Annotated in this window: 56 protein-coding genes and 2 pseudogenes (1 of these 58 cut by a window edge); 27 read left to right on the forward strand and 31 right to left on the reverse strand. The window is 59.2% G+C overall.

The annotated features are described in order from the left end of the window. The 12 genes from ccmI to Q4Q11_RS08685 form a co-directional block, all read right to left on the reverse strand. Positions 1–515, reverse strand: a 515-nt coding sequence (gene ccmI, locus Q4Q11_RS08630; protein WP_498569230.1) for a c-type cytochrome biogenesis protein CcmI, incomplete at its 3' end; no start/stop codon positions are given. 106 nt (positions 516–621) lie between these two features. Beyond that, positions 622–780 (reverse strand): cbb3-type cytochrome oxidase assembly protein CcoS, encoded by a 159-nt coding sequence (gene ccoS / locus Q4Q11_RS08635; RefSeq protein ID WP_498569231.1) that lies wholly within the window; start codon positions 778–780, stop codon positions 622–624. Further along, entirely contained in the window at positions 777–3,062 is a 2,286-nt protein-coding gene (locus Q4Q11_RS08640) for a cation-translocating P-type ATPase (RefSeq protein ID WP_498569232.1), read from the reverse strand. The genes ccoS and Q4Q11_RS08640 overlap by 4 nt, the downstream gene beginning before the upstream one ends. Then, positions 3,059–3,544 carry a FixH family protein gene (locus Q4Q11_RS08645; RefSeq protein WP_112512995.1) on the reverse strand — a complete coding sequence of 162 codons (486 nt, stop codon included), beginning with the start codon at positions 3,542–3,544 and terminating at the stop codon, positions 3,059–3,061. Before Q4Q11_RS08645 ends, Q4Q11_RS08640 begins: the two co-directional genes overlap by 4 nt. Next, positions 3,541–5,109 carry a cytochrome c oxidase accessory protein CcoG gene (ccoG, locus tag Q4Q11_RS08650; protein ID WP_498569233.1) on the reverse strand — a complete coding sequence of 523 codons (1,569 nt, stop codon included), beginning with the start codon at positions 5,107–5,109 and terminating at the stop codon, positions 3,541–3,543. Before ccoG ends, Q4Q11_RS08645 begins: the two co-directional genes overlap by 4 nt. A gap of 235 nt (positions 5,110–5,344) precedes the next feature. After that, entirely contained in the window at positions 5,345–6,208 is an 864-nt protein-coding gene (gene ccoP / locus Q4Q11_RS08655; RefSeq protein ID WP_498569234.1) for a cytochrome-c oxidase, cbb3-type subunit III, read from the reverse strand. Position 6,209: 1 nt separating this feature from the next. Beyond that, entirely contained in the window at positions 6,210–6,362 is a 153-nt protein-coding gene (locus Q4Q11_RS08660) for a cbb3-type cytochrome c oxidase subunit 3 (RefSeq protein ID WP_498569235.1), read from the reverse strand. 9 nt (positions 6,363–6,371) lie between these two features. Continuing rightward, positions 6,372–7,106, reverse strand: a complete 735-nt coding sequence (ccoO, locus tag Q4Q11_RS08665) for a cytochrome-c oxidase, cbb3-type subunit II (RefSeq protein ID WP_113217081.1) — start codon at positions 7,104–7,106, stop codon at positions 6,372–6,374. 8 nt (positions 7,107–7,114) lie between these two features. Continuing rightward, positions 7,115–8,737: a cytochrome-c oxidase, cbb3-type subunit I gene (gene ccoN, locus Q4Q11_RS08670; protein WP_498569236.1), complete on the reverse strand. Its 1,623-nt coding sequence runs from the start codon at positions 8,735–8,737 to the stop codon at positions 7,115–7,117. Positions 8,738–9,370: 633 nt separating this feature from the next. Continuing rightward, positions 9,371–9,814 (reverse strand): pseudoazurin, encoded by a 444-nt coding sequence (locus tag Q4Q11_RS08675; protein ID WP_498569237.1) that lies wholly within the window; start codon positions 9,812–9,814, stop codon positions 9,371–9,373. A gap of 423 nt (positions 9,815–10,237) precedes the next feature. Continuing rightward, a complete protein-coding gene (locus Q4Q11_RS08680) occupies positions 10,238–10,726 on the reverse strand; it encodes a hypothetical protein (RefSeq protein WP_498569238.1) in 489 nt (162 codons plus the stop codon). A gap of 5 nt (positions 10,727–10,731) precedes the next feature. After that, the gene (locus Q4Q11_RS08685; protein ID WP_498569239.1) at positions 10,732–10,887 is read right to left on the reverse strand and encodes a hypothetical protein; all 156 of its coding nucleotides are present in this window, start codon (positions 10,885–10,887) and stop codon (positions 10,732–10,734) included. Between the two features lie 190 nt (positions 10,888–11,077). On the opposite strand from Q4Q11_RS08685, the gene Q4Q11_RS08690 reads away from it, so the two are divergent. The 6 genes from Q4Q11_RS08690 to Q4Q11_RS08715 all read left to right on the forward strand — a co-directional run bounded on the left by Q4Q11_RS08690 (position 11,078) and on the right by Q4Q11_RS08715 (position 16,660). Further along, positions 11,078–11,632 (forward strand): cytochrome c oxidase subunit 3, encoded by a 555-nt coding sequence (locus Q4Q11_RS08690; RefSeq protein ID WP_498569240.1) that lies wholly within the window; start codon positions 11,078–11,080, stop codon positions 11,630–11,632. Next, positions 11,629–11,913: a cytochrome C oxidase subunit IV family protein gene (locus Q4Q11_RS08695; RefSeq protein ID WP_113217077.1), complete on the forward strand. Its 285-nt coding sequence runs from the start codon at positions 11,629–11,631 to the stop codon at positions 11,911–11,913. Before Q4Q11_RS08690 ends, Q4Q11_RS08695 begins: the two co-directional genes overlap by 4 nt. A gap of 196 nt (positions 11,914–12,109) precedes the next feature. Next, positions 12,110–12,562: a c-type cytochrome gene (locus Q4Q11_RS08700; protein WP_498569241.1), complete on the forward strand. Its 453-nt coding sequence runs from the start codon at positions 12,110–12,112 to the stop codon at positions 12,560–12,562. Between the two features lie 20 nt (positions 12,563–12,582). Beyond that, positions 12,583–13,923, forward strand: a complete 1,341-nt coding sequence (locus Q4Q11_RS08705) for a cbb3-type cytochrome c oxidase subunit I (RefSeq protein ID WP_112512984.1) — start codon at positions 12,583–12,585, stop codon at positions 13,921–13,923. A gap of 23 nt (positions 13,924–13,946) precedes the next feature. Then, positions 13,947–14,759: a CbbQ/NirQ/NorQ/GpvN family protein gene (locus tag Q4Q11_RS08710; RefSeq protein ID WP_498569242.1), complete on the forward strand. Its 813-nt coding sequence runs from the start codon at positions 13,947–13,949 to the stop codon at positions 14,757–14,759. Between the two features lie 11 nt (positions 14,760–14,770). Then, the gene (locus Q4Q11_RS08715; RefSeq protein WP_498569243.1) at positions 14,771–16,660 is read left to right on the forward strand and encodes a nitric oxide reductase activation protein NorD; all 1,890 of its coding nucleotides are present in this window, start codon (positions 14,771–14,773) and stop codon (positions 16,658–16,660) included. 118 nt (positions 16,661–16,778) lie between these two features. Here Q4Q11_RS08715 and hemN read toward each other — a convergent pair whose 3' ends face one another. Beyond that, a complete protein-coding gene (gene hemN / locus Q4Q11_RS08720) occupies positions 16,779–18,131 on the reverse strand; it encodes an oxygen-independent coproporphyrinogen III oxidase (RefSeq protein WP_498569244.1) in 1,353 nt (450 codons plus the stop codon). Between the two features lie 215 nt (positions 18,132–18,346). On the opposite strand from hemN, the gene Q4Q11_RS08725 reads away from it, so the two are divergent. From Q4Q11_RS08725 to Q4Q11_RS08745, 5 genes are read left to right on the forward strand one after another with little or no spacing between them, the layout of a single operon-like run. Then, positions 18,347–18,631 carry a DUF2249 domain-containing protein gene (locus Q4Q11_RS08725; protein ID WP_113217071.1) on the forward strand — a complete coding sequence of 95 codons (285 nt, stop codon included), beginning with the start codon at positions 18,347–18,349 and terminating at the stop codon, positions 18,629–18,631. A 15-nt stretch (positions 18,632–18,646) separates the two neighbouring features. Continuing rightward, the gene (locus Q4Q11_RS08730; RefSeq protein ID WP_498569245.1) at positions 18,647–20,020 is read left to right on the forward strand and encodes a hypothetical protein; all 1,374 of its coding nucleotides are present in this window, start codon (positions 18,647–18,649) and stop codon (positions 20,018–20,020) included. Beyond that, a complete protein-coding gene (locus Q4Q11_RS08735; protein WP_112512978.1) occupies positions 20,004–20,525 on the forward strand; it encodes a DUF2249 domain-containing protein in 522 nt (173 codons plus the stop codon). Before Q4Q11_RS08730 ends, Q4Q11_RS08735 begins: the two co-directional genes overlap by 17 nt. After that, complete coding sequence (locus Q4Q11_RS08740; protein ID WP_113217068.1) at positions 20,512–20,820, forward strand: metal-sulfur cluster assembly factor; 309 nt, start codon at positions 20,512–20,514, stop codon at positions 20,818–20,820. The genes Q4Q11_RS08735 and Q4Q11_RS08740 overlap by 14 nt, the downstream gene beginning before the upstream one ends. A gap of 17 nt (positions 20,821–20,837) precedes the next feature. Beyond that, positions 20,838–21,089, forward strand: a complete 252-nt coding sequence (locus tag Q4Q11_RS08745; protein WP_112512976.1) for a DUF6522 family protein — start codon at positions 20,838–20,840, stop codon at positions 21,087–21,089. A 180-nt stretch (positions 21,090–21,269) separates the two neighbouring features. On the opposite strand, the gene Q4Q11_RS08750 is transcribed toward Q4Q11_RS08745, so the two are convergent. After that, complete coding sequence (locus tag Q4Q11_RS08750; protein WP_498569246.1) at positions 21,270–22,484, reverse strand: NnrS family protein; 1,215 nt, start codon at positions 22,482–22,484, stop codon at positions 21,270–21,272. A 174-nt stretch (positions 22,485–22,658) separates the two neighbouring features. On the opposite strand from Q4Q11_RS08750, the gene Q4Q11_RS08755 reads away from it, so the two are divergent. Then, positions 22,659–23,339 (forward strand): NnrU family protein, encoded by a 681-nt coding sequence (locus tag Q4Q11_RS08755; protein ID WP_498569247.1) that lies wholly within the window; start codon positions 22,659–22,661, stop codon positions 23,337–23,339. On the opposite strand, the gene Q4Q11_RS08760 is transcribed toward Q4Q11_RS08755, so the two are convergent. Continuing rightward, a complete protein-coding gene (locus tag Q4Q11_RS08760; protein ID WP_498569248.1) occupies positions 23,294–23,932 on the reverse strand; it encodes a UbiX family flavin prenyltransferase in 639 nt (212 codons plus the stop codon). The two genes, Q4Q11_RS08755 and Q4Q11_RS08760, sit on opposite strands and share 46 nt — an antisense overlap. Beyond that, positions 23,907–25,424 (reverse strand): UbiD family decarboxylase, encoded by a 1,518-nt coding sequence (locus tag Q4Q11_RS08765; RefSeq protein ID WP_498569249.1) that lies wholly within the window; start codon positions 25,422–25,424, stop codon positions 23,907–23,909. Before Q4Q11_RS08765 ends, Q4Q11_RS08760 begins: the two co-directional genes overlap by 26 nt. Positions 25,425–25,526: 102 nt before the next feature. Between Q4Q11_RS08765 and ubiT the strand changes: the two genes are divergently transcribed. The 6 genes from ubiT to Q4Q11_RS08795 all read left to right on the forward strand — a co-directional run bounded on the left by ubiT (position 25,527) and on the right by Q4Q11_RS08795 (position 31,299). Further along, the gene (gene ubiT / locus Q4Q11_RS08770; protein WP_498569250.1) at positions 25,527–26,033 is read left to right on the forward strand and encodes a ubiquinone anaerobic biosynthesis accessory factor UbiT; all 507 of its coding nucleotides are present in this window, start codon (positions 25,527–25,529) and stop codon (positions 26,031–26,033) included. After that, complete coding sequence (gene ubiU, locus Q4Q11_RS08775; RefSeq protein ID WP_498569251.1) at positions 26,024–27,001, forward strand: ubiquinone anaerobic biosynthesis protein UbiU; 978 nt, start codon at positions 26,024–26,026, stop codon at positions 26,999–27,001. The genes ubiT and ubiU overlap by 10 nt, the downstream gene beginning before the upstream one ends. A 1-nt stretch (position 27,002) precedes the next feature. Continuing rightward, on the forward strand, positions 27,003–27,935 hold the full coding sequence (gene ubiV / locus Q4Q11_RS08780; RefSeq protein ID WP_498569252.1) for a ubiquinone anaerobic biosynthesis protein UbiV: 933 nt from the start codon (positions 27,003–27,005) through the stop codon (positions 27,933–27,935). Between the two features lie 505 nt (positions 27,936–28,440). Then, entirely contained in the window at positions 28,441–29,589 is a 1,149-nt protein-coding gene (nirK, locus tag Q4Q11_RS08785; RefSeq protein WP_498569253.1) for a copper-containing nitrite reductase, read from the forward strand. A 76-nt stretch (positions 29,590–29,665) separates the two neighbouring features. Further along, a complete protein-coding gene (locus tag Q4Q11_RS08790) occupies positions 29,666–30,583 on the forward strand; it encodes an SUMF1/EgtB/PvdO family nonheme iron enzyme (RefSeq protein ID WP_498569254.1) in 918 nt (305 codons plus the stop codon). Between the two features lie 17 nt (positions 30,584–30,600). Further along, on the forward strand, positions 30,601–31,299 hold the full coding sequence (locus Q4Q11_RS08795; RefSeq protein WP_112512967.1) for a Crp/Fnr family transcriptional regulator: 699 nt from the start codon (positions 30,601–30,603) through the stop codon (positions 31,297–31,299). A gap of 66 nt (positions 31,300–31,365) precedes the next feature. On the opposite strand, the gene Q4Q11_RS08800 is transcribed toward Q4Q11_RS08795, so the two are convergent. After that, entirely contained in the window at positions 31,366–32,121 is a 756-nt protein-coding gene (locus Q4Q11_RS08800; protein ID WP_498569255.1) for an adenylate kinase, read from the reverse strand. 157 nt (positions 32,122–32,278) lie between these two features. Between Q4Q11_RS08800 and Q4Q11_RS08805 the strand changes: the two genes are divergently transcribed. The 3 genes from Q4Q11_RS08805 to Q4Q11_RS08815 all read left to right on the forward strand — a co-directional run bounded on the left by Q4Q11_RS08805 (position 32,279) and on the right by Q4Q11_RS08815 (position 34,308). Further along, positions 32,279–32,758 (forward strand): hypothetical protein, encoded by a 480-nt coding sequence (locus Q4Q11_RS08805; protein ID WP_498569256.1) that lies wholly within the window; start codon positions 32,279–32,281, stop codon positions 32,756–32,758. 187 nt (positions 32,759–32,945) lie between these two features. Next, entirely contained in the window at positions 32,946–33,275 is a 330-nt protein-coding gene (locus Q4Q11_RS08810) for a hypothetical protein (RefSeq protein ID WP_112512963.1), read from the forward strand. A gap of 139 nt (positions 33,276–33,414) precedes the next feature. Further along, a complete protein-coding gene (locus Q4Q11_RS08815) occupies positions 33,415–34,308 on the forward strand; it encodes a universal stress protein (protein ID WP_498569257.1) in 894 nt (297 codons plus the stop codon). A 402-nt stretch (positions 34,309–34,710) separates the two neighbouring features. On the opposite strand, the gene Q4Q11_RS08820 is transcribed toward Q4Q11_RS08815, so the two are convergent. The 8 genes from Q4Q11_RS08820 to speB all read right to left on the reverse strand — a co-directional run bounded on the left by Q4Q11_RS08820 (position 34,711) and on the right by speB (position 45,485). After that, a complete protein-coding gene (locus Q4Q11_RS08820) occupies positions 34,711–36,114 on the reverse strand; it encodes an aminotransferase-like domain-containing protein (protein WP_112512961.1) in 1,404 nt (467 codons plus the stop codon). Positions 36,115–36,452: 338 nt separating this feature from the next. Continuing rightward, the gene (locus Q4Q11_RS08825) at positions 36,453–37,775 is read right to left on the reverse strand and encodes an aspartate aminotransferase family protein (protein ID WP_498569274.1); all 1,323 of its coding nucleotides are present in this window, start codon (positions 37,773–37,775) and stop codon (positions 36,453–36,455) included. 44 nt (positions 37,776–37,819) lie between these two features. Next, positions 37,820–38,884: a phosphotransferase gene (locus tag Q4Q11_RS08830; protein ID WP_498569258.1), complete on the reverse strand. Its 1,065-nt coding sequence runs from the start codon at positions 38,882–38,884 to the stop codon at positions 37,820–37,822. A 69-nt stretch (positions 38,885–38,953) separates the two neighbouring features. After that, positions 38,954–40,387 carry an NAD-dependent succinate-semialdehyde dehydrogenase gene (locus Q4Q11_RS08835; protein ID WP_498569259.1) on the reverse strand — a complete coding sequence of 478 codons (1,434 nt, stop codon included), beginning with the start codon at positions 40,385–40,387 and terminating at the stop codon, positions 38,954–38,956. A gap of 19 nt (positions 40,388–40,406) precedes the next feature. Beyond that, positions 40,407–41,999, reverse strand: a complete 1,593-nt coding sequence (ggt, locus tag Q4Q11_RS08840) for a gamma-glutamyltransferase (protein WP_498569260.1) — start codon at positions 41,997–41,999, stop codon at positions 40,407–40,409. 13 nt (positions 42,000–42,012) lie between these two features. Further along, the gene (locus tag Q4Q11_RS08845; RefSeq protein ID WP_498569261.1) at positions 42,013–43,395 is read right to left on the reverse strand and encodes an aspartate aminotransferase family protein; all 1,383 of its coding nucleotides are present in this window, start codon (positions 43,393–43,395) and stop codon (positions 42,013–42,015) included. Positions 43,396–43,517: 122 nt separating this feature from the next. Further along, the gene (locus Q4Q11_RS08850; RefSeq protein ID WP_498569262.1) at positions 43,518–44,360 is read right to left on the reverse strand and encodes a lysine/arginine/ornithine ABC transporter substrate-binding protein; all 843 of its coding nucleotides are present in this window, start codon (positions 44,358–44,360) and stop codon (positions 43,518–43,520) included. 78 nt (positions 44,361–44,438) lie between these two features. After that, entirely contained in the window at positions 44,439–45,485 is a 1,047-nt protein-coding gene (gene speB / locus Q4Q11_RS08855) for an agmatinase (protein WP_498569263.1), read from the reverse strand. Positions 45,486–45,668: 183 nt separating this feature from the next. On the opposite strand from speB, the gene Q4Q11_RS08860 reads away from it, so the two are divergent. The 5 genes and pseudogenes from Q4Q11_RS08860 to Q4Q11_RS08880 form a co-directional block, all read left to right on the forward strand. Next, positions 45,669–46,364, forward strand: a complete 696-nt coding sequence (locus Q4Q11_RS08860) for a GntR family transcriptional regulator (RefSeq protein ID WP_498569264.1) — start codon at positions 45,669–45,671, stop codon at positions 46,362–46,364. 33 nt (positions 46,365–46,397) lie between these two features. Next, the gene (locus Q4Q11_RS08865) at positions 46,398–47,123 is read left to right on the forward strand and encodes an ABC transporter permease (protein WP_498569265.1); all 726 of its coding nucleotides are present in this window, start codon (positions 46,398–46,400) and stop codon (positions 47,121–47,123) included. Then, positions 47,123–47,827, forward strand: a complete 705-nt coding sequence (locus tag Q4Q11_RS08870; RefSeq protein WP_498569266.1) for an ABC transporter permease — start codon at positions 47,123–47,125, stop codon at positions 47,825–47,827. The genes Q4Q11_RS08865 and Q4Q11_RS08870 overlap by 1 nt, the downstream gene beginning before the upstream one ends. A gap of 11 nt (positions 47,828–47,838) precedes the next feature. Next, positions 47,839–48,645, forward strand: coding sequence for an ABC transporter ATP-binding protein (locus tag Q4Q11_RS08875; RefSeq protein WP_498569275.1), 807 nt, complete (start codon positions 47,839–47,841; stop codon positions 48,643–48,645). 201 nt (positions 48,646–48,846) lie between these two features. Further along, positions 48,847–48,966, forward strand: a pseudogene (locus Q4Q11_RS08880) (type II toxin-antitoxin system VapB family antitoxin); the annotation flags it as partial. Positions 48,967–49,297: 331 nt separating this feature from the next. On the opposite strand, the gene Q4Q11_RS08885 reads toward Q4Q11_RS08880, so the two are convergent. Next, positions 49,298–50,728 (reverse strand): MFS transporter, encoded by a 1,431-nt coding sequence (locus tag Q4Q11_RS08885; protein ID WP_498569267.1) that lies wholly within the window; start codon positions 50,726–50,728, stop codon positions 49,298–49,300. 100 nt (positions 50,729–50,828) lie between these two features. Between Q4Q11_RS08885 and Q4Q11_RS08890 the strand changes: the two genes are divergently transcribed. Next, positions 50,829–51,443: a TetR/AcrR family transcriptional regulator gene (locus Q4Q11_RS08890; RefSeq protein ID WP_498569276.1), complete on the forward strand. Its 615-nt coding sequence runs from the start codon at positions 50,829–50,831 to the stop codon at positions 51,441–51,443. 42 nt (positions 51,444–51,485) lie between these two features. Here the strand turns inward: Q4Q11_RS08890 and Q4Q11_RS08895 are convergent. The 5 genes and pseudogenes from Q4Q11_RS08895 to Q4Q11_RS08915 form a co-directional block, all read right to left on the reverse strand. Then, positions 51,486–51,658, reverse strand: a pseudogene (locus tag Q4Q11_RS08895) (helix-turn-helix domain-containing protein); the annotation flags it as partial. Positions 51,659–51,702: 44 nt separating this feature from the next. Then, positions 51,703–52,824, reverse strand: coding sequence for an ABC transporter permease (locus tag Q4Q11_RS08900; protein ID WP_498569268.1), 1,122 nt, complete (start codon positions 52,822–52,824; stop codon positions 51,703–51,705). A gap of 2 nt (positions 52,825–52,826) precedes the next feature. After that, on the reverse strand, positions 52,827–53,981 hold the full coding sequence (locus Q4Q11_RS08905; protein WP_498569269.1) for an ABC transporter permease: 1,155 nt from the start codon (positions 53,979–53,981) through the stop codon (positions 52,827–52,829). Next, positions 53,978–55,735 (reverse strand): ATP-binding cassette domain-containing protein, encoded by a 1,758-nt coding sequence (locus Q4Q11_RS08910; RefSeq protein WP_498569270.1) that lies wholly within the window; start codon positions 55,733–55,735, stop codon positions 53,978–53,980. Before Q4Q11_RS08910 ends, Q4Q11_RS08905 begins: the two co-directional genes overlap by 4 nt. A 12-nt stretch (positions 55,736–55,747) precedes the next feature. Then, on the reverse strand, positions 55,748–56,497 hold the 3' portion of the coding sequence (locus Q4Q11_RS08915) for an HlyD family secretion protein (protein WP_498569271.1). 261 nt of this gene lie beyond the right edge of the window; 750 of the gene's 1,011 nt are visible here — the last part of the coding sequence; the start codon falls outside the window, past its right edge; it ends in the stop codon at positions 55,748–55,750.

Raw genomic sequence — 56,497 nt, forward strand, 5'->3', positions numbered from 1 at the left:
GCAAGCTCGGCATCGCCAATGCGATTGATCCTGAAATAGATCGGCGCGAGCACCTCCCAGCCCTTGCCGTCATCCGGGCTATGCTGGAGGTGGGATTCGATCATTCGAACAAGGATTGCCATGTCCCCGCCGGGATTTCGAAACCTCTCCTGCAGCGGGCGGGATGGAAGGTCCGGCGACCCGAGGCGAGTGTAAAGGCCCATGCTCGCGAGCGGCAGGAACACCACTATCGCCAGTTTCAGCCAGTGGCTTGGGCGAGCCGGCTTCGCAGCGGGGTATTCCTGCTCGTTTGCCTTGAAAAGCCGCCTCGCCGTTTCCGCTTTCGCGTTCTCATATTCGCTCGCCGCTATCCAACCGGCAGCAAGTTCCCTTTCGAGTTCGTGCAGCTGATCCCGATATACGGCTGAGCTGCCGGCGCCGCGCATCACAGATGGAGCACGGTTCTTCGAAAGCGGGTGTAAAAGAACGGCAGTAACTGCGGCCGTGGCGAGTGCAAAAAATATCCAGATGGTCATGGGTCGAGATGCCAATGCATCCCGGCACAATAGCTATCGCGTACACCTCGGCATTGATACGCGTCAAACATATGCAAAGATGGAGGCTACCTATGACGCTCGCGCCTTATGGTTTTGGCGAATCCGGATCGTCTTCGGCAAGGATACGCCACGCGGCCCCCTCCAGATCATCGTATTGGCCGCTCCTGAGCGACCAGAAGAATGTTGCCAATCCTATGCCGCCCATGAGAAGCGCAATCGGAATAAGATAGATCAGCATGTTCATAGGAGTTGAGCCTCCGTGCCTCGCGCAGCCGCCGCCGGCGCTCCGGCCGACCGCTGCCTGACAAGCGGATTGAGACGGAGCGCATTGGCGACGACGATCAGCGACGAGGTGGACATCGCGACCGCGGCAAGCAGCGGCGTTGCCAATCCGGCAATGGCGATCGGGACGGCGAGTAGGTTATAGGCGATCGCGAGGACGAAATTCTGGCGGACGAGCATGGTCGCTCTTCGAGCTATCCGTATGGCTTCGGGGACTGCGTCCAGACGATCGCCGAAGAATACAAGATCCGCCGCCTGGCGACCGATGTCCGATGCAGTCGCGGGCGCGATTGACACATGGGCGGCGGCAAGCGCCGGCGCGTCGTTGATGCCGTCGCCCACCATCAGAACGCGGCAGCCCTTGTCCGTGAGCGCATTGCACTCCTCGACCTTCTGTATCGGCGTCAATCCGCCGACGGCCCTATCGATGCCCAGCGTCCGGGCGGTATGATCCACGACGTTCTGCCGGTCGCCCGACAGGATCACTGTTTTAAGACCAGCTGCATCGAGCGCTGCGACCGCCTCCGAGGCGCCCGGCCTCGGCGTGTCCTCGAAGAAGAAGCGTGCCAGAACGGCTTGGTTGCGCGAAAACACGACTTCGGAGAGTGGGCTGCCGGCAACCGGCATCACAGACGCCCTGCCAGACGAGAAATGGGCGCTGCCCAGCCTATAGATGTCCTCGCCCCGCCTTCCCTCGATCCCGCCGCCCGCAATCTCGGATACCCGGTTGTATACGGTCGAGGCCGCACTCGCACTTCGTACCAGGGCTTTTGACAGAGGATGCCGCGAATGGAGGGCTAGGCCGATCGCCTCTGCAATGCTCATGTCATCCGTCACTTCGGTTTTCACAAGACGAGGCATTCCCATCGTCAGCGTACCCGTCTTGTCGAACATCACGGTATCGACCTCGGCCAGCCTTTCGAGCGCCGCGCCGTCCTTGACCATCACGCCTTTGCGGAATAGCTCGCCGGCCGCCACTACCTGAACAACCGGGACGGCAAGCCCCAGGGCGCACGGGCAGGTGATGATAAGCACGGCGACGGCGACAAGCATCGCATGCTTCCAGTCGCCTCCGACGAAGCCCCAGGCGAGGAACGATACCAGCGCGAGGAGATGCACCGCTGGAGAGTAAAGCGTTGCTGCACGATCTGCTATGCGGCGGTAGCGGGCACGACCGCTTTCGGCTGCTTCCATGAGAACGATGATTTCGGATAGAAGAGAGTTCCTGGCCAGCTTTGTCGCCTGTATCACCAGCGAGCCCGTAAGGTTCATCGCACCCGAGCTGACCTGGGCACCCGCGCAAACCGTCACCGGGCTGCTTTCGCCTGTCACGACCGAGAGATCAAGGTCGCCCTCGCCGCCGACGACAATGCCATCTACCGGAATGCGCTCGCCGGCGGCGATGGCGATTTCATCGCCAATCGCGATCTCGTCGACCGCAACATAGGTTTTCGATCCGTCGGCAAGAATCCGAAGCGCGCCTCGAGGAGCCAGCCTTGCCAGACCGTTGATGGCGGCGCGCGCTTTCTCGCGCATCACGTGATCCAAGGTCCTGCCGATCAGCAGGAAGAATAGCAGCGAGACCGACGCATCGAACCAGGCGTGTTCACCATGGTGGACGGTCTCCCAAAGGGAGACGGCATAGGAAAGCGTCACGGCAAGGGAAATCGGAACATCCATATTGGTGCGGCCGTGGCTCAACGCATTCCACGCCGATCGGAAAAAGAACCGGCCGGCGTAGATAAGTGCCGGTGCCGCGATCATTGCCGAAATCCAATGGAACAGGTCGCGGGTCGCCGCATCCGCCCCGGACCAGACCGATACCGAAAGAAGCATGATGTTCGCCGCCGCGAAGCCGGAAACACCCACGGCCCGGAGGAGCTCATTCCTCATTCTGTCGTTTTCGAGCGCGAGCGGCATAAAAAGATGGGTTCGATAGCCGGCGGCCTCGATGGCCGCCACAATGTCCGAGGGATCTGTTTTCCCTTGCGCCGTTTGCTCGGCGTAAACGCAGCTCACCCGCCGCGAAGTCAGGTTGACCCTTGCCTTGCGGACATAAGGGAGCGCCGTCAGCGCCTTCTCGATCGTCGAAATGCAGCCGCCGCAGTGCACGTCCGGCACGCTGAAGTCGAGCTGCCTCAAGCCGCCGCCCAGCGGATGACTGGCAAGATTGATCTCTTCGGCGCTGAGTGTGCTCCGGCTCAGCGCCATCACGGCTTCGGCATTCATCGTGCAGCACGTCATTGGTCGGGCTCCGCGGTATCGATGCGGACAGCCTGGTGCATAACGAGGGCTCCCGCATGCCTCGCGACGATCTCGACAATCCAGTCACCCGTGGCGACATCGTGATCCCCTGCGAAGTGACCCTCCGAGAGCTTTCTGAAAGCGACGCTGAAGTCGTTATGATCTCCGACGGGCCGCTTGAAGTTTGCCGTGACCTCGTCAACGATCGCCGGCGATCCGTCGCGGTTGCGGATGGAATAGTAGATTTCGGAACTCTTGATCGAAAGACGGCCGGTGATCCCCGATGCGGTCATCGCCTTCATCGCGGCGGCGTTCTTGTTGAACTCCTGGCTGGCGACGTATGTATCGTTCACCACCAGCCCGCTCCAGGTCGACGAGGCCAGCCATGCCATGGTGACGTTGACGGCGATTATGACCCCGAAGAAGGTGGTGGTCGTCAGCAACATGTGTCTACCGGTGAATCCTTTGGCACCAACACTCATCTTGTCGCTCCTGGCGCGTTGAAGGCCGCGCGGTAAGTTGCCCTGTCGGAATGCTCGGCGTCCTCGATCGAGAACAGAAATTCATTGACTGCGATACCGGTCTGTTTTCGGGAGACGAAGACCTTGAGCGTATTGGCCATGTCGGGCGATGCATCGACGACGAAGCTGCGAGCGTCTTTAATGCCGAATTCCGGGATGCGCATCGTCGCATCCTCCATCCCGATCAGCTTCAACTCGATTTTCCTGGGTCTCGGCACCATGTTGAGGATTCGCAGCGTGTAGCCGTTCCGGATCGATCCGTCGCTTTCCAGCACGTATTGAGGATTGCGATCATGAAGGACATTGAGTTCGAGGCGCTCCCGCATCGACAAATGCGCCAGCATGGCGACGCCGATGGCAGCCCAGACGACCGCGTAGAAAACGACTCTCGGACGGAAGATGATCCGCCAGTTGAAATGGCGCACCGCATCGACAAACGTGCCATCCGGGTTTCGCACCTTCGCCGGCTGAACCGGCGTCTTTCCGCCCTCGGTCGCAAGTGCCATGTTGGCCGCGTATTCGCTCAGCGTCGCGTATGCGATAAGGCCGCGCGGCTTTCCGAGCTTGTCCATGACGCCATCGCAGGCGTCTATGCACAGGGCACAGGTGATGCACTCCATCTGCTGGCCGTCTCTGATGTCGATACCCATCGGGCACACGGAAACGCAGGCATTGCAATCGACGCAGTCGCCGGTAACTTGCCCCGTTGCCAGCGCTTTCTTGGCATGGCGGGAGCGCTGCTCGCCCCGCCAGTCATTGTAGGTGACGACCAGCGAGTTTTCATCCAGCATCGCCCCTTGAATGCGTGGCCATGGGCACATGTAGGTGCAGACTTGTTCGCGCATCAGCCCGCCCAGGACATAGGTGGTCGAGGTGAGGATGCCGATCGTCACGTAGGCGGCCGCTGGTGCGGTGCCGGAGATCAAAGCCTTGAGAAGCGTCGGCGCGTCGGCGAAATAGAATATCCATGCCCCTCCGGTAGCGAGGCCTATGGCGAGCCAGATGGAATGCTTGAGAATACGCTTTCTGATCTTCTCGAAGGTCCAGGGACCCGCATCCAGCTTTATTCTGGCATTGCGGTCCCCTTCGACAGCGCGTTCGACGACCAGAAAGAGGTCGACCCATACGGTTTGCGGACAGGCATAGCCGCACCATGCCCGCCCAACGGCGGCGGTCACGAGGAAAAGCCCGAATCCGGCCATCACCAGCAGGCCGGCCACATAGTAGAACTCCTGCGGCCATATCTCTATGAAGAAGAAAAAGAACCGCTTTGAAGAGAGATCGACGAGAATCGCCTGGTCGGGCGCATAGGGGCCGCGATCCCAGCGTATCCAGGGCGCAAGATAGTAGATCGCAAGCGTGACAAGCATGACGATCCACTTGAAGCGGCGGAAACGGCCTTCAGCTCTTTTCGGAAACACTTTCTTGCGGGCAGCATAGAGCGGCCGGCGGTTTCTGCGCGCGTTAACAGGCTCGACATCGACTCGTTCGACGTCTTGGGAGCCTTGTGCTGTGTAGAGGTTCATGGGAGGTATCCGATTTCTTTCCCAATCTTGTCAGTTTCCGGCTCATCGATCGTTGATTCAGGTCAACCGGCCGGCCGACAGAAGAATGCAGCGTCAAGGGACGGAGGCTGTCGCCGTCGGGGACGAGCCGGACGCAGCGGCGCCGGCATGAACGAAAACGCTTGGGCGCACCGGCGCGTGGGGCCGCAAAGCTCCACAAAGCGGACCGCGCCCATGATTTTTCACCGCCTTCCTTCTACTTGCCGCCACCAAGCGAATGGATAAATACGGTCAGTTCTTTCACGGTCGTATCACCCAATCGGCCTGACCAGGCAGGCATCACGCCATGCTTCGGCGCGGTAACCTGACGAATGATCGCATCTTCACCCGCGCCCTTGAGCCAGATGGCGTCGGCAAGATTAGGGGCGCCGACTTCCAGCTTGCCCTTGGCGTCCTCTCCATGGCAGGCGGCACAGTTGTCGATGAATATCCGCTTGCCTGCCGGCACAAGTGCCGGGTCCGATGGAGCATTCGTCAGGCTCCAGACATAGACGGCAACGTCTCGGATCTGGTTGCGGTCGAGTACGTCGCCGAAAGCCGGCATCTCCGACACGTGCGTATCGGGATCGGCATCGAAGCGGATGCCATGGGAAATCGTCTTCTGGATCGAGTCGAGATCGCCCCCCCAGAGCCAGTCGTCGTCGTTGAGGTTGGGAAAACCCGGCCCTCCGCTTGCACCGGAGCCGTGACAAGGTGCACAATTAACCTTGAACGCAGACGCCCCACCGGCGATCGCGAATTCACGAAGCGCGGGATCGGCATCGATTTCCTGGACCGTTTTTGCCGCTATCATGTCACGGAATTTCATTTGCGCCGTCTTGGATTGCTCCAAATCCTGCTGCAGCGCGGCTCGGCTCGAGAAGTTCAGGTAGCCTCGCGTGGCAGAAGTAACCATCGGTATCGATGGATAGAGGAAGGCGTATCCAACAGCCCAGGCAATGGTGACGCAAAATGTCCACACCCACCATCTTGGCATCGGATTGTTGAGTTCGCGGATGCCGTCCCATTCGTGCCCGGTGGTATCGACCCCGCTCAATTCGTCGACGTGCTTTTCCGCCATTTCAATCATCCTTCAAAGGTATCTTGGCGGCGTCTTCCGCGGCCTTTCTGCTACCAGGCCTTATCGCGACCAAGATCGCGCCCACAAAGAAGGCGCTCATCGCCAGGAGGCCCCAACTGTCAGCGAAATGCCGCATTGCATTGTAGGTATTCATTGATCCGCCTCATCGATAACCGGTGGCATCGTCGTAGGTCGAGAAGTCGACCAGCGTGCCGAGCATTTGCAGATAGGCGACAAGAGCATCCATCTCGGTGAGCCTCGTTGGGTTGCCGTCGAAGTCGCCGACCTTCGCCTTCGGATAGCGCTTGAGGAGCGCGGTCGTATCTGCGCCCGGATCGGCTTGAGCTCTCATGTCCGCTTCGGCGTTGGCAAGCATATCGTCGGTATACGGCACGCCGACATCTTCGTTGGCTTTCAAGTCCATGCCGATATCCTTCACCGTCACGTCACGATCCTTGAGGAAAGCGTAGGTCGGCATGATCGATTCCGGAACGACGGCCCTGGGATTGGATAGGTGCTGGACATGCCACTCATTGGAATAACGGCCGCCGACACGTGCCAGATCCGGACCGGTGCGCTTCGATCCCCACTGGAACGGGTGGTCGTACATCGATTCAGCCGCGAGGGAGTAATGCCCGTAACGCTCGACCTCGTCGCGGAACGGCCTGATCATCTGGCTGTGACACAGATAGCATCCCTCGCGGACGTAAATGTTGCGCCCGGCCAGCTCGAGTGGAGTATAGGGACGCATCCCCTCCACCTTTTCGATCGTGTTCTGGAGGTAGAACAATGGGGCGATCTCGACAATGCCGCCGATGCTGACCACGAGCAGCGACCCAAGCAGCAGAAGCGTCGCGTTCTTCTCGAGAATCTGGTGTTTGTCCAATATGGAAACCATCTTTCACCTCACTCGGCGGGTTGTGCCTGGGGCACATAAGAGGTCGGAAGAGCGGCCTCGGTTCTGACTTGGTCGCGGATCGTCATGTAGACGTTCCATGCCATTACGACGCCACCGGCCAGGTACAGACCGCCGCCGACGGCACGAAGGACGTAATAGGGGAGCATGGCAGCCACGGTTTCCGCGAACGAGTAGACGAGGAAGCCCTGGGCGTTATATTCGCGCCACATCAAGCCCTGCTGGATTCCCGCCACCCATAGAACGGCGGCATAAATTACGATGCCCAGAGTGGCCAACCAGAAGTGCCAATTGACCATCCGCAGACTATAGAGGCGCTCACGTCCCCACAGCTTGGGTGTAAGATAGTATATTGCGCCGAAAGTAATCATGCCGACCCATCCAAGCGCACCGGAATGCACGTGGCCGATCGTCCACTCGGTATAGTGACTGAGTGAATTCACCGTCTTGACCGACATCATCGGGCCTTCGAAGGTCGACATGCCGTAGAATGCCAACGCCACAACCATCATGCGGATGATCGGATCGGTGCGAATCTTGTCCCAGGCGCCGGACAAGGTCATGAGACCGTTGATCATGCCGCCCCACGAAGGCATCCACAGCATCACCGAAAACACCATGCCGAGGGTCTGTGCCCAATCCGGCAATGCGGTATAGTGCAGATGATGCGGACCGGCCCAAATGTACATGAAGATCAGAGCCCAGAAATGGATGATCGACAGCCGATACGAATAGACCGGGCGATTGGCCTGCTTCGGGACGAAATAGTACATCATCCCCAGGAAACCGGCGGTCAAAAAGAAGCCGACAGCGTTATGCCCGTACCACCACTGGGTCAGTGCATCCTGAACACCTGAGAAGACGGAGTAGCTCTTGCTGCCGAAGAACGAAACCGGTACCGCGAGGTTGTTGACCACATGGAGTATTGCGATCGTAACGATGAAGCTTAGGTAGAACCAGTTGGCAACGTAGATATGCGGCTCCTTGCGCCTCAGAATTGTCCCGAGAAACACAATCAGATAAGCGACCCACACGACCGTCAGCCAGATATCTTCGTACCATTCCGGCTCCGCATATTCACGCGCCTGGGTGATTCCGAGTACGTAGCCGCTCGCCGCCATGATGATGAAGAGCTGATAGCCCCAGAATACGAACCAGGGCAGGCTGCCTCCGAACAGGCGCACGCGACAGGTGCGCTGGACGACATAAAATGACGTCATGATAAGACCATTGCCGCCAAATGCGAAGATTACCGCTGACGTGTGAACCGGGCGCAGCCTTCCGAAATTCAGATATGGCGCGAAATTCAGGTCGGGAAAAGCCAATTGCAATGCGATCACCAGACCCACCAGAAAGCCGACGACCCCCCAGAAGACCGTAGCGATCAGGCCATAGCGAATGACTTCATCGAAATATCCGGATGCGTTGACATTTGGTGCCCGGCTCGCCGGTGAGAAGTTTACTCTCCGCAAGAGCAGGACGGTTCCCACCACCAGACAGAAACATATTATGCCCATATGGACGGCGAACAGATGGTCGTGTGCCAAACCGGCCATCACCAGAGCTGCGAACGCTGCGATGGCAACCGCCATCGTCTCGACAGTGTAGTTCATGTATCATCCCCCGTGCGCAGGCGACCGTATAGCGGCCGGCTTTCCCCGCACTTCCATCGAAGGACTGTCACGGAGAGGGGCGTCGCTCCTTGATTTAGATCAACGAGGCGGGAATTGGCGTCTGGATACCTGGATCTGTTCGCATTCGCATCTTTCGCGCGGCATGCTTATTCCGGCGCGACGGGCGCGGTTGTTTAACGCGCCGGCTTTCAACTGTGGACGCGGCTGCCCGGCAATGCCGGTGATTTCCGAAAACCTGTCATGGAAGTAACGTCCACTCACGTCCGAAGAGTGCAATGCCGGCTCATGTGCACGATAAGGCGGAGTCGGAGGTGTCGGCCGCACCTCTTCGACCGACACCATCCTCCCCGGCGAGGCTCCCCGTCCGCTCCTCACCGGTTCACCAGAGCATTTCCGCGTTCTCCGAAGCGCGAAACGCTCTATCTTCATATTTCCCAACGCATTCCGGACGAAAAACCGCCACGCACTTTTCCTGGAAAGGCCTTAAAGCCGCCGACCGCCTTTGGTTCGGCATCCATATGAGCGATTATCCCGCATGGGAACCGGGTTTTGGTCTTTGCTGTGTCCGCGATGGGCCGGCGCTATCGTTGCGCACGGCCTCATGCGAGTTCGTCACTGGGCAGCCTTGGCGAGGTCCGCATCGAGCCGCTTGCGCACCATCGGCGGAAGCTGAGCGGTCTTAACGGCTTGAAGATTGGCTGGATTGTCCCCGACCTGAATCAAAGCGACCATGCCCATACCAGCATGCGGCGTGCACTTCACAACGTAATCGCCGGCAATATCGAACTTCTGCTGATACTGCTCGCTCGGCTTGGATTTGAATTCCGGCGCGCCATCCGGAATAAGCCCCTTAAACGTCTCGACGTTATGGCTTTTATCGGTCGGCACAAAAGTCACGGTATCACCCGGCGCGATTTTCACAAAGCCCGGTTCGAACACCATAACACCATCACTGCCTTTGTTAAGCAGCTGGATTTGATGGTCAGCCGCCATCAGCGGCGCTGCTGAAACCATCAATGCCGCCGCGGCTGCAAAAAGGCCGAATTTCAAATGCATTTGGAAGTCTCCTATCCTACCGGCCTCTTTGGCCTCGAGGACATGTGTAGGGTATAGGCCGGCTCCTCTCTTTGATGTTCATCAAGCTTCTGGGGAAAACAGGAAGGAATGCAGCTGGAGCGCGATGCCGAAAAGCGCGAGGGGATTTCGGACGACATCATGCTCTACATCTTTGATTCTGAGAGCGGATTGAGATTTTGGGCCGGATAGGCCTAAAATCATCCGGCCCAACCCCGCTCCATGCAACACGGTCCTGCTCGTCCTGTGGCGCGCCGAATGCTTTGAGTGGATTGCTCAGCCGTCACACCGGCTTTGGAACAGCGAGCAGGCAGCAGGTGAGGGAATGACCACCATTTTCAAGCCGCGGGATGGCTGAGCTGGGAGACGATCGCCGACGGCGGCGTCAACACAAGCCTCCAAACACTACGCCGCTTCTGTACCGGCATTCGTCGTTATGGAAGGGGGAGCCAGGCTCTCCAGCGCCTTTCGAATCTGTCCGACAATCTCCCGCTCGGCACGGATATGCTGGCGCATGGGCACGACGAACGACCGAAGCAGATATCCGACAGCGTCCGAAGGCAAGGGACACCTGTCCGCCTTCAAGGCGGCAAGTACGTCTGCGACCTCCTGTGCGGCGTTGCGGTCGAACTGCCGGCTCGCTCTTCGATGCTCCTCGGCATCAGCCAATTCCCCGCTCGTCATGATCAAGCTCAGATAAGGGGAGACGACACGTACCTCTAATTCATGCGTGGAAGCCAGCAGCGGCGGAAGGCCGTCCGCGATCGTATCGCAGAGCCTGTGATCGACGCGGCATGGCAGGAAGTCCGCAATCGCTTCCAGCAGATCGCACCAGGAGAGGAGCCGGCCATAGCGGCCTTCAAGCTCCCGAAAGTCGTCGACCATCTCTTTCATGATTGCTACCTCTGCATGTAGAGGCTGGCAGCAATAGCCACGGCGGCCAGGACGGCAGAGAGAACACCTGTCCTTTGCAGAACACCCATACGGTAAAGAGCGAGCGCAAAGAAAACGATCACCGGGGTCGCTATCGAAAGTCCAATCTGTGCGTCGGTCATTTGATCTCCTATGATGGCAATCATAGCGGACCGGACACTTTGCTCATTGCGGTCGATCAAACAGCTCGGAGTTTTTCCATTCAATCCGCGGGCCAGCTCATACAATGCTCATAGTGTCCGATGATTGCGACGCCATCGATCTTTGCGGGAACGCAACGAAGCAAGCAATCGATGCGCTTACTGCTCGCGTATGAACACGACTACGACCACCTCATCACGGGACGTCACGGACATCGGCGGATCCGAAGACGGAGACTTGCTCGTCTGGATACTCGCCTGGAGCGAGCTTGCGGCATTCGGTGCGCTTCTCTGTGCATTCATTGCCGCAGGGTGGATGCATCCCGCCGACTTCGCCGCCGGAAGGGCGCAGCTGCATCAGGATATACCCGTACTTAACACCATGGTTCTTCTGGCAAGCGGCTGGTTTGCTGCTTCGGCCGCGTCACCGAACTCGCGAAGCAGGCGTCTTCAGCTCTTCGCAGCGGCGGCAAGCGGCCTGCTCTTCGTCGTCATCAAGCTATGCGAATACCGCGTCGAGGGGATATCTATGGTCACGACCGACACCTTCACTCAGCTTTACCTGCTCCTTACCGGTTTCCACCTCGCGCATGTTCTCTTCGGATCCTTTATCCTGCTGATCGTCGGAGTTTTCCCCAACCGGCAGAACATCCACCTCATCTGCACACTCTGGCATGTCGTCGACATCGTCTGGCTGGTCATGCTTCCCGTGGTGTACTTGATATGAGGTTTCGCCGGAACGAAATCGCGCTCGCACAAACCTTCGCAGCGCTCGTGCTTCTGACCGCCTGCGTCTTCGTGTCCGCGCGGTATTTTTCCGCGAGCGTACCCCGCTACCTTCTGATCGTTGTCATCACCTCGATGATCGTAGCGAAGGTGAGATTCGTCGTCCTCGACTTTCTGGGCCTTCGCGGAAACCCCTCTCCTATCGGGCCGGCCCTGATCGCTTGGGCGGCGACGATTCTGCTTCTCGCGTCTGCCAGGGCTCTGGTTCTCGGTTGGTCGTAAGACGCCGATAATCCTTCAATTGCACCGGCTGGCGCGGAACACGAAAGCATCGGCGATCAGGCATAAGCCCCATTCACCCGCATGCTTGCGAATTAACAAAGACCTCCCCCTCGAATTCGATCATCCAGACATCGCGAGCACATGGCTCGAATTTCGACGTCACGGCGGTTCCGCCAATGACATGAAAGGGTGATCGATGGCTGAACGCCTGACAAAAACCGCGGCCCGGAACGTTTTCTATGGCGGGTCCGCCTTCTTCTTCGCGATCTTCGTGGGACTGACGGCCCACAGTCATTACTACATTCGCACCGTTTCGACCGACGAGACGACGCTGACGGACGGCGTCGCCCGCGGAAAGCGGATCTGGGAGCGCAACTCCTGCATCAACTGCCACACGATAGACGGTGAAGGCGCGTACTTCGCGCCCGAACTTTCCAATGTGTGGATCCGCTGGGGCGGAGACAAGGATCCCGCCGCTGCACGCGAGGCGCTGCACGCCTGGATGGCGGCCCAGCCGTCCGGCATTCCGGGACGCAGGCAGATGCCTCAGTTCAATTTGACCGACAGGGAAGTGAACGATCTTGCCGACTTCCTCGAATGGGTCAGCAAGATAAAGACACAGACCTGGCCCCCAAACCAGGCCGGTTGAGACACGATTGGGATAAAATCATGAGATACAAGACACAGAGCGTCGCAATGCTCTATTTCTACGGAGCTCTCGGCCTTTTCGTGGCGCAGCTCCTGTTCGGCGTGCTGGCAGGGACGATCTACGTCCTGCCGAATACCCTTTCGGTAACACTGCCCTTCAACATCGTCCGCATGATCCACACGAATGCTTTGATCGTCTGGCTTCTGATGGGCTTCATGGGAACCACCTACTTCCTTCTCCCGGAGGAATGCGAGACGGAACTATATAGCCCGAAGCTTGCGATCGCGCAGTTCTGGCTATTCTTCGTCGCGGCCGGAGTGGCGGTCGCCGGCTACCTCTTCCATATCCACGAAGGCCGCGAATTCCTTGAACAGCCTTTCCCCATCAAGGTCGGCATCGTAGTCGTTGCGCTGATGTTCCTCTTCAACGTCACGATGACGGCACTCAAGGGCCGCAAGACGACGATCACCAACATCTTGCTGTTCGGCCTCTGGGGCGTGGCGATCTTCTTCCTTTTCTCCTTCTACAATCCATCGAATCTTGCCTTGGACAAGATGTACTGGTGGTGGGTCGTCCATCTGTGGGTGGAGGGCGTGTGGGAACTCATCATGGCCTCGGTCCTCGCCTATCTCATGATCAAGCTCAACGGTATCGACCGCGAAGTCGTCGAAAAATGGCTCTACGTCATCATCGGGCTCGCGTTGTTTTCGGGAATCCTGGGGACCGGCCACCATTATTACTGGATCGGTGCGCCCGGCTACTGGCAATGGATCGGCTCCCTGTTCTCCACGCTGGAAGTCGCTCCGTTCTTTACGATGGTCGTCTTCACCTTCGTGATGACCTGGCGGGCGGGGCGCAAGCATGAAAACAAGGCGGCAATTCTCTGGTCGCTCGGCTGCTCCGTCATGGCCTTCTTCGGGGCGGGTGTATGGGGATTCCTCCACACTCTGTCGTCGGTGAACTACTATACGCACGGAACGCAGGTCACGGCGGCTCACGGACATCTCGCATTCTTCGGCGCCTACGTCATGCTGAACCTTGCAGCCATGACTTACGCGATCCCGCAGATACGCGGCCGGGCACCCTACAACCAGTGGCTCTCCATCGGCAGCTTCTGGATCATGTGCAGCGCCATGTCGGTCATGACCTTCGCGCTGACCTTCGCCGGCGTCATTCAGGTGCATCTGCAGAGGGTTCTCGGTCAGCCGTACATGGACGTCCAGGACCAGCTGAGCCTATTCTACTGGGTCAGACTTGGCTCGGGAATCTTCGTCTTCATCAGCGCGCTCATGTTCATCTGGTCGGTCCTGATCCCGGGCCGCGAGCGCGTTACCCAGGCCACGACCCAGCCCGCCGAATAGGCGGGCCTTCACGGAGATCGGAAATGACGATAGCTCTCAATCATCCGCTGAATCCCAAGGCGGAAATTCCTCTCTACTCCCCCCAGGGCAACGAATGCGCGCTGTTCGAAAGCGCGTGGACCCGGCAGCTGCCGGTTCTTCTTAAAGGGCCGACCGGCTGCGGAAAGACCCGGTTCGTCCATCACATGGCAGCCCGGCTGGGACTTCCAGTCTCGACCGTCTCCTGCCATGACGACCTGACGGCGGCCGACTTGACCGGCCGCTATCTGCTCAAGGGCGGGGAGACCGTCTGGGTCGATGGCCCCCTCACCAGGGCGGTCCGTAACGGCGGCGTCTGCTACCTGGACGAAATCGTCGAAGCGCGCAAGGACGTCGCCGTCGTGCTTCATCCGCTCACCGACGATCGTCGAATCCTTCCACTCGAGCGGACAGGCGAAATCCTCGAAGCGCAGTCTGCATTCATGGTCGTCGTATCCTACAATCCAGGCTATCAGAACCTGATGAAGGCCCTGAAACCGAGCACCCAGCAGCGCTTCATCTCGATCGAATTCGATTTCCTTCCGCGCGAGAAGGAAATCGCCACCGTCGCGATCGAAAGCGGGCTTCCGGAGGGAAAGGTCGCTCCGCTCGTCGATCTTGCGCGGCGCCTGCGCAACCTCAAGGGGCAGGATCTGGAAGAAGGCGTATCGACCCGCCTGCTCATCTACTGCGCGACGCTCGTCGATGCCGGGATGCCGGTTTCGGACGCGGTACGCGCCGCCATCATCGAACCGCTCACCGACGATGCCGACGTGAAGGCGGCGCTCCTTGAAGTGGCCAAGGCCACGCTTGCTTAGGATCGGACGGCATGCTCGAATTCCTGGAACTTGAAGAAACAGTAGGACGCGCCTGGCATCATTTCGTCGGCGACACGAACTCGTGGCCGCGCCACCCCGATCAGTCGGTGCGGCTGGCGGACATCAGATCGCAGCTCGCCGTGTGCTTCCGTGCCTTTGGGGGTGAAGCCACCCTTCAGATCCAAAAGTCGCGGCAAAAGACTTCTTCCCACCGTCTTCGCCTGCGCCAAGTAATAGGCCTCGGCGAAGAGAGGAGCGATCATCCGACATGGGACAACTCGGCGATACATCTTCCCGCGGTCATCGAGATTTTCGATGACCGCGAGCTCAATCATGACCTCTACTTCTGGCTTGCGGCGTATGTCGCGATCGCTGTCGCACCCGACCGAGCATCTTCCGATCCGGCCCTTCGGGATATAGCGCGCATCGAAGCAGGACGCCGAAACTCACGGGCGGTAACAGAGGTCCTTCCCGGCATGCGCAGCCGCTACGTTCGCCTGAGCCGTGCGTTGGTTTCGTGCCGCGAGCGAGGCAGGCTTCCCTCGGTCGAGGCACGGATCGAGACGTTTGCAATGGCGGCGCTGTCCGTTCCAATCGAGCACGATCTTCCGCTCGACGCTCGGCCCGAGATCAAAGCGTCGCCGGCCGGCTATCTCCCCATGCTTCCGATCCCGCTCTGGGCCGACTTTTGCGGCAGCGCCCATTCCCGGAACTCGGATCGCGACGATCTTCCCTCGGATATGTCGCAGCGCGACGCAGCGGAAAAACCGTCGCACGAAGCAATGCGAAGCAAGGATGCCGACGATCGCAAACGGGACCCTTTCATATTGAACAGGTTCGAGAAAATCCTCGCGATGGCCGAGATGGTGAATGTGGATCGGCCAAGCGACGACCGGGAGGACGACGATCCGTCGGCCGCGGACGAACTTGACGATATCACACTTAGCGAAACGAAAGAGAGGCCCAGATCCAAGTTTCATTTCGACCTCGATCTTTCCCCCGAAGCCGCGGATCCCTCCCGCATTCACGGAGAGTTCGTCTATCCCGAATGGAATTATCGCAAGCAGGAGTATCTTCCGGATCACTGCCGGGTAGTGCTGGGAACTGCGGCGGATGCCGGGCAAACGGCACCGGCCAGCGATCAGTCCATCATCCGCAAGGTCAAGAAGCAGTTCGAAACACTGCGTCCCAAGCGCGAAGCAAGACGGGCGCAGCTGGACGGGAACGATCTCGACCTGGAGGCGGTCGTCCGCTCACGCATCGATCTTCTCGCCACAGGGCATCCGAACGATCATATCTACGAATGCGCGCGGCCAGCTGCGCACGAGCTGGCAACCTCGATACTTGTCGACGTCTCGCTATCCACGGACTCATGGGTGGACAATCGAAGAGTGCTTGATGTGGAGATGCAAGCCCTCGATGTGATTGCGCGAGGTCTCGAGGCATGCGGAGACGGTTTTTCCATCGAAACGTTCACCTCGCGTCGCCGAGACTGGGTCCGCATCGACTCGATCAAGCGCTTCGACGAGAAGCTTTCGCCGGTGGTCGCCCGCCGCATCGCCAGCCTGAAACCCGGCTACTACACGCGCATGGGCGCCGCGATCCGGCACGTCTCGAAACAGCTCGACGATCAAGGCGTTCGAAAAAGACTCCTGATGATCCTGACCGACGGCAAGCCAAACGACGTCGATCACTACGAAGGAAGGTTCGCTCTGGAGGACTGCAAACGGGCCGTGACCGAAGCGCGCAGCCGCGGTCAGACTGTTTTTGCGGTCACGGTGGACCGGAACGCGGGTGATTATCTTCCGGCCATCTTCGGCCGCCAAGGATATGCCCTGGTCTCGCACATCGCCAATCTGCCCAGCGCCTTGCCCGCGATTTACAGGAGCCTGACGGCGTAGCAGGCAGTTCACCGACAGCTATCGGATCTTGTCACGATCCGCTTCGGCGAAAAGGGCGACGTCGTTTTTCTATGCAATTGCGGACGGAAAGCCGCCTCGCGCCTTTCCTGGCGTTCCTTTAGGCCGCCTTGCTGTGTGTCCTTCCCAGCGCCCCGAAGTAGGCATCGAAGGCTGCTGCGACGGCACGGACCATGAAACGCAAGTCCTTGGACACGGTGATGCGGCCGCCGGCGATCGCGGCAACTCCGTCGGCCACCAAATCGTCGAAGCGGGGATTCCGCTCGAGCAGGAAGCCTGCATCATATCCGGCCTCGCGGCACAAGCCGGCAATATCCACCTCGAAATCGCACATGAGACGCTCGATGACCTTGGCGCGGAGCTTGTCCTCACCAGTGAGAAGATAGCCCTTCGCGGTTGGAAGGAGCCCGAGGGAAACCATCTCGGCATATCGTCCGATCGCGACGTGGTTCTGGTAATAGCCGGATGGCAACCGCCCTATGGATGATGCACCCAGCCCGATGAGTGTTTCACACTCGTCCGTAGTATATCCCTGGAAGTTCCTTCGCAGCGTACCGGATCGAGCCGCGAGCGCAAGTTCGTCGTCAGGAAGCGCAAAATGATCGAGACCGATCCGGATGTATCCTGCGGAGACAAGTTCTTCGGCGATCGCTTCGGCCTGTTCGTTGCGCTCTGCGGCCCCCGGAAGCGCCGACTCATCGATGAGCCGTTGATGCTTCTTGAAGGCGGGAACGTGAGCATAGCCGAAAACTGCAAATCTCTCCGGCATTAAATCGATCGCCATCCGTACCGTTTCGACGCACGAGCCGACGGTTTGAAAAGGCAAGCCGTAGATCAGGTCGAAATTCGTGCTTGAAACGCCGCGACTGCGCAGGCCCGCGACCGCCGTCTCCGTCTGGCCGAAAGTCTGGATGCGGTTGATCGCCTTCTGGACGACCGGATCGAAACTCTGGACCCCGAGGCTCACCCTATCGACGCCATTCTCGCCAAGCGCGATCATCATTTCGCCGGCAAGCGTTCGAGGGTCGATCTCGACTGCCACGCTGGTGTCCCGGGCGAATGCAAACGAAGTTCTGAGCTGCTTCATAAGAGCGGAGAACTCGTGAGGTTTCATGATCGTCGGTGTGCCGCCTCCGAAGTGCACGTTCTTGACGGGAATCTCGCCATGGGCTTCCTGGGCGACCAATTCAATCTCGCGGCTCATGACATCGAGATAGTCGAGAATCGGACCGTCATGGCTCGTGATGGTCGTATGACAGCCGCAATACCAGCACATGGATCGGCAGAAGGGCATGTGGAGATACAACGATACGGGTGCCCCGGCTGTTGCGGCTGCCAGAGCCTGCGAATAGTCCTCAGGCCCGACGCTTGCTGCGAATGCAGGGGCGGTCGGATAGCTCGTATAACGTGGCAGGCGGGCTTCGCCGTATTTGGCCACCAATGCGTTCGACATCTTCTTTTCCCTTATGAAGCTCGTGGCTCCTTATGCCCGCCCGCCCAAAGGGCTTCCTTGTCATAAGTCAATGACGGAAAACGCCGGCTATCCGAAACCTCTCGGATGTTTGTTCGCTGTCAAAGTTCGAGAATCTCCCAACGGATATCTTGAAGGTCGGCGAATGGACGAGCCGCCGTCCTCTCACCCAACGATGAGCGGCAAAGGAACTGTCAATGACTGAAGCATCTTCCACCCAAAATGAAATCGTCCACATCGACGTGCGGATTCTTCCGCCGGTCGAACGCCACCCGCGCATCTTCGGCACCCTTCATGCGCTCGCACCGGGAGCCATCCTCCATATTACGAGCGATCACGAGCCGCGACCGCTGCAGTACCAGCTTGAGACTGCCCTACCGGGCAAATTCTCCTGGGAATATCTCGAGCAGGGACCGGATGTATGGCGCGTCGAGATCACCCGCCTCGACGCCGGCTGCGACTGCTGCTGCGGCGGCCACTGACGCCGGAGAAGCGCGATGATACCAATGGGCACCAGCCTGTCGCGGTGGACGATGTCCTATTTCGCAGCGGCACTTTTTTTTCTGCTGTTCGCAGAGTGCCTGCTTGCGATCGGAGGCTGGGTTCCGTCGCTTGACGTGACCGAGCCGGACGCGCTTATCGTCGTGCACTCCACGGCAATCGGATGGCTGGGCCTGCTGATGTTCGGTGCGCTTCTGCAATTCGGACCGGTATTGACCGGTCTGAGCCTGCCGGCCGAAAATCTCAGCCTGGCGGCACTCGGCGGCATAGTGATGGGACTGGTTCTGCTCATCTCCGGCTTCCGATCGATCGAAGCCGGATCAGAGGCGGCCGGCCCCGTCATGATCGCGGCGGCATCCATACTCGCCATTTCGATCCTGTCGATCGCATCCATCTTCCTCTCACTCCTCTGGCGTGGACGACGCGCCCACGAAGCGTCACGCTTCGTTCTCCTGGGCATTGCAAGTCTGGCGGCCGCTGTCGCACTGGGCTCGCTTTTTGCGATCGTCGTCTCCGGCGTGGCAGGAAGTCCCTCCGTCGTATCCTACGTCGTCAGCGCAGCACCATTGCATGCCGGCCTGGGGCTCGTTGGATGGATGACGTTCGGCGCGATCGGGGTAACCTACAAGCTGCTGCCGATGTTTCTGCTGTCGAACGACATGAAACGATCCGTCATGCTTCGCGCAAGCGGATCGGCGATTGTCGTCCTTCTTATTTCCGCGGCCGTCGCCTTGGTGTTCGACACCGACATCGCCGGCAAGCTAGCCCTTCTGGCTGATCTCCTCCTTCCGATTGCCACGGCAGCATACCTCGCCGAACTTTTCCGCGCTTATCGCAGCCGTCGCCGCCGGACGCTTGAACTGAACACCTATTGGTCTCTTCCGGCATTCGTCCTGCTCGGCATCTCGGTTCCCCTCCTCTCTTGCGCAATCCTTTTTCACGCTGGCCAGCAAACCATCGTTGCCCTCTCCTATCTCTTCGTCTTCGGCTGGCTGAGCGGACTTGGGCTGGCGCAGCTTCTGAAGATCGTTCCCTTCCTCACATGGATCGAGGCATTCGGCCCGCTTCTCGGCCGACGCCCGACACCGCGGTTGACGGATCTTGTCGATACATTCCGATCGAACATTTGGCTCGGCGCCTTCTATGCGGCCGTAATCTTCGCAGCGGCGGCGATCTTTCTTGAATCGGACCACATCTTCCGCATGGCCGCTTTCGTCCAGGCACTTTCGACGGCAGCGCTTATAGTGGAACTTGCGTTGTCGCGAGGACTCGTTGGCGTGGACGCAGAAGCTAAGCAATTCCCGTTCAAACATCCGGCATTCTTCTTCGCCGGCAACCACAGAGGTGACGCCAATGGTTCAGCTTCGTGAACTCGATGTACGACAGATCCTGCGCGATGGCGGGATGCCCTTTCAATTGATCATGGACACTTTCTCAAGCCTTGCTCCGGGCGAAGGCGTCAGGCTGCATGCAATCTTCGAGCCCAAGCCGCTCATCCGGCAGCTTGCGCAGCGTGGCTTCACGCATACGGCCCGACGGCTTGCGGACGACGACTGGGAGATCGAGTTCCTTCCGATAGCAGCCGCGGACGATACCCCGAAGGACGTCGGCGAGACGATCTGGCCCGACCCGGTCTGGAACCTTGACCTGACCGATCTGCCCCCTCCCGAACCCATGGAACGGATTCTCACGAGGCTTGAAACCATGACCAGCGGCGAAGTACTGTTTGCCTTGCTGAACCGTGAGCCGCTTTTCCTGTTTAACGAACTCCGGGAACGCGGCCACGAATGGGTCGGGAATTTCGACGAGACGGGGAGCGTCTACCGGATCATGATCAGGGCAACGCCCGGGGATCGGACCGATGCAAGAAACTGAACTGACATGCGAAGACATTCTAAACGCACTTCGGGAGATCGATGATCCCGAGATCGGAACCAGCATAGTCGATCTCGGTTTGATCTATCAGGTGTCGATTTCCGACCAAGGCCTCGTAGAGATCGACATGACGACCACGACCCGCTTCTGTCCGGCCTCCGGATTTCTGGCCGAGGCAGCGAAAGCCAAAGTCGAGATGCTCGCGGGCGTGAGCGAGGCGGTTGTCAACCTCGTCTATGATCCGCCGTGGTCGCCCGAACTGGCAGATCTGTTTTCTTCAGGCAGGCCGGATTGATCTCTATGGGAAATGCGATGCAAGTCGATCGGGAAGACCCTGTCATCGAGGTTTCCTACCTCGCCGACAGATTTGGACTGTCGCAAGACGCTTTCGTGAATCTTCTGCGGCGCGGCCTCGTTCGCAGCCGGGTGGAAATCGGCATCGGAGAAGATGAAGGCACCAAGCGGTTGACCGTGCGCATCGGAAATCGGCAGTGGGTCGCCGTCATGGACGCACACGACTGCATTCTAAGCGAAGAAACACGATTCACGACCAGCCGCAGGTGATGTTTTGGGCCTTGGAACCGGACGATTTTAGGCCGAACCGATCTGAAATCTGAATGAGGCTGTGCCGTTGCAAGGAATGCGGCGGCGTCTCGTTCCAGCCGTGTGTCCCCAATCGCGATCCGCCATGCCGTCCGTCAGTGAAACTGACGGACGGCATGGCGATATCGATCTCATCGACCGTCAGCCTCCCCGCACGGCCAATGGCTTTCTCCCGGCGCAGAGCATGGGTGCATGCTCGGCGGCGAAGAAGCCGAATGCCGCTGTCCATCCCAGGACCGCCAGCATCAGGATTCCCAATCGATAGTCGGGGAGCAGTTCCGCCATCGGTCTGACGAGAGCGACGGCGATAAGAATAGCATAGGATAGGTTGGTGATCGCGCTGGACTTCAGCTTTCGGCCGGTGTGCCCGCGGCTGGCACGGGTCATGACGGCCAGCATCATCAGCGACACGGATCCGATCGCAAAGATATGGAGCACAACCAGTTCAGGCAGCCCCACAGCCTGAAGCGCGATGGCCGCGAAGCCGATGGGGACGAAAACGAAGGCCGCATGCAGGATAAACACGATGGGTTCCGGCCATGTCGTCCAGCCCCGCCAGCGAACCAGTCGGACCAGATTCAGACCGGCGGCGGCGGCACTAAGCCCGCCGCTCCACCATGCTTGCGGCCAAACCGCCCATACGATCAGCGAAACGGCGCCGAGAACGATCGTGGCCGCGTCAAAGCGGTTGTAAGGTACGGGAAAGTCGGTCCGGCCGAACTGGTTGAGCCAGTTGCGCGTAAAACTTGGAATAATCCGGCCTCCAACGATCGTCACCAGCAGGACGTAGGCGCCGAGGCCCAGACGGATCGCGAGTTCCGGATTTCCCGCTTTCACGACCGTCAGATGGAAGAGGACGTTCGAAATCGACAGGACTGCCAGGCCACCGACGACCTTGAGATCCTTCCATTTCCGGCCGGCTACGACCTCACGGGTACAAAGGACGAGCATGGCGGGAAGGAACGCGCCGTCGATGACTGCCGCAGGAACCAGGCCTATGGAACTGCTCGCGAGCATGGCGAGACGGCCGGCGGTCCACAGGCTGAAAAGATAGATGAGCGGGCGGCCCGATATCGGCAACCTCCCCGTCCAGTTCGGAATGGCGGTAAGAAGAAAGCCGGAGAGGATCGCTGGCGCAAAGCCGAAGAGCATCTCATGCGCATGCCAGTAGAGCGGCCCGTATTCCGTGGCGAGCGGAACGCCGAGCGTCAGAAAGGCGGCCCAGAGATCGATACTGACGATCGCCCATATTGCGGCAGCCAGAAAGAAGGGACGGAAACCGTAGGAGAAGATGACAAGACCCTCGCGAGACATTCCGCGGGGAGCGCGAGTGCCGTCATCCTTTTTATTCTGCATGATCATTGTCTCCAAAGTCGATCATCCAGCAATGTCCTTCTTTCGAGAACAGGTCGTTGAGATTACGCAAATACGGCCGCCACGATTTTGCGCCACCAAAAGCCACCGGCAATTGATTGCGATCAATCCGATAGCCGAAGGGATCTGCTATCACGCGAACCCCAGGAGGTCCTCATGATCCCGTTCGCTTCCGCTTTCGCAGTCTTTTTTCTCCTCCACTCGATACCGGCCGTTCCGGCAGTGCGCTCCGAAATCATCTCGCGCATCGGCAGACCGGCATATTTCATCGGCTATTCCGCCGCCTCGCTTGCCGCTCTCGTCTGGCTGTTCTCGACTGCCTTGTCCTTGGACTATGTCCCTTTATGGGACCTGCGCCCCTGGCACGCCGCCGTGACATTTGTCCTTGCCCCGCTCGGCGCGTTCCTGGTGATCGCAGGGTTATTGAGCGCAAACCCTCTTTCCGTTGCGATCAGGTCGTCCGAAGATATCGGCGCGGTGGTGGGCATCACAAGACATCCGGTACTGTGGGGATTTGCGATCTGGGCGTTCGGCCATATTGCCGCAAACGGGGATCTGCGGTCGCTGCTTCTCTTTGGAGGATTCGCCTTCTTCGCCCTGGGGTCGATCGCGATGACCGAGAAGCGGGCACGGCGGCGGCTGGGAGACCGGTGGCAGGCATTGTCGCAGAACACTTCGATCGTGCCGATGGCGGCCTTCTTCTCGGGTCGCCGCCCCGGTTGGGATATGCCCATGCTTCTCTCGGCCGCAATTACGGCAGCACTTGTCGTCTGGCTATTGTTCGCAGGTGGTCATGCTCTGCTTTTCGGAGCAGATCCGATTGCCATTTTCGGCTGATTGGAGGCCGCCTCGCCCGTCCATGCCCGCGCCTGGTGCGGAAGAGAAAGTCCGAGCAGATCAATCCCGCGGCAAGCCAGATGATCGGTGATGTCCTCGATCGACCGCGGCCGGTGATAGAAGGCCGGCACCGGAGGCATGACGATGGCCCCCATCTCCGTGACAGAGGTCATGTTGCGCAGGTGGCCGAGGTGAAGCGGCGTCTCACGTGTCATGAGGACAAGGCGCCGCCGCTCCTTGAGCTGCACGTCGGCGGCGCGCGCCACCAAGTTTCCGGACACTCCCGTTGCGATCGAGGCAAGCGTCTTCATCGAACAAGGTGCTATTATCATTCCCGAGACGGGAAACGAACCGCTCGCGATCGCCGCGCCGATATCCTTGTTGTCATAGCACCGATGCGCCTTGAGCAACATCCGGCCGTGGGCTTCCGGCCCGATTTCGTGCGCCAGCGTCCTCTCCCCGCCGTCGGTAACGACGAGATGAACCCTGACCCGCAGCGCGGTCAGCCGGTCCAGAACTGCGACGCCAAGCGACGCCCCCGACGCCCCGCTTACGGCGACGATGACATCATACCCGTCCGCTTGCCAATCCATGACGGACCCTTTCCCATATTTCGTCTGCGCGCCTTACCAGTTCATCGGGCATGTGAAGTTCGCGGCCCCATTCTCGTTCCGTCTCGGCCCCGATCTTGTTCGTCGCGTCGATTCCCATCTTCGTTCCGAGCCCTGGCCTCGGGGAAGCGAAATCCAGATAGTCTATCGGGCCATTTTCCACGACCAGCAGATCCCGCGCCGCGTCGAATCGCGTGGAGATCGCCCAGAGGACGTCTTCCCATCGGCGGACGGAAACGGCTGCATCCACCACGATCACGAGCTTCGTGTAGTTGAATTGGGGAAGTATCGACCAGAGCCCCATCATCACGCGTCGTGCCTGCCCCGGATATCGCTTGTCGATCGAAACGACGGCGGCACGATAGGAACAGGCTTCGGGCGGAAGCCAGATGTCGGTAATTTCGGGAAAATGACGCTTGGCGATCGGGACGAACAACTCGTTCATCGCCTCGCCCAGCACGGACGGCTCGTCCGGAGGGCGGCCGGTATAGGTCGTCAAATAGACTGGCGATCGTCTGCTGGTGATCGCAGTCAGTCGGACAACGGGAAAGTTTTCGACAGAGTTGTAATATCCCGTGTGGTCACCATAGGGGCCCTCGGGCGCGGTCTCGTCTTTCGAGACCAGTCCTTCCAGGATGATCTCGGCATGCGACGGCACGAAAAGCGGTACGGTACGGCCTTTGGTGACCTGCGTCCGAGTACCCCGCAGCAAGCCGGCGAAGTTCAGTTCGCTCATTCCTTCCGGAAGCGGGATGACGCCCGACAGGATGGTTGCGGGATCGGCGCCGATGACGACCGCGATCGGCATGTCGAGTCCCCTGCGCTGCCATTGCCTGAAGTGCTTCGCACCACCGCGATGAGCAAGCCAGCGAACGATCAAAGAGTTCTTGTCGCGAACCTGCATCCGATAGATGCCCACATTTATGTCTTCCGGGTCGTCGGGGCTGCAGGTGATCACCAGGGGCCATGTGATCAGCGGCGCGGGCTCGCCCGGCCAGCACCACTGGACCGGAAGGCAGCCGAGGTCGATATCGTCCGCCTTAAGCACGATCTCCTGACAGGAAGACTTTCGGGAGTGGCGGAAGCGCATCGATGCGGCGGCTTTTAACAGTGGAAGCTTCCTCCAGGCGTCGGCAAGCGATCTTGGAGGGGATGGCCGCTGCAATTCCGCCAGTTCTTCGGCGAGATACGGAAGGCCGCCGGTTCCGAGGCCCAAACCCAGCTCGATACGCTCCCTTGTGCCGAAGAGATTGGCGACCACGGGTATAGCGGAAATCTTCCCTTCGCGATCGACAGGACGTCTGAAGAGAAGCGCGGGGCCGCCATCATGAAGCACCTTCCGATGCAGGGCGGTCACTTCATGCACGAGAGAAACCGGCTCGTCCACCGTTGCGAGCATTCCCCGGCGCTCCAGATCGGAGAGGAAACCCTGCAGGTCCGTATATCTTTGAACAGTTCGATTGTCTTTCAGCATTGACGAGCAATCGCACCGGGAAACCGCCGACGTCTTTGCGCAAAATCAAACAGCACTGCTGCGATTGAAACTAGATTGTCTCGTCAAATCAAAGAGGCCTCAATGCTCGCCCCATCCCGTCTGATGGCGACCGCCAGAATCGTCCCGCTACCGATCGCCGCACGTGTTGCCAACCTCCTTCTACAGCAAGTCTTGGCAAACCATCCAAAGCTCTTCGACAGGCTCGGCGAATACGGCAATGCTCGGTTTGCTTTCGTTCCCACCGACTTCGCGTTCTCCTTCTCCATTCGACCCTTGGATCGCTCGGTGCGCATCGTTCGCCAAGGTAGAATCCTACGGGCGGACGCCACGATTACAGGCCCGCTGGTGCTCATGCTCGCGCTTGCCGAAGGACGCGTAGACGGCGACGCGCTCTTCTTCGCGCGAAAGCTTCTGGTCTCCGGAGACATGGAGGCCGTGCTGGCGTTGCGAAACGCACTCGACGATAACGAGATCGATCTGGTCCGGTCGCTCGGCAAGCTGGCTGGCCCCATGAGCCGTTCGGCCACCAGGATACTCGACGCCATACGGCGTGAAGCACTCGAAGCCCAGGGCGTACAATGGAACTGATCTGCCCCGCCGGCACTCCGGCATCCTTCCGCGAAGCTGTCGACGCCGGCGCGGACGCGGTCTACTGCGGCTTCCGCGACGAGACGAACGCACGCAACTTTCCTGGCCTGAACTTCGACCTTTCCGAGCTTCGCGAGGCCATCGGCTACGCCAGAAAGCATAAGGTGAAGACCTTTGTCGCGTTGAACACATTCATGACGGCGGGCAAGGAAGACCTGTGGTATCGCCGGGCCGACGAAGCGAAGCAGGCCGGCGCAGACGCATTGATCGTCGCCGATTTCGGTCTCATGGCGCATGTGGCCGAACACCATCCAAACCTGCGCCTCCACGTGTCCGTTCAGGCATCCGCCTCCAACCCCGACGCGCTGGCCTATCTTGTGGAAAATTTCGGAGCCGCGCGCGTCGTGCTTCCACGCACCCTCACCATACAGGACATTGCCAAAATCGCTCGCCAGGTCACCTGCGAGCTCGAGGTCTTCGTATTTGGCGGCCTCTGTGTCATGGCAGAGGGCCGCTGCTCTCTGTCCTCCTATGCAACGGGCAAATCTCCGAACATGAACGGCGTCTGCTCGCCGGCCAGCCATGTGCGCTATCATCAGTCGGGCCGCGACATGGTCTCGAACCTGGGCGGATTCACGATTAACCGCTTCACCGAAGGGGAGCCGACCGGTTATCCGACGCTATGCAAGGGACGCTTCGAGATCGGCGACAGCAAGACCTACGCCTTCGAAGATCCCGTTTCCCTGGATGTGATGGACCAGCTCGACCAGCTTCGCGACGCGGGAGTCAAGGCGCTGAAGGTCGAAGGCCGGCAACGCGGAAAAGCATACATCTCGGAAGTCGTTTCAACTCTGCGAGCGACCTTGAATGCCGCTCCGGAAGCGCGCGGCGCCCTGATGGCACGCCTTAGAACGCTCAGCGAAGGGCAGCAGACGACGCACGGCGCCTATGAGAAGCGCTGGAGGTAGAATGACGACTTCGATAAACCTCACGCTCGGACCACTGCTTTATCTGTGGCCGACCGACAAGTTCCGCGACTTCTACTTCCGGATCGCCGACGAGGCGCCTGTCGACGTTGTCGTGCTCGGCGAGACGATCTGCTCGAAAAGATTGCACTTGATGGAATCCGAGATAGCCTCCGTCATCGAACGGTTGCAGGCGGCCGGCAAGACAGTCTGGCTCTCCACCCTTGCAATGGTAACGCTCGATCGTGAGTCGCGGTACCAGCGCGAGCTTGCCGAGGTCGACGCCCACCTGGTCGAGGCAAACGACCTGTCAGCTCTCAGGCTTTTGAAAGGCCGTCCGCATGCGGTCGGTCCCTTTGTCAACATATACAATGGCGAGACCGCGAGACTGCTTGCGCGAAACGGCGCGACCAGCATCTGCCTCCCTCCCGAGCTTCCCGCGACATCCGTGTCTGAAATCACGAGAGCTTGCCCAGGCCCCAAATTCGAACTGTTCGCATTCGGCCGCGTTCCTCTTGCCATATCAGCTCGATGCGCACACGCGCGATCGAAAAACAGGACGAAGGACAATTGCCAATTCGTTTGCCAGGAGGATCCCGATGGTCTTGCGGTCAAAACTCTCTCCGGTCAGCCATTTCTGGCGCTGAACGGCGTTCAGACCGTCTCGCATGCATGTCAGGCTCTTCTCGCCTCCCCTGAGGAACTGCGCTCCATGGGGATCGGCTCGCTCCGCCTTTCCCCACAGGATTGCGACATGGTGGAAGTATCGAAGGCGTTCAGAGCACTGACGGATTGCGAAAAAGACGCCGGTGAGGTCGCCGCACGAATACGGACCATCTATCCCGATGCGCCGCTCGCAAACGGTTTTCACCATGGTCAGGCCGGGGCGCAGTGGATCGCGCGGAACAAGAATTCCACATCGTCGAACTCATCATAGGCACGAGAATGCCGGCCGCCCCTCAGGCTAGCGTGGATATTAGGCTGATCCAGGGAACGTCCGATTGAGATCGGGTGGCCGGATGATGCCGCCCAACAAGGCAAGACACGGCCCTGAAGAGAGGCAATCGAAAAGCGTCGGCGAGGTTTCCCAGCTGAAACCCAGCGCCAACGCCATGCCGAACGTTCAGGTTGCAAGCCGAAACAGGCTGCCCGGCAAGACATCCCCAAATCCCGGTATGACGCCATGCGAATGTCGTCGCCGTCATGACGATGGACCAGAGCCGAAGCCGTGTTCGGGATAACGACAGACTTGCGAAAGAATTGCCGGCTACCTGCTGCGGCGCACAAAGGAAATCATCAAGGTTACACAGAGAATGCAGGATTAAGTTTGCGGCGCAGCAAATAGACAGTTTGCGCCATCGCAAAGAATTTCCGGACGTTTCTTCTAGTCTCCTTCTCGACCGGGCGGCGTTCGTCCGCTCCTCGACTATTGGAGATTGGAAATGACAAATACTCTGCAGATGACCCGGCGCACGATGCTGACGAGCGCTGCTGTCGCGGGAGCGCTGACGCCCATCATCATCTCAACCGCTCGCGCGGATGAGGAGGTGGCCTCCGCAGAAGCGGTAAGGAAGACGGCATCGGTCACGGATTTGTCAAAGCTCGTTCGCGAGAAGGTCGAATTGGTCAAGCCGCCCTTTGTTCACGCCCATGCGCAAAAGGCAGAAGGCGGTCCCGTGATCAAGGAGTTCACGCTCACCATCCAGGAAAAGAAGATGGTGCTCGACAAGGACGGCACGGAAATCAATGCGATGACCTTCAACGGTTCTGTTCCGGGGCCGCTGATGGTCGTCCACCAGGACGATTACGTCGAGCTGACGCTCGTGAACCCGGATACGAACACGATGCAGCATAACATCGATTTCCACGCCGCAACCGGCGGTCTGGGAGGCGGAGCACTGACCGTCGTCAACCCTGGCGAAAGCACGGTTCTGCGCTTCAAGGCGACCAAGGCAGGCGTGTTCGTCTATCATTGCGCACCTCCGGGGATGGTCCCCTGGCACGTCACCTCCGGGATGAACGGCGCGATCATGGTTCTGCCTCGCGAAGGGCTGACAGACGGCCACGGAAAGCCGATCGTCTACGACAAGGTCTACTATGTCGGCGAACAGGACTTCTACGTCCCGCGCGATGCCAATGGGAAATTCAAAAAGTTCGGCAGCCCCGGCGAGGCATATGAAGAGACGGTCGCGGTCATGAAGACCCTGCTGCCAAGCCACATCGTATTCAATGGCGCCGTAGGTGCGTTGACCGGCGAGAATGCCATGACGGCGAAAGTGGGTGAGACCGTCCTGATCGTTCACTCGCAGGCGAACCGCGACACCCGCCCGCATTTGATCGGCGGGCACGGCGAATACGTGTGGGCCACGGGAAAATTCCTCAATGTCCCCGACACGGATCAAGAGACATGGTTCATTCCCGGCGGCACTGCCGGCGCGGCGATCTACACGTTCAAGCAGCCGGGCATATATGCCTACGTGAACCACAATCTTATCGAGGCATTCGAACTCGGCGCCGCGGCTCACTTCAAGGTGACAGGCAATTGGAACGACGACCTCATGACCTCGGTCAAGGCGCCGTCGGCGACCTGATCGAGCATCGGTGCGCGGGTCGGCGAAGGACCTGCGCACCTCTCCTAATTGAAAGGCGCAACTTGCGATTCGAGCCATGGCACCGCACGCCGTCAAAAGAATGGTTTCGGAGATGTCGATTATGATCCCCCTCGCAATCGTCGGGCTGCTCTCGGGAGCGCTCGTCGAGAAGGCGGGGGTTCTGTCGTTCGAAGCGCAAGGCGCCGTCATCGTTCCCCCGGAACTCGTCACCATCGCGCCGCGCGCATTCGAATATCGCGAGGCGACGGAATATTTTCGGAACGGCTTCGCAATCGACGCTCCAAAACGGCTCGAAGCCGTGATGGTTCCCCTCGACATCACGAAGTACCAGGTCTCGCAAGCCGAGTACGGACGCTGCGTTTCCGAGGCGGCTGCCGCAAGTTTGCCGGACGACAACGCCCCGGTGACTGGCGTGAGCTACGATGACGCGGTGCGCTACGCGACATGGCTGTCGCATCGCACAGGGGAGGAATGGACACTGCCTACCGATTTTGAGCTTGCCTACGCTGCAGCCGATCGATTTCCCGACGATGCGCTTGGGATAGACCCAAGCGATCGAAACCCCGCAAAGCGCTGGCTGGCAGATTACGAGCGTGAAGCCCGCCGTTCCGCCTCCATCGATCCTCGTCCCCAGCCAAGGGGATCTTTCGGCGTCAGTCAGACGGGGCTGGTCGATTTCGCTGGAAACATCTGGGAATGGACATCAACCTGCAGCAGCCGCATCGATCTCGACAGAGCAAAAGCCGTCGAAGATCTGAACCCATTGACCTGCGGAATCATGATCGCCTCAGGAAGACATCGCTCGCCCATGAGCAGCTTCGTTAGAAATCCGCGGGGCGGAGGGTGTTCCGTTGGAACACCACCGGACAATCTCGGATTTCGCCTGGTGCGCCGACCGTCGCTCTTGGAAGGCATAGCGAACTCTGTTCGCCGGGCCACTGCGCGATTGCTTGCACTGGTCATCGAAACCTAGAGAAAGGCGGATAAACGATGAGGGTTGATCGCACGGTTTTAAAGACGCTGTCGCTATTCGAGCGGATGACGGATCGCGACCTCGATGCAATGCTCGAGCATGCAATTTCGCGCCGCGTCGCTCCGGGAGATGCGGTATTCGAGCAGGGCGCGCAGGCGAAGTCCTTCTTTCTTCTGCTGCACGGGCGCCTGAAGGTGACACAGGTTACGCAGGACGGCCAGCAGATCATCGTCAGAATGGTTCATCCCGGCGATCTGTTCGGTTTCGCGATGGCGCTCCGCAGAGCGGATTACCCCGGAACCGCGCTTGCGGCGACCGAAAGTGTCGTTCTCGGATGGCCAACGGAAATGTGGTCTTGCTTCGTCGAACAAAACCCCAGACTGGCGGTTACCGCGATGCAGACCATCGGGCAGCGCCTGGAGGAAGCACACACGCGCATTCGCGAAATGTCGACGGAGGAAGTCGAAAAGAGGGTCGCACACGCCGTCCTGCGGCTGTTGAAACAAGCCGGGCGCCCGGTGGATGTCGGCATCTGCATCGACTTTCCGATCTCCCGCCAGGATATTGCGGAGATGACGGGAACCACGTTGCATACGGTTTCCAGGATCCTCAGTGCCTGGGAATCCAAGAACATCGTAAAGGGCGGTCGGCAGAAGCTTACGGTGACCGACGCGGGGCGGCTGCTCGCCCTCGCCGAGGATGCACGCAATTTGTAAGGAGAAGAGGTATCGAGCGCTGCTCGATACCGTATCCAGGCAGGCTCGGCTCCGAAGTGCGACCGATCAGCGGCCGACCGCCGGAATTTGCTCGCCGATCGCCGTCGCCAAGGCATCGATGTTGCAGGTCCCGTCAAACGACATCAGAACACCTTTCCGATGATAGTAATCGGACAAGGGAAGGGTTTCCATCCTGTAGCTTTCAAGCCGCTGGCGAAGCGTGGTCTCGTTGTCATCGGCGCGTGGTGCGCTGCCAGCGGACACTGCTTGAGCCGACCTCGAAAGCACTCTGTCCAGAAGTACCGCGACCGGAGCGTAAATTTCGAGCACGGCATCCAATCCCTCATCCTGCCCCGCCAGCCACTCGTCCAGAATCTCGGCCTGGATGACGTTGCGGGGAAAACCGTCCAGGATGAAGCCTTTGCGAGCATCGGATCGGCGAATGCGCTCGAACAGCAGATCCACGACGATCTCGTCGCTCACGAGATGACCCGCCTCCATCAGCGTCCGTGCCGCCGCCCCGGCGGGCGTCGCTACATCCGCCGAGCGGAGCAGGTCGCCGGTGGATATGTGAGGAATGCCGAGACGATTTGAAATGCGGACGGCCTGCGTGCCCTTCCCTGCCCCCGGCGGTCCTAACATCACGTATCTCATGTCTTCACCTTCCTCTCGCTTCAGCACATATGACCTTTCGGCGAGGCTGTCTTTGAGCCGCGTCAAAGAGAACGTCCGACCTCCCTTTTCGCGGCCAAAGTCCGGGCAAAGACGTGGCGGAAAGGAAGCTCGCGGGAAACGACGTCCTGTTTGATGTCGATCAAGCAAGGCCGGACGGCGAATGGATAAGGTGCGTCGTTAAATGGAGATGTGCCTATGTCGTTCAAATCGCACCTCAGTACTATCGGCATCGTCAGCGCGGCAGGCGAGGCGCGGCGGATGGCGCTCCTGTTCGTGCAGGCGCCCGGAGCGATCCGGACCGTTCATGCGCAGCGATGTGGCCGGGAAGAGCAGATCGATCGGAAAAGATCGGATTGGTCAAAGGAGTAAACGGATGACTTCCATGCTCCAGCCGCCACCGAACGGGTGGGACATTGTTTCGATTGTTCGTCAATTAAAGGTGCTCGCCAAGCGGCTCGATCCCGAGTCCGATTGCTCGTCGGCGGTTGGCGAGGTCCTCACCAGGGTAGCGCCTGCCGAAAGAAAGTCGATCGTTCAGGAGCTCTTCCATCTTGCGGTCCGGCAACGTGTGAAGGTGGCCACCCTCATCGATCTCACGATGGGATTGGAGGAGTTGGACCCACATGCCGAAAAGGGAGAGCTTGAAGAAGCAGCCATGCTCTTCGACGACATGGCCGAGCAGGCGCGGCTTGGGTCGCAGCTTCTCAAGGCGGTTGCTCTCGGCAGTTCGAGCGTCACAGAATCCGGCATCCAAGCTTCACGCACGGAAGGATTGGGGCGATGACGGATGAACTCGCACGCCGCCGCCATCTTGATCTTCTCGAATTCCTCGGTTCAAACATCGGCATTGGAGGAGAACAGCGCGCCATTCTGGAATCATTTCTTGACGCGTGGCGTCTCACCTCCGGCGAAAAGAATGGAAGCCGATCCATAGTCCAGAGGTCGACAAAGCGGGAGCGGCACGCTCGCACATGATCGAAATCAATAGGAACACGGCTGATGCGATAGCATTCGATAAAGCCAGCAGGACCGGCTCGTTCGTCTTTCGCGTGCACGGCTGGCAGATCTGCCAGGTGACAGTGACGAGACGAGGCATCCTGGCCGCCGCCGTGCCACCCCGCGACGGCGCAGCCCGATTTGCCGAGTGCTTGGGGATGTTTCTGGCGATCGCTTCGGAAAAATTGCAGCGCCTCGGCGAAACCCGAGCCCTCTGGATTACGGCCGAGGACGTGCGCTTATGGCGGCGGCTTAACGGTAAGACCGCGATATACGCAGGCGAAGCCAATCTCACCCAAGGATGAGCATCCGCCGTGTCACCGCCCGATCGACTATCATTTTTGCCTGCTTCTCCCGCGTTGTCGGCCGGCCATGGCGGGGGTAGAATAAAGCCCGCTGCCAAGGCGAGCGATGGTGCATCGGCATCGCGAAGGGAGGTTCCCCGTGAACACGGCGCCTTCAAACGACGACACGAAGAACGGGCATGCGCAACCCGATCTGTTGGCGCATGCGCATAGCGCGGCAGTGCAGGCGGATGTCCTTGCTCTGTTGGCCGACCCGGCAACCGTACGGATCTGCCTCGACATCGCCGAAGATGCATCCCGTGCCATTGGAGGACGCATGGCAGCCGCCCATGTCGGGGCGGATCCGAAAGCAATGATTGCGGCGCCGGAAGAACTTGAGCTGCAGATGCTGCGCGAGCTGCACGAAGGCTCGCCGCGGGAGCGTTTGGAACACGTCGAGCGGCTGTTTGAGGAATGGAGGACGCTTCGGCCCGACCGCAGGGAAATCCTGCTCGACGACTGTCGTGGCGATGTCGACCGTTGCGTTTCTGGCGAATGTCGCGAGACGGCGCTTGTAGTCACCGCATGTCACGGAAATATGGACACCCGCGATGCATTTCATGACCTGCTGTTCAATGAGCGCAAACTCGTGCTCGTGCCTCCCCCGAACGAATATGCCGGCGACCTCGTGCGGCATATCCTGATCGGCTGGAAACCACATCCTTACGCGCACGGCGCTGTCGTGGCGGCAAGGCGCTGGCTGGCTGCAGCCGGACAGATAACGGTGCTCTGCGTCAACGACAAGGCGGGCGGCCGCTATCAGCAAACGGCGCGAGAGCTCCTCGCCGAACTCGGCTTGAAAGGCGACATCGTCGCGATCCGCTCTGAGGACCGCCCGGTTGCCGAAACCATTCTCGATTTCGCTGGTTCCGTCGGCGCAACCTGCCTGCTGACCGGCGCTTTCAAGCACAGCTATTTCCTCGAACTGTTCCTCGGCCGCGTGACCCGTCACCTGCTGGCGCATACGACGCTTCCTTTGATGATGAAACATTAGTTCCGCATCGCCAATGCTGATCTGCAATGCCGACCAACCGTTCTTTTTCCGGCGTCATGCGGCTCTTCCCGTGACGACAAGTGCGGTTGATTGTCGACAAGAGATGGCTGAAGCGGGCACAGTCTGCAGCTGACGACCGCGGAGCAACTGAAGAAGCATCTGATATTCCAACTGCAGGGATGAAAACTCCGCTTATGTTCTTGAGGGTGCCCGTCGTTGCAGCGCCCTTTCAAGCGAGCATGTCCAGCCTTGGATCAATCCGTTCAAGAGTTGCCGCCAACGGCCCTCATGCACGGGCGAGGCATCGGAGCCGCAAACACCCTTGGTTCGGCATATTCTGCATGGCGCTGCGAAAGTCGCATGGCTTAAAAGAACGATTGAAGAGATCACGTCCAAAGGTATCTAGAAGAACGAGGCCGACATTTCCGGCGGGCCTTCCAGTGCATGCGCCATGAAGTCCAGCGCGCCTTGCAGTCGTTCGCGGCCGATCGGCCCGCCAAGGCAGATGCGTACGGCCTCAGGGGCCGCACCATCGACGGTGAAGGCGTCGCTTGCCACGACGCCGATGCCGGAGGAACGCATGTGACTGCTGAAGGTCGAGCGGGTCCAGCCGTTGGTCAGCGGCATCCAGATGTTGAAGCTGATTGGATCGGCCTTGTAGCTGCCCTTGGGCAGAATACCAGCCACCATCTGCTGACGGGCAGCCGCCTCCGCGCGAATGAAGCGCAGAATCGAGTCCGCCGTGCCGTCCTCGATCCAGCAAGTGGCGAGCGCGACCGTCATCGGCGAGGCCATGACATTGTTTGTGCGCATGGCGCTGACAAAGGGCCAGATTGCCTTGCTGTCTGGAGCAACCACATAGGCAAGGCGCAGGCCGGCGCCGATGCATTTTGCAAGACCGCCAATATGCCATGTCAAATCAGGTGCGATGGCCGCAAGCGGCGGCGGCCCGTGCAAAGGAATGAAGCCGTAGGCATCGTCTTCAATAATGGGCACATGATATTTGCGGGCCACGGCGGCGATTTCCTCGCGGCGCTTTTCGGGAATGGTCAGCGTCAACGGGTTCTGCAGCGTTGGATTGAGATAGAGCGCCTTCGGCCGCAGCCGCTCGCAAGCCTCGGCAAAGGCATCGGGCAATATGCCCTCATCGTCCATTGGCAAACCGGAAAGATTGAGGCGCAGTTGGGCAGCGATTGAGCGCATGCCGGGATAGGTGATGATTTCCGACAATACGGTTTCGCCAGGCTTTGCAAGAAGGCCGAAAATCGCCAGCAGCGCGGGATGCGCGCCCGGTGTGACGAAGATCCGCTCCTGCGGAGGCATCAGACCGCGGCGGCTGAGCCAGGCAGCGGCGGCATCCTTGTCCATGCCGGATCCGCCGAAGCCCTGGTATCGCAGCAACGGAACGAGATTGATTGCCACAGCAGACATGCCTTCGCGCATGCGGGCGATCAGCTTCGGATCATCAGGCTCGGGTGGGAGGTTCATCGACAAGTCCACCTCCGAGGCACGGCGCGGATCGGGCGCGGCATCGAATAAGAAACCACGATCTTCGCGATCCTGTCCGCCGGTGACGAAGGTGCCCCTGCCGACGTGCGAATCCACCAGGCCGCGCTTCTGCGCCTCGGCATAACCGCGAGCGACGGTGGTGAAATCGATGTTCAGCCGCTTGGCCATCTCCCTTTGCGGCGGCAAACGGTCGCCCACCGCCAGCACGCCGTTTCTCAGATCCATTTCGATTAGATCGGCAATAGCCATATAACGGGGGCTGGAAGAGCGCGTAAGGTCAGGATGCCAGTCTTTCATTTCATGATCCGCGAGGTGTGATTGCGCAGGCGCGATTTGGAACGATATTGACCATATATTGTTGCAAAATTCACTGTCACGGGAAAACCGACGGCCCGCAGGCAGCCATGCATGGCGAACAGCCTGAACGCGATCGTCATATCCCGGACAGGGAAGTCATTTGCAATATTGATCGCAATTTGACTGCATCACTTTTCGGCACTTTGAATTGAGCCTGATTGAAAAGAGATGACATTCGTTCCGCAATTCAGGAAATCGGGAGCGATGGCAGGGGCGTCGCCAACTCCTGTACCTTGCCCTTCAGGAAGCGCGAATAAGGCTCTTCGAAAGCTGCCAACTCACTCCGTGCGTTCCATATCGACAAGAGCATCCTGCAGCGCGTTGAGCAGCATATCTGCATTTTCGCGAGAGAAAGGGAGTGGCGGGCGAATTTTGAGAACATTACCATTTAGTCCCGAGGCGCTTATCAACACACGCCGATCGCGAAGCTCACCAACTACCTTCAGCGCGAGGGCGCTATCTGGTTCGCGGCTGTCGTGGTTGCGTACAAACTCCAATCCTAGAAACAGACCGCTGCCTCTGACATCACCGATCGAAGCGAACGTGTCTTTCAAGCTGTTCATTCCCGCGCGCAGGTAATCCCCTGTCTTGTGCGCGTTTTGCATAAGGTTTTCGTTCTCGATAACGTCAAGTACAGCCGACGCAGCAGCCAAAGAAACGTTGTTGGCACCAAAGGTGTTGAAGTAACGTATATCCCGGCCGAAACACTCCTGGATGTCCGACTTCATAATGGCCGCTGCAATTGGCATTCCATTGCCCATCGGCTTGCCGACTGCGACAATGTCGGGGATGACTTCGTGACGCGCGAAACCCCACATGTTTGTGCCTATTCGCCCGAAGCCGGGCTGCACCTCGTCGGCGATATAAAGTACGCCAGCTTTCTTCAAAACATCAACGACGGGTTTGAGGAGACCGGGCGGATCGGCAAAAACGCCATCCGAGGAAAAGATGCTGTCGGCGATAAAGGCGGCTGGCGTGATACCGCGGCGGCGCATATGGACAATCGCTTTGGCGACGTCTTCCGCCAATGCCGCACCCACATCGAGACCATTGGCGCGATAGGTATCTGGCGCCGGCACCGTCAGGACGTGCTGGCCAAGGGGCACGCTATCTCCAAGCAGCGGCGAGATTTCCGCCGCCGAGGCCGTAACGCCATGATAGGCGTTCTCCGTAATGATGATACCGGTGCCACCTGTGTAATGGCGTGCAAGCCGCAGGGCCAGATCGACCGCCTCGCTTCCGGTGCATGTGTACATCACACGGTCGAGTTCGGCCGTAAACGTCGCCAAAAGCCTTTCCGAGTAGGAGAGGATTTGCTCGTTCAGATAACGTGTATGCGTATTGAGTTGCGACGCCTGGTAACTTATTGCCTCCACAACGTGCGGGTGGCAATGACCGACCGACGGCACGTTGTTATAGGCGTCGAGATAGGCTTCTCCGTCCGGTCCATACAGCCATACGCCCTTGGCTTTTGTGATATGGACCGGATTTTCATAGAAGAGCCGATAGGACGGTCCGAGTAACGTCTGTCGGCGCTCGATCATCTTTCGCTCTCGTTCCGGCAGGCTAGCGAGCCGTGCCGGGTCGAAGCCGTTGACCATTGATGCGCTCGGTTTGTGGGAAACGGTTTTTCTCATGCTTTCGGTCACCGATTGGCTTCGCGCAGTCTTTCGATAGCGACGGTTCTTGGAATTGCATCAAGGCGCGCCAATTGCGCCCAGACACCTGCACTTTGTCTGGTCAAGTGTTGAGCGTGCTCGGGGAACAGCCGTGCGCGCCATCTCGGAATACAAAGCCGCATCACCAACCGCATAACCGCTGCCTTGTAGATCAGGGGGATTTCGGCATCGGACAGGGAACATTCGCTGCGATATCCCGCGATAAGATCGCACATCGGCGTTATCGGGTCAGGTTCATCCCCGATCTGATAGGCAGCAGCCACACCCACGTCGAAAAGCTTGGGAGCGTGCACCATATCGCCAAAATCGATGATGCCGGTGATTGTATCCGGCGCTGTCGTATCGACAAGGATGTTTTCCATGTTGAAGTCGTTGTGAATGACTTGGGCATCCAACGTATTCATGATTGGCACAATCGCCGTCTCGAACTCTTCGATCGCGTTTTCGAGGCGCGTTCGCTGATGAACATCGTCAAATGTCGGCAGGACTTCGCGCATACCTGCCGCATGTTTCAAATCCCAGGTGATGCGATGTGATGCGGCTTCATGTGAAAAGCTCTTCAAGGCTTTTTGCAAACGCCCGAGCATTGCGCCAACCCGCCGGCGCTGCAAAGGAGACTGTGGCGCGGTCCGTTGTGCAGCGCCAGGCGCGAACGTGACCATGCGGACGCCGCGTTCGGTGCCATCGTCCGCCACGAAGCGAAAATCCGCGGCACCGTCACGGGTGAGAATGACACGCTGGGTCGGAATTCCCGGATCCACCTCCTCCACATGCAAGAGCGCCAAACTGTGCATCGAGGTAACGAGAGGATCCTCAGCCGGATTGAGAATTTTCAGAAGATAGGCCGCGCCGTCCTCGAGCATCACGCGAAAATTACTGTCCTTCTCGCCCCACAGCCATGTTGCGCGACCAGAAAGGCCATAATGGTCGCACGCAATTTGCTGAGCCTGGTCACAGGACACGGGGACAGAAGCAGTTTCCAGTTCGGCGCCGAGCACGCCGATTTTGGAATTTTTTTGTATGGCCGACATTGTACCGTCCCACCCCTTCTGGGTACGTCTCTTGAAATTTCCTCGGGCCTACCGCGGGCAAAAATCGATCTAATTCGCTTCGGTCACGAGCTTTGTATTGAAGTAGCTTTCCATCGCCTCAGTCCCGCCTTCCGAGCCGTAACCGGAGTCTTTCACGCCGCCGAAAGGCAACTCTGGCAGCGCCAGTCCGTAGTGATTGATAGACAGCATCCCGCTTTCAATATCGCGGGCGAGCGCGGCGCTTGTCTTTGCGGATTTCGTATAGGCATAGGCGGCAAGTCCGTAGGGCAGTCGGTTCGTCTCTAAGATGGCCGCGTCGTAATCCGCAAATGCGCTGACCAACGCGATGGGACCGAAAGGCTCCTCATTCGCAATGCGCGCGTCCTGCGGAACGCCGGTGAGAATAGTGGGCTGGAAGAAATTTCCCCGATTTCCGAGCTTCTTGCCGCCGGTCGCAATGCTTGCGCCACGAGACACGGCATCCGCTGTCAAGGCTTCCATAGCCTCGACGCGACGGGCGTTGGCAAGCGGACCCATGTTCACGCCGTCCATCAAACCGTCGCCCACCCTTATCGCTTCGGCCGCCTTCACAAAGCCTTCCAGAAATTTCCCATAAACGCTCTGCTGAACGAGAAAGCGCGTTGGCGCCACGCAGACCTGCCCGGCATTTCGAAACTTTGCACCGCTCAATATCCGAACGGCCAGATCGACATCCGCATCATCGAACACAATGGCCGGTGCGTGCCCGCCCAGCTCCATCGTCACCCGCTTCATATGGGCACCCGCGAGCGAGGCGAGCTGTTTTCCGACCGCCGTCGATCCCGTGAAGGAGATTTTGCGGATCACCGGGTGCGGAATGAGGTAGCGCGAGATCTCTGCCGGTATGCCGAAGACAAGATTGAGGACGCCGGCCGGCAGGCCTGCGTCAGCGAATGCGCGAACAAGCTCAGCGCAACTCGCCGGCGTCTCTTCAGGTCCCTTCAAGATGATCGAACAGCCGGCAGCAAGAGCTGCCGACACCTTGCGCACAGCCTGGTTCAATGGGAAATTCCACGGACTGAAGGCGGCCACCGGGCCGACCGGCTCCTTTACGACCATCTGTCTGACATTCATCGCCCTTGGGGGAATCAAACGGCCGTAGGCGCGACGGGCTTCCTCGGCAAACCAGTCGATGATGTCGGCCGCACTCAAGGTTTCCGCCAGGGACTCCGCCAATGGCTTACCCTGTTCCAGCGTCATCGTCCTCGCGATCGCAGCCGAGCGCCCACGCAGAATTTCAGCCGCCTTGCGAAGGAGTCTCGCTCGCTCGAACGCGCTAACCTGACGCCATTGCTGGAACCCGGCCGATGCCGCGGCAAGTGCTTCGTCGAGATCATTGTTGCTGGCATTCGAGACGTTGCCGATGACCTCGCTCGACGCCGGATTTACGACAGGCAGTCGCTCATTGGAGCCATCGCGCCAGATGCCGTTTATATAGAGCCTCGTGTTCGGATACTCGGACATTTCAGTTCCATCCTTTTTGTCAGTAGCCGAGGGCACAACCGTCTTTTCTATGATCGGAAGCGCCCAGCAAGGTGTCGTTTTGATCGTCGATCCAGATCGCCTGCGCCCCGCCGATCGCCCATTTCGGAGCGACAACCTTAAAACCGCGGACCTCCAGCTCGTTACCGATTGTCGCGCGAAGCAGCGCCTCCGTCTCGACCGTGGCCGTGCCCGGAAGCGGGAACAAGCGCGGAAGATCGATTGCACTTTGAATATCGAGATCGTAGTCAAAAAGCTTTGAAAGGAAGTGGGCGTGACCCATGGCCTGGTAATGTCCTCCCATCACGCCGAATGACAGCACGGATTTTCCAGCGCGCGTCACCAGTCCCGGTATGATTGTGTGCATCGGCCTTTTGCGTGGACCTATCGCGTTCGGATGCCCCTCTTTCACGACGAAACTTTGGCCGCGATTATGAAACAAGACGCCCGACTTCGGAGCCATCAGGCCGCTTCCGTAGGGATGGAAGATCGAATTGATGAAGCTCGCGACGTTTCGGTCCTTATCGACCACCGAAATGTAAACGGTATCCGAGTGCTCGACATCGTCGATAATCGCTCCGGTATCGGCTGCTTTGCGCAGATCTATTTTTGCAGCAAGGCCGTCAATGAACTGATCGGACAAAAGCTGTTCAACTGGGACAATCGACGTTTCCGACTCTGCCAGCCACCGATCGCGCGCCGCATAGGCAAGCCTCGTTGCCTCCACCTCGATGTGCAAATTATCGGCGCTCAGCGGATCGCCTTTGCGCTCGAACCGCTCCAGAATCTTCAAGATCATGAGCGCGATGATGCCTTGCCCGTTGGGCGGGCATTCGTGGACGGTCCATCCCCGGTAGGTCGCACTGATTGGTTTTACATATTCACCGGCGGCGGAGGCAAAGTCCTCCGCCGTATGCAAACCGCCCAGCGACTTCAGCTTGGCCAGCATGTCCTCGGCGACCGGGCCGCGATAGAACCCGTCACGGCCTGAGATCCCAATCGCTTCCAGCGTCTGCGCAAGCTCAGGCTGTCGTTGGACCGATCCGACAGCAGGAACCTGGTCGTCGGTCAAAAAGATGCGACGGGTCGACGGATCACGCAGCAGCAAGTCTCGCTGGTTTGAGATGTCGGCGGCCACCCTCGGGGTGATCCCATAGCCGTCCCGCGCCAGCGCGATTGCAGGAGCAAGTATCTCCGCGATCGGCATCCTGCCGTGGTCGGCGACGAGGCGTGTCCATGCATCCACCGCGCCCGGAATTGTCACGGCATGGGGCGATGACCGGTCGATGGCGGTAATGCCGTTATCCCTATACCATTCGTATTTCGCCGCAGCAGGCGTCCGTCCCGAGCCGTTATAGGCCACGACCTGGTCGCTGCCGTTTGCGGTCAGCAGTGCAAAGCAATCACCACCCACGCCGGTGGACCCAGCCTCCACCACACACTGGACGGCGCAGGCGCCGACGGCGGCATCAATGGCCTTGCCACCGCTCTTCAGTATCTCGATCGCAGTCGTGGTCGCTATCGGATGGGATGTCGCCGCCATCCCATCGCGCCCGACGGCGATCGATCTTCCGGGAGTTTCGAAATTGCGCATCGTCAATCTTTCCTCAGTACAATCCACTCGCCCTGGCCCAGGCATAGGTGTCGTCCAGCGCGCGGGTAGAGCGGTCGAACAATTCGTTGATCTGCGCCTCGGTGATGATCAGCGGCGGGCACAGCGAGTAGTTGTCGCCCAGCGCGCGGGTGATGACGCCGTGGGCCTGAGCTCTTCGCCCGGCGTGGATAGCAATGCCATGGGCTGGATTGAACGCCTCCTTCGTCTCCTTGTTGCGAACGAGCTCAAGCGTTCCGATCAGACCCCGGCCACGGGCATTGCCAACGAGCGGATGCTCGCTCAGATCATTCAGTCGGCGCTGAAACAGCGGCGCTACGTCCTGGACATGGCCGACTATGTCTCGCTCCTCGTATATATTGAGGGTTTCCAGCGCGACGGCCGTGGCGACCGGATGGCCGCTATAGGTGAAGCCGTGCCCGAAGGTCCCGATCTTCTCGCTTTCTGAAACGATCGCAGAATGGATCTTTTCATTGATCATCAGGGCTGAGATCGGCTGGTAAGCTGCCGAGAGCTGCTTTGCCATCACGATTATATCGGGTTGCAGCCCGAAGCTTTCGGAACCGAACATCGTCCCGAGCCTGCCGAAGCCGCAGATCACCTCGTCTGCGATTAGCAGCACGTCGTATTTCTTCAGGATTGCCTGAATTTTCTCGTAGTAGGTTGGCGGCGGGACGATGCAGCCGCCCGATGCCATAAGCGGTTCGGCAAAGAATGCACCGATCGTTTCCGGGCCTTCCGCAAGGATCAGTCCCTCGAGCGAATCCGCGCAACGTGTGGCAAATTCCTCTTCCGTCTCGCCCGGCTGACCGTAACGATAGAATTCCGGGCAATCCGTATGCAGCACGCGGGCGATCGGCAGATCGAAATCACGGTGATTGTTAGGGAGCCCCGTTAGGCTTGCGGAGGCGATGGTCACGCCGTGATAGGCACGCATACGCGAAATGATCTTTTTCTTTTCCGGCTTGCCGATCGCGTTGTGATAATACCAGACGAGTTTCATGGCCGTATCATTGGCCTCGGAACCCGAATTGGCGAAGAACACCTTCGACATCGGAACAGGCGAAAGCCGGATGAGCCTGTCGGCCAGCTCGATGGCCGTCTCGTGCGATTTGCCGCCGAAGCTGTGATAGAATGGCAATTCCTTCATCTGCCGGGTCGCGGCATCGACCAGCCGCTGTTCGCTGAAGCCGAGCGACGCGCAAAACAGCCCCCCAAGACCTTCGATATACTTATTGCCCTCGCTGTCGATGATATGGATCCCTTCCCCCCTTGCAATCACCAGCGGACCGTCCTTCAAATGTTGCGAGGCGTTGGTATAGGGGTGAAGAACGAAGGCAGCGTCCCGAGCTTCAAGGGAATTGAGAAGGATAGTCACAACGGCTCTCCAAATGAGGTGTGTTTCGATAGCGACGCTTGGCAAAGCTCCGCCGGTCAGCCGATGCGACCTTTTGGTGCACCGGCTGCCATTTTTGTCGGGGTGAGAATTTCAGCGCTCAATCAATCGAGATTTGTCTTGATCCATTTCTGCGCAAGCTTGTTGATCGTGCCGTCCGCCTTGGCCGCTTTGATCGCCGCGTCGAACATGGACTTCAGGACCGTATCGTCCTTGCGAAGTCCTGCCGCGATACCCTGCCCGAAGACCCCGCCTTTGAAGGTCGGACCGGCTATCGTGTAGTCTTTGAAATCATCCTTTCGAAGCGTTGCGTTCAGCGATGTCTTCTGCGCAACGACTGCGTCGATGCGGCCGGCCTGAAGATCCAGATCATGCTGCTCGACGGTTTTGTATTCTCTAGGATCGACGACGCCCTTGAAGTAGGTGTCGAGGAACGTTGCGTTCGCCGTCGATACCTGGGCGCCGACCGTCTTGCCCTTGAGGGCGTCTCTGATCGGCTGCAATTCCTGCTCGACCTTCGCTTTGTCTCCGGCAAGATCGACCGTGGTCCCGGTGCCTGGCAGCTTTGCAAGCGGACCGGTCTTGTCGACCATGAAGGCAGCAGCAGTCGGGGCATAGGGCTCGCTGAACGAAATGACGGCAAGACGCTTCTCGGTAACGATCATCGAGGCCATGATGGCGTCGAACTTTTTCGCATTGAGCGACGGAATGAGGCCGTCCCAATCCTGGGCGACGATCGTGCACTTGATCTTCATGCGAGCGCAGAGGTCGTTGGCAAGATCGATCTCGAACCCGGCAAGCTTGCCATCAGGTCCGGTGAAGTTCCATGGTTCGTACGCGCCTTCGGTCGCAATCGTGATTTCGGTTGGCTTTGTCTCTGCGGCGGCGGCGCCAGCGAAGGCGACACCCAGCAAGACGGACGTCAGCAAGAGTTTTGATAGTTGCATGTTGCATTCCCCTTTTTGTTACCCCTGTCCTTTTGCGGACAGTACGGTTGCAGCCTTCGCAACGCCTAGCCTCAGCCGCTAGGCCGCGCGAATCTTGATTGCCTCTGCCGCCAAGCAGAGGAGTTCGAATAAAACCTGCGCCGCGATTTGCGCCGTGTTCGTTGTCGGATCGTATTGTGGGGCGACCTCGACGACGTCGCCGCCAACGATGTTCAATCCCGCAAGACCTCGCAGGATGCCCAGCGCCTGGGCGGAGGTCAGCCCGCCGACCTCAGGCGTCCCCGTACCGGGCGCAAACGCTGGATCGAGAGAGTCGACATCGAAGCTGACATAGGTCGGACCGGAGCCGACGATCTCTCTCGCCCTTGCGATGACCGCCCCTATGCCGATATCGCCGACCTCTTCCGCATGTATGACGGTCATGCCCGACGCATACGAGAACTCCCACAGATATTCCGAATTTCCTCGAATGCCGATCTGAACCGTCCGCCGCGGATCCAGCACGCCGTCAAGCACGGCCTGACGGAAGGGGCCGCCATGATGGAATTTGCACCCCTCGAAGGAGCCGCCCGTGTCGCAATGCGCATCGATATGGATCATCCCTACCGATCGATCTTTGCCGACGGCCCGCAGAATGGGAAGACCGATCGAGTGGTCGCCGCCGACCGCCAAAGGCACAACGCCCGCCTTGACCACCCCGAGGACAAATCGCTCGATATCCTCATGGGATGCGGCGAGATCAAAGCGGCTCCTGAACGGAACATCGCCGACATCGGCGACCCGTGCGTGAGCGGTCGGAACGGCGCGCAACACATGCTCATAAGGACCGACCCGATCGACATTGCGAACGGCACGAGGCCCGAACCGCGCACCTGATCGGTTCGTCACGCCAAGGTCCATTGGTATCCCGAAAAGCGCGATGTCGATGCCAGTAAAATCCGGCGACGCATCAGGACGATAAGGAGCCTTCAAAAGCGTTGGTATGCCGCAATAAGGAGCCTGACGGCTGTCGCCATCCCCAAAGACCAGCTCGGCAACTTTTCGAAACTCCGGATCGAACATGTCGCCGCCTGAAGCATTCGAAAAGCGCTCCCGCAATTCTTCCAGGCTTAGAATCTCTGGCATCGGGCCTCCATTTGTCCTGCACCCACATTTGAAGCCGCTTCCAAAATGCAGATGAAAGGCCATTGCTTGTTGTGGTCAACATTGTATACATAATCGTATTCTGCTTGATCAAGCAAGAGGGAAAAAGTTATGGTGCCACCGACAGGACCCGCTGAACGGGCGCAGACATGGAAAGGGAATTGATTGGCATCGACCAAAACGGAACAGCGAGGCTCTTTGCGTGAGAGCACATACTCGCAGCTGAAGGACCTTATCCTCAGCGGCCAGCTACGCCCCTCGGAGCGCCTGTCGGAAAACACGCTTGCGAAGCGCTTCGGCGTCAGCCGGACGCCGTTGCGCGAAGCGTTGATGAAGCTTGAAGAGGAAGGGTTGATCGTCGGACAACGAAACTTCGGATACACGGTCACCGATCTGGACGTCACTAAATTCTGCAATTTGCTGGTTGTTCGCGAAGCACTCGATGTCTGCGCTGCGCAACTCGCCTGCGAGATGGCAACCGAAGAAGACCTTGACCGGCTTCGAGGCGTAATCGCCCAGATGATCGAGCTCAAGGAGACGACCAATGGGGCGCCGTCCGACGCCGCCCGTCTCGATCTTGGATTGTACATCCACCGAGTCATTGTGGAATCGACTCGGAACGAGGCTCTCGTAAGGGTAACCGACCAAGTCTACCAGCAGCTTCGTTTGGCCCTGTGGCTCGAGGTTCTCTGGGTCGATCTGGAGCACACGGATCTCGATGAGCATCGGGCAATTGCAGACGCCATCTGCGCACGCGACCGCGAGGCCGCCGCAAATGCAGCGCGCGCGCATGTGCAAAGCTCGCTCAAGAACATGTCGAAGCTCCAGCGCATCTGGGCGCATCGGCGGACTGTCGACTGAGCCAAAGCCAAGCTTTCACAAAGAGGTTCACGCATGGAGCTTATCGATAGTTATCTGACACTTGTCGGCGTCGGACAGACAGGCTGGGGTCCCCTCCTTCTGACGGCTGCCGCCATGACAATTGGCGTTTCCGTGTGTGGCTTTCTGGCTGGAACGGTCATCGGCTCTGTTGTTACCTTCATGCAGCTGTCGCCGCATATGGCCGTTCGCTGGTTTGCCGACTGCTACACCACAATCCTCCGCGGCGTCCCGGACCTGCTGATCATCTATCTTTTCTATTTTGGCGGAAGCTCGCTGCTCGGATCTGTCGGCGGCCTGTTCGGCTACCATGGTTTCATCGGAATGCCCGCTTTCCTAACCGGAACTCTGGCACTTGGCGTCGTCTCGGCTGCCTACCAGGCCGAGGTCTTTCGTGGCGCCTTCAGATCGGTTGCGCGTGGCGAAATCGAAGCGGCCAGCGCCGTTGGCATGCGGCCGTGGCCCAAGTTCAGGCGCATTATCGCACCTCTCGTGCTTCGCTATGCCATTCCGGGACTTGGAAACACCTGGCAACTCGTCCTGAAGGAATCGGCATTGATCTCCGTCACCGGACTTGTCGAACTCCTCCGGCAATCGCAAATCGCCGCCGGGTCCACACGCCGCCCGTTTGAATTCTATCTGACGGCAGTCATTCTCTATCTCGTCATCACCTGGGTCTCCTCGATCCTGTTCAGGAGAATGGAAGCGCGAACAACTCAAGGGATAAGGAGGGCCTTGTGATGGATATTGGCTTCATGAGGGAAACGTTCTTCACTCTTCTGAACGGTTTGCCGCTGACCATCGAGCTTGCAGTCACATCCATTCTGGCGGGGAGCGTCCTCGCGCTTGTCATCGCGCTCGTTGCGGTGATGGGCGGCACGATCGGCCGAACCTTAACCCGCGCTTATGTCTTCGTGTTCAGAGGTTCACCTCTCCTTGTCCAAATGTTCCTGATGTACTATGGCCTCGGTCAATTCCGACATGGACTGCAGGATCTTGGCGTCTGGTGGTTTTTCCGTGAACCTTATTGGTGCGCCGTGCTGGCGTTGACGCTGAACACAGCCGCCTACTGCAGCGAGATCTTTCGAGGTGGCCTGCAGGCCGTTTCCATGCAACAGGTTGAGGCGGCGCGCGCCTGCGGCATGTCAGGTATCCTGTTGTTCAGGCGCATCATTCTTCCGATTGCCATCAGGCACGCATTGCCTGCCTATGGCAATGAGATCATCTTGATGGTCAAGGCAACGGCGCTTGCTTCTGTGATCACCATCATGGAAGTCACAGGTCTTGCAGGAAAATTGATCGCGGACAGCTTTCGGGCTTTCGAAATCTTCATCGTCGCAGGAGCGATTTACCTTGCGATCAATTTCGCCGTCACGCGCATGCTCATGGTGGTCGAATTTTGGCTTTCACCACACATGCGCATGCCACCCAATCCTACCACTTAACCGGAGTACGCATGTCCATCAGGGGAACAGTCTTGGCCAGCAATAACATACAAAAGAGCGCTGCCGTTTCGGTCAAGGATCTCAGAAAGTGCTTCGGCCCGCTGGAGGTTCTCAAAGGCGTTTCGCTAGAGGCCAACGAAGGCGACGTCATATCGATCTTGGGCTCTTCCGGCTCGGGAAAGTCGACGATGCTTCGATGCATCAATATGCTTGAAGTGCCAGACAGTGGCGAGATACGCATCGGCGGCGAGATGTTCTCCCTGAAAAAAGGACGCCACAGGACCGAGCCTGCCGATCGCAGGCAGGTCGATCGGCTGCGCGAACACATCGGCATGGTGTTTCAGAGCTTTAATCTTTGGTCGCATATGACCATTTTGGAAAATGTAATCGAAGCGCCGGTGCATGTGCAGAAACGCAACCGCGCCGAATGCGTCGCGGAAGCAGAAGCGCTGCTTGAACGAGTTGGAATCGCCGACAAGCGAAATTTCTATCCAGCGCATCTATCTGGAGGTCAGCAGCAACGCGCGGCGATTGCTCGTGCTCTCGCGCAGCGGCCGAAGGTTATGCTTTTCGACGAGCCGACTTCAGCGCTTGATCCCGAACTTGTTGGCGAAGTGCTTAAAGTCATGCGCTCGCTTGCCGAGGAGGGACGAACCATGCTGGTCGTAACGCATGAGATGGCGTTCGCGCGCGACGTTTCCAATAAGATCGTGTTTCTCCACAAGGGTGTTATCGAAGAGACGGGCGAGCCGGCGGAACTTTTCAAACATCCAAAATCCGAGCGTTTTCGCCAATTCCTCGCACACGAGCGACACTGAGAAGCGGACAGGTGTGATTTCCACGAAGAACTGGCTCGACTCGGTTCTGTCTTCCAGGACACGCCGCTTCCTATCTCCTTGGGCGTGATCCGTTCAATTTCCGAGAACCTGAAAGAGGAGCCTGCTGTATCAATGTCGAAGAAGGCATAGATTTTATCACCGAATGGGCTGTTTTTGGTGCCGCAACAAGAATGCATAGTGATGCGCTCAACCATCATTCTCGACGAGGCCCTCATGGACAGGGCTAGATCGTTGACAGGCACCAAGGAAACCGCAGCACTCATCCGCCAGGCGTTGGAGACGCTGGTTCGCGTGGAGTCCGACGATGTCAGACTGACTGCCACGTCTTGCCCGGTGGGACGTCGATTGAATTAAGATGAAGGTCAGGGCGACACGGTCGAACACCCGTTCGGCACCATCAAAATACATGTCAGCCGGCAATTGCCACCAGCCGGATGATTTCGGTCTGTTTGCGTACACTCACGCCCGCTTTTCAACGAGCTCCAGCACCGGCGCGCCGATCAGCGGAGCAAGCCGCTGTTGTATCGCTACGACGTTGGCGAGTGGCCGCCACTGGGCCGATCGAGGGAAGGAATGAGGTCGCAGGGTATTCCTTGAGGACGGACGCGCGGCAGATGCTTGTCGGGCTTCACTATGATTGCCGCGGTCGGATCAGCGCCGCCACGGCAATGATCGTGGCGATGACGCCGCCCGTGGCGCAAAGCCAAAATGCGAGACGAACGCCGCTCGCCAGATCGCCGGCCGACACTTCGCCCTCTGCGAAACCGGCATGAGCATTGGCAAAGCCAACGAGGACGGCGAGGCCAACGGCGTTACCTATGTTCATCGTTGTCGATGCCATCCCAGATGCAACGCCCTGTTCGCTATCCGGTACTCCGGAACCTGCGATAATCCACATTGCGGTCCACACGATGCCCTGACCAACTCCGGAAACCAGCAGACCGGGAACGATGGCTGCGTAGCTGCTTTCGGGCCATGCCCCGGCCACCATGATGACGGTGCCCGCCGCCCCCATCAGCATTCCCGCGATCAATGTCGATCGTGCCGAAAAGCGTGACGCATAACGCTCGCCGATTTGAGTGCCGGCGGCAATGGCAAGCGAGGGAACCAGAAAGGCGAGGCCCGTCTGCGAGGCTGTGAAGTGGTGGATATCCTGAAACAGCACGGTCAAAAAATACGGCAAGGCTCCAAATGTACCCATGTAGAGAAAGGTGATGGCCATGCTCGTCACGAGCATGCGATTGCCAAACAGTCTGAGAGGCATCAATGGATCGCTGCTTTGCGACTCGATGATCATGAATGCCAGCAGCAGAAGCGCCGATAGACCGAAGGCGGAAAGGATCGGCGCGGCACTCCACCCGAACACCGGTCCCTGGACGAGCGCGAACACCAACAGGGTGGCGCCCTCGGTAACCGTCAGCGCTCCCGGCAGGTCGAAGGCGCGGCCATGAGACCGGCGAGAATCCTGCGGGATGACCAAAAACGCTGCGATTATTGCAAGCGCGGCGAGGAAGACATTGACGAAAAACACCGACGGCCAGCCGAAAGCGCTTGTTAGAAAGCCGCCCGCGAGCGATCCGATCGTAAGACCGCTGGCGCCGGCCCCTCCCCAGACCGCCAGAGCCCGGTTGCGCGCCGCCCCCTCCTGGAACAGCCGGTTGACGAGGGAGAGCGTGGCGGGAAAGAGAAAGGCGCCGCCGATCCCTTGGACGGCTCGTGCCGCAATGATGATCGCGGGTTCCCATGCCAATCCCCCTACCAATGAGGATGCCGCATAAAGCCCGAGCGCCGTGATGAACAAGCGGCGTTGGCCGATAAGGTCCGCCGCACGCCCGCCGAATAGCAAGAAGCCGCCGCAAAACACCGTGTAGGCGCTGACGACCCATTGCAGCGTCTGACCTGAGAAGCTGAGGCCCTCGCCGATTTTAGGCAAGGCTACGAAGACGATGTTGATATCGAGCGAGATGATCAGCTGCGCGAATGCGAGGAGTGCGAGCGCAGCCGTGCGGTTGAAATTTGTCGGGCGGGCTTCGAGCGACGGTCTTTCTGCAATGTGGTCCATCTATCTCTCCGTCAATTCTTTGTCGATCGACAAATAATGTGAAGCTTGCACAGCCGAGTCAAGACGATTATTTGTTGAATAACAAAGATTGGAACGGAGCATGGCAGGAAGGCCGCGGGAATTTGATCGTGATGAGGCGCTGGCCAAAGCCCGCGACCTCTTCTGGGAGCGAGGCTACGAAGGTGTCTCGATGGCCGACCTCGTCGATGCCTTGGGTATCGCGTCGGCGCGCATCTATGCCGCTTTCACATCGAAAGAGGCGCTGTTCCAGGAAGCGGTCATGCTATACGCTTCTGGCGAAGGCGGATTTGCAACTCGTGCCTTGACTGAAGAATCGAACATTCTCGATGTCTTCGAGCGGCTTCTGCGGGATGCGGTCCTGCTCTACACGCGTCCAAATCGCCCACGCGGCTGCATGATTGTGATGGCGGCGACCAATTACACCATCAATAGCAAGACCGTCCGTACGCGGCTTGGCCGTTATCGGCGGGACCGCGCTTCTTCCTTGCACGAGCGGCTGAGAAAGGCGTTGGAGACCGGCGAGTTGAAACCTGACGCGGACCCACGCGCGCTCGCGGAATTCTACGCCGCCTTTCTCCACGGCTTGTCGGTACAAGCCGCCGACGGCGTGCCAAGAGACATTCTGCTGTCTACATTGTCTCACGCGCTGTTGCCGTTGAAGAGCGCCATGACTACGAAGGCCGGCTCTCTCTGAACAGATCGCAGCCGACATTGCACATTCCCGGTGGTGAAAGCTTCAATCCATAGGGAAGGAATTCGTTTCAGCTGCGCTGCCCTTGCGAAACTGGCTCGGTAGAGCACCGATGATACGCTTGAAGGCACGGCTGAACGATGCTTCGGCGCCGTAGCCCAATTTCTATGCGACCACGGATACGCTTAGAGATTGGGCAGCCATTGACGAGCCTGATGCGGCGTGGCGCCTCGATGGTCACTGGTGAGGGCCGGCCCGGGATCTAGTTCAGGCGGTGACGGAACATCCAGGCAGCAACCGGCATCGTGGCGGCGGCAATGGCGACCAATGCCAGCATGTCAGGAAGCAGCGTGCCGAGACCGGCACCTTCGAGATAGACGCTGCGTGTAATGCGGATTGCATATTTCAGCGGGTTGATCATCGTCGCATATTGGAGAACCTTCGGCATGTTGTCGGTCGGCGACATCAGTCCCGACAGCAGCATGAACGGCATCAGGAAGACGAAACCGAGAATCATCGCCTGCTGCATGTTGGCGGCAATCGACGACAGGAACAGGCCGAAACCGATGGCCGCGGCCAAGAAGAGGCTGAGCCCGAGATAGAGCGTCAGGAAAGAGCCGGCGAACGGGATACGGAACCAGAACAAGGCCACTAGCAGGATCGTCGATGCCTGAGTGATGCCGACGATCATCGAGGGGACGGCCTTGCCGATCATGATCTCGGTCGGCGTGAACGGTGCCACCAGCAATTGGTCGAAGGTTCCCTCCTCGCGTTCGCGCGCGACGGACATGGCGGTCAGCATCATCGTCATCAGCATGGTGATTGTTCCGATGAGCGAAGGGACCATGCTCCAGCGCGTTTCAAGCTGCGGATTGTACCAGGCGCGCGTCGTCACCTGCACGGCGTTGCTGGAACTTCCCTTCCCTGCAAGCCAGTCAGAAGTAAAGCCGCTGACGATGGTGTTGGCATAGCCTTGCGCGATGCCGCTCGTGTTGGAATTCCTGCCGTCGGCGATGACCTGTACCGTGCCGGAGGCGCCTGCTTCCAATTGTCTCTCGAAATCGTGCTCGATGACAATGATCAGGACGGCCTGCTTGGCATCGAGAAGTCTTATGGCCTGGCCCGTCTGCGTCAGCGTCGCTACCCGCTCGAAGATGCCCGATCCCTCCAGTTTTGCGACCAGGTTTCTCGACGTTGTCGTCCTGTCCTGATCGACGAGCGCATAGGGGACCAAGTTGAGGTCGTAGGTAGCGGCATAGCCGAAGATCAGGCACTGGAGGATGGGCGGTACGACAAGGCTCGCCCGGCTTCTTGGGTCCTTCAGGATAACGAGGAGTTCCTTGCGGATGAGGGTTACGATGCGCAGAAGCGATGCGATCAACATGGCTATGCGATCCTTTTGCGGGTCATTCGCACGGCAAGCGCCAGAAGCGCCGCGGCCATGGCCGCCAGCACGGCTGCATTGGGCAGAATGACGCTCCAGATATTGCCAGCGAGAAACAGGGTCTGCAGGAGGGTGACGAAATACCGCCCTGGGAAGATATAGGTGATGATTTGAACGGCCCAGGGCATGCTCCGCGGATCGAACATGAAACCCGAGAGCATCATCGCCGGCAGGAAGGTGACGAGAACGGTAACCTGGCTTGCGATGAACTGGTTCTTCGTGACGGAGGATATGGCGAGGCCAAGACCGAGCGCCACCAGAAGATAGAGCATGGATACGAAGGTGAGGATCAGCAGCGATCCCCGAAGCGGCACGCCGAAGAGCAGCCGGCTGCCGACGACGCAGAGCGCAAGCCCGGCAAGCCCGAGAAGAAAATAGGGAACGGTCTTGCCGAGCAGGATTTCGCTCGAGCGGACGGGCGTGACGAACAGCGCCTCGAAAGTGCCGCGTTCCCATTCCCGCGCCATGACGAGCGCGGTCAGGAGCGCGCCGATCAGAGTCATGACGAGGACGACGAGGCCCGGGACAAGGAAATAGCTGCTGTCATTGGCTTCGTTGAACCAAAGCCGGGATTCGATGGCTACACTGCTGCCGGCGGGCGCCGCTCCGCGGGATGCTTCCTTTGCGGCCCAGACGCCAACCGCCGCCTCGGCGTAAGTCAGCGAAATACGCGCCGTGTTGGCATCGCTGCCGTTGACGACAACCTGCACTTCACCGTTGCCTAAAGCCATTTCGCGCGCGAAATCCGAAGGAATGCGCAGGATTGCCCTGGCCTTGGATGACCGGAGCATTCTCTCCGCTTCCGCCATCGTCGTCACCGGTTTCGGCGAAAAGTAGCTGGAGAGCTCGAAGGCCGATGCGAGCCCGCGCGCCTCGGCTGAATTCTCTTCCATGACGATGGCAACGGGAACGTTTTTCACGTCCAGATTGATGCCGTATCCGAACAGAATCAGCAGCGCCACCGGCATGACGATCCCGATCGCGATGCTGCTCGGGTCGCGCAGAAGCTGCCAGGTCTCTTTGCGGATCAATGCACGGATGCGTCGTAACGCTGTGTGCAATCCACGTCCGGGGGAGCTGTCGACGGGTTCGTTCATGCCGCTCTCTCCGCCTGTCTGTGGCGCTCCTTCTCGACAATCGCGATGAACGCCTCCTCCATCGTCGCCGCCGCCTCGCCGTCCATCCCGGCATGGGCGCGGATTTCGACCGGTGTTCCCTCCGCCAGGCTCCTGCCGGCATCGAGAATGATGATCCGGTCGCAATATTCGGCCTCTTCCATGAAATGCGTCGTCACGATGACGGTCACACCCTGTTCGGACAACGCAGTGATCCGTCCCCAGAACTGCCGCCTTGCCAATGGGTCGGCGCCGCTGGTCGCTTCGTCCAGGAAGAGAATGTCAGGCTCATGCAGCAGCGCGGCGGCAAGCGCCAGCCGCTGCTTGAAGCCACCGGGAAGCTGCCCGCTCGGCAGTCTTGAAAACTGATCCAGCTCGAACTGGTTCTTCAAAGCGGCGATCCTGTCCTTCCGATGCCGGCCGCGCAACCCGTAGGCGCTTGCGAAGAACTCCAGATTCTCGTCGACGCTGAGCTGACCGTAGAGCGAAAACTTCTGCGCGACATAGCCCAGCCGCTCCCGGGCCTTCGCGCCTGCCTTCAGCAGGTCGGCGCCGGCGACCATCAATGTGCCGCCGCTTGCGGGAAGCAGGCCGCACAGCATGCGGAAGGTCGTGCTTTTTCCCGCCCCATTCGGGCCGAGCAGACCATAGACCTCGCCCTTGCGGACACTGAAGCTGATATGGTCTACGGCCGTGAAATCTCCGAACGTGCGAACGAGGTCGCGGACCTGCACGACCGTTTCGCCGCCATTGCGATCCGCCGACGGCTGTCCGGTCTGCGTTCTGCGCTCGGCGTCTCCGGCAACGGCAGCGAACAGCATCATGAAGGCATCTTCGAACCGGGCAGCCACGCTTTCCGCCTCAAGCGTGGTACCATCTACCTGCAACGGTTCGTCCTTCTGATCCGCGTTGCGCACAATTCGGACGCGGCCAGCCTCAGGGACGGCATCGACAACGCCTGACAGTGCGAACAGACGTGCCTGCAGGGATCGTGCCTGCATGCCCTCCGGTGTGCGGACCATGAAACAGCGGCCCTGCGCCTTTTTCGTTATTTCGGCAGGCGGTCCTTGAGCAAGGACCTTTCCCGCATGCATGAGCACAGCATGTTCGCAGCGTTCGGCCTCGTCGAGATAGGACGTCGCGACGATGACGGAAAGCCCATCCTCCCTGACGAGCTTGAAGACGATGTCCCAGAGTTCGCGCCGAGACAACGGATCGACGCCGACGGTGGGCTCATCGAGCAGCAGCAGTTCGGGCGCCCGTACCAGAGTACAGGCAAGGCCAAGCTTCTGCTTCATGCCACCCGACAATTTTCCGGCCGGCCTTTCCTTGAAACGGCCGAGCTGGGTCATCTCGAAGAGGCGTGGATAGGTTTCATCGCGCCTGGATTGCGCCACGCCGTGTAGATCCGCATAGAGATCGAGGTTCTCCTGAACGCTCAGATCTTCATAAAGACCGAACTTCTGCGGCATGTAGCCGATGCGGTCCTGGACGTGCTGCGGCTCTTTGCCGACATCGACGCCGATCACCTGCAAACTGCCGCTGTCCGGCGCGATCAGGCCGCATGCCAGACGCAGCAATGTCGTCTTGCCTGCGCCGTCCGGGCCGACGAGTGCCGTCAGAGCGCCTTTCCGGACGTCGAGGGAAACATCGGCGAGCGCCTCCACCGTTTCACCGGTATCGCGGCGAAACGTCTTGCGGATATTGCCTGCCATCACCGAAAGATCGCCGCTCATGACATCCTCGTCCTATTGCCGCTGCGCGGTTGGAGGAGCCGTCCGTTCGTCCGGAAGCGGCCTGACGGTTGCCGGCATACCCAGCCGCAGCACGTTTTCCGGATCGTCAACGAACACCCTGACTTCATAGATGAGGCTTGTGCGCAACTCCTCCGTTTCGACCGATTTCGGCGTGAACTCGGCAACGGAAGAAATGAAACCGATCCATCCCTGGAGTGTGCGTCCCGGCAGCGAATCCACGGTGACCGAAGCTTTCATGCCGGGACGTAGCATTCCAAGCTGTGTTTCCGAAACATAGGCACGCACCCATTTCGGACTGATGGTCGCAAGCGAGAAGGCCGCGCGCGTGGGGGAAGCCATTTCGCCGGGCTCGATAAGCCTGGACTGCACGATCGCATCGACGGGGGCCTTCAGTTCCGCGTCCGCAAGCTGTTGGTGCAGAAGCGCGACATTGGCTTGCGCCGCCTGCAACTGCGCTTGCGCCTGCTCGATATCTTCTGCGCGCGAACCCACGACGAGCAGATCGAGCGCTTTCTGATTTGCGATGACCTTGGCGTCTGCGACGGCAGATGCCGAACGGGCTTCATCCAGGGCCTGCTGGCTGACGACGGCCTTGGGGGCAAGCGTTTCCTGTCGTGCCAACTGGGCGCGGGCATTGACAGCCTCCGCCTTGGCAGATTCCAAATTGGCGCGCGACTGGGCGATTTCCTCCGGACGGCTGCCGTTCTTGAGGCGGGCGAGATTGGCGCTCTGGCCTGCCGC

Source organism: Rhizobium sp. UFLA01-1127 (genome assembly GCF_059803845.1).

Coding starts and splice junctions, on each gene's coding strand:
- Q4Q11_RS08645 (WP_112512995.1), bottom strand. CDS start 3,544: ATGAGTGTTGGTGCCAAAGGATTCACCGGTAGACACATGTTGCTGACG.
- ccoN (WP_498569236.1), bottom strand. CDS start 8,737: ATGAACTACACTGTCGAGACGATGGCGGTTGCCATCGCAGCGTTCGCA.
- Q4Q11_RS08805 (WP_498569256.1), top strand. CDS start 32,279: ATGCGCAGCGATGTGGCCGGGAAGAGCAGATCGATCGGAAAAGATCGG.
- Q4Q11_RS08835 (WP_498569259.1), bottom strand. CDS start 40,387: ATGTCCGAGTATCCGAACACGAGGCTCTATATAAACGGCATCTGGCGC.
- Q4Q11_RS08745 (WP_112512976.1), top strand. CDS start 20,838: ATGCAAGTCGATCGGGAAGACCCTGTCATCGAGGTTTCCTACCTCGCC.
- Q4Q11_RS08830 (WP_498569258.1), bottom strand. CDS start 38,884: ATGTCGGCCATACAAAAAAATTCCAAAATCGGCGTGCTCGGCGCCGAA.
- Q4Q11_RS08905 (WP_498569269.1), bottom strand. CDS start 53,981: ATGAACGAACCCGTCGACAGCTCCCCCGGACGTGGATTGCACACAGCG.
- Q4Q11_RS08740 (WP_113217068.1), top strand. CDS start 20,512: ATGCAAGAAACTGAACTGACATGCGAAGACATTCTAAACGCACTTCGG.
- Q4Q11_RS08660 (WP_498569235.1), bottom strand. CDS start 6,362: ATGAATACCTACAATGCAATGCGGCATTTCGCTGACAGTTGGGGCCTC.
- Q4Q11_RS08885 (WP_498569267.1), bottom strand. CDS start 50,728: ATGGACCACATTGCAGAAAGACCGTCGCTCGAAGCCCGCCCGACAAAT.
- Q4Q11_RS08820 (WP_112512961.1), bottom strand. CDS start 36,114: ATGAAAGACTGGCATCCTGACCTTACGCGCTCTTCCAGCCCCCGTTAT.
- Q4Q11_RS08870 (WP_498569266.1), top strand. CDS start 47,123: ATGGATATTGGCTTCATGAGGGAAACGTTCTTCACTCTTCTGAACGGT.
- Q4Q11_RS08695 (WP_113217077.1), top strand. CDS start 11,629: ATGAGGTTTCGCCGGAACGAAATCGCGCTCGCACAAACCTTCGCAGCG.
- Q4Q11_RS08640 (WP_498569232.1), bottom strand. CDS start 3,062: ATGACGTGCTGCACGATGAATGCCGAAGCCGTGATGGCGCTGAGCCGG.
- ccoP (WP_498569234.1), bottom strand. CDS start 6,208: ATGGCGGAAAAGCACGTCGACGAATTGAGCGGGGTCGATACCACCGGG.
- Q4Q11_RS08795 (WP_112512967.1), top strand. CDS start 30,601: ATGAGGGTTGATCGCACGGTTTTAAAGACGCTGTCGCTATTCGAGCGG.
- speB (WP_498569263.1), bottom strand. CDS start 45,485: ATGCCAGAGATTCTAAGCCTGGAAGAATTGCGGGAGCGCTTTTCGAAT.
- Q4Q11_RS08890 (WP_498569276.1), top strand. CDS start 50,829: ATGGCAGGAAGGCCGCGGGAATTTGATCGTGATGAGGCGCTGGCCAAA.
- ubiT (WP_498569250.1), top strand. CDS start 25,527: ATGCTCGCCCCATCCCGTCTGATGGCGACCGCCAGAATCGTCCCGCTA.
- Q4Q11_RS08825 (WP_498569274.1), bottom strand. CDS start 37,775: ATGGTCAACGGCTTCGACCCGGCACGGCTCGCTAGCCTGCCGGAACGA.
- Q4Q11_RS08685 (WP_498569239.1), bottom strand. CDS start 10,887: ATGACCGACGCACAGATTGGACTTTCGATAGCGACCCCGGTGATCGTT.
- Q4Q11_RS08910 (WP_498569270.1), bottom strand. CDS start 55,735: ATGAGCGGCGATCTTTCGGTGATGGCAGGCAATATCCGCAAGACGTTT.
- Q4Q11_RS08690 (WP_498569240.1), top strand. CDS start 11,078: ATGAACACGACTACGACCACCTCATCACGGGACGTCACGGACATCGGC.
- Q4Q11_RS08700 (WP_498569241.1), top strand. CDS start 12,110: ATGGCTGAACGCCTGACAAAAACCGCGGCCCGGAACGTTTTCTATGGC.
- Q4Q11_RS08705 (WP_112512984.1), top strand. CDS start 12,583: ATGAGATACAAGACACAGAGCGTCGCAATGCTCTATTTCTACGGAGCT.
- nirK (WP_498569253.1), top strand. CDS start 28,441: ATGACAAATACTCTGCAGATGACCCGGCGCACGATGCTGACGAGCGCT.
- ubiU (WP_498569251.1), top strand. CDS start 26,024: ATGGAACTGATCTGCCCCGCCGGCACTCCGGCATCCTTCCGCGAAGCT.
- ccoO (WP_113217081.1), bottom strand. CDS start 7,106: ATGGTTTCCATATTGGACAAACACCAGATTCTCGAGAAGAACGCGACG.
- Q4Q11_RS08730 (WP_498569245.1), top strand. CDS start 18,647: ATGATACCAATGGGCACCAGCCTGTCGCGGTGGACGATGTCCTATTTC.
- Q4Q11_RS08900 (WP_498569268.1), bottom strand. CDS start 52,824: ATGTTGATCGCATCGCTTCTGCGCATCGTAACCCTCATCCGCAAGGAA.
- ggt (WP_498569260.1), bottom strand. CDS start 41,999: ATGCGCAATTTCGAAACTCCCGGAAGATCGATCGCCGTCGGGCGCGAT.
- Q4Q11_RS08850 (WP_498569262.1), bottom strand. CDS start 44,360: ATGCAACTATCAAAACTCTTGCTGACGTCCGTCTTGCTGGGTGTCGCC.
- ccoG (WP_498569233.1), bottom strand. CDS start 5,109: ATGAACCTCTACACAGCACAAGGCTCCCAAGACGTCGAACGAGTCGAT.
- Q4Q11_RS08680 (WP_498569238.1), bottom strand. CDS start 10,726: ATGAAAGAGATGGTCGACGACTTTCGGGAGCTTGAAGGCCGCTATGGC.
- Q4Q11_RS08735 (WP_112512978.1), top strand. CDS start 20,004: ATGGTTCAGCTTCGTGAACTCGATGTACGACAGATCCTGCGCGATGGC.
- Q4Q11_RS08865 (WP_498569265.1), top strand. CDS start 46,398: ATGGAGCTTATCGATAGTTATCTGACACTTGTCGGCGTCGGACAGACA.
- Q4Q11_RS08765 (WP_498569249.1), bottom strand. CDS start 25,424: ATGCTGAAAGACAATCGAACTGTTCAAAGATATACGGACCTGCAGGGT.
- Q4Q11_RS08790 (WP_498569254.1), top strand. CDS start 29,666: ATGGCACCGCACGCCGTCAAAAGAATGGTTTCGGAGATGTCGATTATG.
- Q4Q11_RS08675 (WP_498569237.1), bottom strand. CDS start 9,814: ATGCATTTGAAATTCGGCCTTTTTGCAGCCGCGGCGGCATTGATGGTT.
- Q4Q11_RS08715 (WP_498569243.1), top strand. CDS start 14,771: ATGCTCGAATTCCTGGAACTTGAAGAAACAGTAGGACGCGCCTGGCAT.
- Q4Q11_RS08750 (WP_498569246.1), bottom strand. CDS start 22,484: ATGCAGAATAAAAAGGATGACGGCACTCGCGCTCCCCGCGGAATGTCT.
- ubiV (WP_498569252.1), top strand. CDS start 27,003: ATGACGACTTCGATAAACCTCACGCTCGGACCACTGCTTTATCTGTGG.
- Q4Q11_RS08810 (WP_112512963.1), top strand. CDS start 32,946: ATGATCGAAATCAATAGGAACACGGCTGATGCGATAGCATTCGATAAA.
- Q4Q11_RS08755 (WP_498569247.1), top strand. CDS start 22,659: ATGATCCCGTTCGCTTCCGCTTTCGCAGTCTTTTTTCTCCTCCACTCG.
- Q4Q11_RS08760 (WP_498569248.1), bottom strand. CDS start 23,932: ATGGATTGGCAAGCGGACGGGTATGATGTCATCGTCGCCGTAAGCGGG.
- hemN (WP_498569244.1), bottom strand. CDS start 18,131: ATGTCGAACGCATTGGTGGCCAAATACGGCGAAGCCCGCCTGCCACGT.
- Q4Q11_RS08725 (WP_113217071.1), top strand. CDS start 18,347: ATGACTGAAGCATCTTCCACCCAAAATGAAATCGTCCACATCGACGTG.
- Q4Q11_RS08710 (WP_498569242.1), top strand. CDS start 13,947: ATGACGATAGCTCTCAATCATCCGCTGAATCCCAAGGCGGAAATTCCT.
- Q4Q11_RS08875 (WP_498569275.1), top strand. CDS start 47,839: ATGTCCATCAGGGGAACAGTCTTGGCCAGCAATAACATACAAAAGAGC.
- ccoS (WP_498569231.1), bottom strand. CDS start 780: ATGAACATGCTGATCTATCTTATTCCGATTGCGCTTCTCATGGGCGGC.